The 47,246-nt window shown below is 42.1% G+C and carries 47 protein-coding genes and 2 pseudogenes; 18 read left to right on the plus strand and 31 right to left on the minus strand.

Features of this window, described 5'->3' with window-relative positions:
- Nucleotides 1-442: 442 nt before the first annotated feature.
- Nucleotides 443-1,777: an acetate kinase gene (locus JI65_RS08890; protein WP_191015390.1), complete on the plus strand. Its 1,335-nt coding sequence runs from the start codon at nt 443-445 to the stop codon at nt 1,775-1,777.
- Between the two features lie 71 nt (nt 1,778-1,848).
- Here the strand turns inward: JI65_RS08890 and JI65_RS08895 are convergent, their stop codons facing one another.
- The 10 genes from JI65_RS08895 to JI65_RS08940 form a co-directional block, all read right to left on the minus strand.
- Entirely contained in the window at nt 1,849-2,328 is a 480-nt protein-coding gene (locus JI65_RS08895) for a type II TA system antitoxin MqsA family protein (RefSeq protein ID WP_191015393.1), read from the minus strand.
- Nucleotides 2,321-2,662 (minus strand): type II toxin-antitoxin system MqsR family toxin, encoded by a 342-nt coding sequence (locus JI65_RS08900; protein WP_191015395.1) that lies wholly within the window; start codon nt 2,660-2,662, stop codon nt 2,321-2,323. Before JI65_RS08900 ends, JI65_RS08895 begins: the two co-directional genes overlap by 8 nt.
- A gap of 69 nt (nt 2,663-2,731) precedes the next feature.
- Nucleotides 2,732-3,535 (minus strand): RtcB family protein, encoded by an 804-nt coding sequence (locus tag JI65_RS08905; protein ID WP_191015398.1) that lies wholly within the window; start codon nt 3,533-3,535, stop codon nt 2,732-2,734.
- Nucleotides 3,536-3,791: 256 nt separating this feature from the next.
- Nucleotides 3,792-4,841 (minus strand): type I restriction enzyme HsdR N-terminal domain-containing protein, encoded by a 1,050-nt coding sequence (locus JI65_RS08910; protein ID WP_191015401.1) that lies wholly within the window; start codon nt 4,839-4,841, stop codon nt 3,792-3,794.
- 137 nt (nt 4,842-4,978) lie between these two features.
- The gene (locus JI65_RS08915) at nt 4,979-5,581 is read right to left on the minus strand and encodes a hypothetical protein (RefSeq protein ID WP_191015403.1); all 603 of its coding nucleotides are present in this window, start codon (nt 5,579-5,581) and stop codon (nt 4,979-4,981) included.
- Between the two features lie 210 nt (nt 5,582-5,791).
- Nucleotides 5,792-5,938, minus strand: a complete 147-nt coding sequence (locus JI65_RS08920) for a hypothetical protein (RefSeq protein ID WP_191015405.1) — start codon at nt 5,936-5,938, stop codon at nt 5,792-5,794.
- Nucleotides 5,939-6,019: 81 nt separating this feature from the next.
- Entirely contained in the window at nt 6,020-6,733 is a 714-nt protein-coding gene (locus JI65_RS08925) for a hypothetical protein (RefSeq protein WP_191015407.1), read from the minus strand.
- Between the two features lie 122 nt (nt 6,734-6,855).
- Nucleotides 6,856-7,623 carry a hypothetical protein gene (locus JI65_RS08930; RefSeq protein ID WP_191015409.1) on the minus strand — a complete coding sequence of 256 codons (768 nt, stop codon included), beginning with the start codon at nt 7,621-7,623 and terminating at the stop codon, nt 6,856-6,858.
- 21 nt (nt 7,624-7,644) lie between these two features.
- On the minus strand, nt 7,645-8,025 hold the full coding sequence (locus tag JI65_RS08935; RefSeq protein ID WP_191015411.1) for a hypothetical protein: 381 nt from the start codon (nt 8,023-8,025) through the stop codon (nt 7,645-7,647).
- A 74-nt stretch (nt 8,026-8,099) separates the two neighbouring features.
- Nucleotides 8,100-8,486: a hypothetical protein gene (locus tag JI65_RS08940; protein WP_191015413.1), complete on the minus strand. Its 387-nt coding sequence runs from the start codon at nt 8,484-8,486 to the stop codon at nt 8,100-8,102.
- A gap of 332 nt (nt 8,487-8,818) precedes the next feature.
- On the opposite strand from JI65_RS08940, the gene JI65_RS08945 reads away from it, so the two are divergent.
- On the plus strand, nt 8,819-9,850 hold the full coding sequence (locus JI65_RS08945; RefSeq protein WP_191015414.1) for a helix-turn-helix transcriptional regulator: 1,032 nt from the start codon (nt 8,819-8,821) through the stop codon (nt 9,848-9,850).
- Between the two features lie 64 nt (nt 9,851-9,914).
- Here JI65_RS08945 and JI65_RS08950 read toward each other — a convergent pair whose 3' ends face one another.
- Together JI65_RS08950 and JI65_RS08955 are read right to left on the minus strand one after the other, a co-directional pair.
- The gene (locus JI65_RS08950; RefSeq protein ID WP_191015415.1) at nt 9,915-10,097 is read right to left on the minus strand and encodes a hypothetical protein; all 183 of its coding nucleotides are present in this window, start codon (nt 10,095-10,097) and stop codon (nt 9,915-9,917) included.
- A gap of 162 nt (nt 10,098-10,259) precedes the next feature.
- Entirely contained in the window at nt 10,260-10,844 is a 585-nt protein-coding gene (locus JI65_RS08955) for a DJ-1 family glyoxalase III (protein ID WP_191015418.1), read from the minus strand.
- A gap of 214 nt (nt 10,845-11,058) precedes the next feature.
- Here JI65_RS08955 and JI65_RS08960 point away from each other — a divergent pair, with 214 nt between their 5' ends.
- Genes JI65_RS08960 through JI65_RS08970 form a run of 3 tightly spaced genes read left to right on the plus strand, consistent with a single transcriptional unit; the run spans nt 11,059 to nt 15,137 of the window.
- Nucleotides 11,059-12,252, plus strand: a complete 1,194-nt coding sequence (locus JI65_RS08960) for a response regulator (protein ID WP_242457202.1) — start codon at nt 11,059-11,061, stop codon at nt 12,250-12,252.
- A complete protein-coding gene (locus tag JI65_RS08965; RefSeq protein WP_191015423.1) occupies nt 12,245-14,314 on the plus strand; it encodes a hybrid sensor histidine kinase/response regulator in 2,070 nt (689 codons plus the stop codon). Before JI65_RS08960 ends, JI65_RS08965 begins: the two co-directional genes overlap by 8 nt.
- Nucleotides 14,304-15,137 (plus strand): histidinol-phosphatase, encoded by an 834-nt coding sequence (locus tag JI65_RS08970; RefSeq protein WP_191015426.1) that lies wholly within the window; start codon nt 14,304-14,306, stop codon nt 15,135-15,137. Before JI65_RS08965 ends, JI65_RS08970 begins: the two co-directional genes overlap by 11 nt.
- Nucleotides 15,138-15,186: 49 nt before the next feature.
- On the opposite strand, the gene JI65_RS08975 is transcribed toward JI65_RS08970, so the two are convergent.
- Nucleotides 15,187-15,462: a TraR/DksA family transcriptional regulator gene (locus tag JI65_RS08975; RefSeq protein ID WP_340138438.1), complete on the minus strand. Its 276-nt coding sequence runs from the start codon at nt 15,460-15,462 to the stop codon at nt 15,187-15,189.
- 193 nt (nt 15,463-15,655) lie between these two features.
- On the opposite strand from JI65_RS08975, the gene infA reads away from it, so the two are divergent.
- The gene (gene infA / locus JI65_RS08980) at nt 15,656-15,877 is read left to right on the plus strand and encodes a translation initiation factor IF-1 (protein WP_191015428.1); all 222 of its coding nucleotides are present in this window, start codon (nt 15,656-15,658) and stop codon (nt 15,875-15,877) included.
- 421 nt (nt 15,878-16,298) lie between these two features.
- Here the strand turns inward: infA and JI65_RS17385 are convergent.
- From JI65_RS17385 to JI65_RS09025, 9 genes and pseudogenes are all read right to left on the minus strand, one after another.
- Nucleotides 16,299-16,505 (minus strand): annotated as a pseudogene (locus tag JI65_RS17385) (DnaJ domain-containing protein); the annotation flags it as partial.
- Nucleotides 16,506-16,947: 442 nt separating this feature from the next.
- On the minus strand, nt 16,948-17,505 hold the full coding sequence (locus JI65_RS08990) for a Smr/MutS family protein (protein ID WP_191015431.1): 558 nt from the start codon (nt 17,503-17,505) through the stop codon (nt 16,948-16,950).
- A gap of 16 nt (nt 17,506-17,521) precedes the next feature.
- Entirely contained in the window at nt 17,522-18,922 is a 1,401-nt protein-coding gene (locus JI65_RS08995; protein ID WP_191015434.1) for a hypothetical protein, read from the minus strand.
- 59 nt (nt 18,923-18,981) lie between these two features.
- Nucleotides 18,982-19,506, minus strand: a complete 525-nt coding sequence (locus tag JI65_RS09000) for a tetratricopeptide repeat protein (protein ID WP_191015436.1) — start codon at nt 19,504-19,506, stop codon at nt 18,982-18,984.
- Nucleotides 19,507-19,540: 34 nt separating this feature from the next.
- On the minus strand, nt 19,541-20,665 hold the full coding sequence (locus JI65_RS09005) for a vWA domain-containing protein (protein WP_191015438.1): 1,125 nt from the start codon (nt 20,663-20,665) through the stop codon (nt 19,541-19,543).
- A 22-nt stretch (nt 20,666-20,687) separates the two neighbouring features.
- The gene (locus tag JI65_RS09010) at nt 20,688-21,710 is read right to left on the minus strand and encodes a VWA domain-containing protein (protein ID WP_191015441.1); all 1,023 of its coding nucleotides are present in this window, start codon (nt 21,708-21,710) and stop codon (nt 20,688-20,690) included.
- Between the two features lie 3 nt (nt 21,711-21,713).
- The gene (locus JI65_RS09015; protein WP_191015443.1) at nt 21,714-22,736 is read right to left on the minus strand and encodes a hypothetical protein; all 1,023 of its coding nucleotides are present in this window, start codon (nt 22,734-22,736) and stop codon (nt 21,714-21,716) included.
- Nucleotides 22,737-22,741: 5 nt separating this feature from the next.
- The gene (locus tag JI65_RS09020; protein WP_191015446.1) at nt 22,742-23,623 is read right to left on the minus strand and encodes a DUF58 domain-containing protein; all 882 of its coding nucleotides are present in this window, start codon (nt 23,621-23,623) and stop codon (nt 22,742-22,744) included.
- Between the two features lie 12 nt (nt 23,624-23,635).
- The gene (locus JI65_RS09025; RefSeq protein WP_191015449.1) at nt 23,636-24,655 is read right to left on the minus strand and encodes an AAA family ATPase; all 1,020 of its coding nucleotides are present in this window, start codon (nt 24,653-24,655) and stop codon (nt 23,636-23,638) included.
- An 87-nt stretch (nt 24,656-24,742) separates the two neighbouring features.
- On the opposite strand from JI65_RS09025, the gene JI65_RS17660 reads away from it, so the two are divergent.
- The 4 genes from JI65_RS17660 (at nt 24,743) to JI65_RS09040 (ending at nt 27,712) form a co-directional block, all read left to right on the plus strand.
- Nucleotides 24,743-25,441: an aminotransferase class I/II-fold pyridoxal phosphate-dependent enzyme gene (locus JI65_RS17660; protein ID WP_340138439.1), complete on the plus strand. Its 699-nt coding sequence runs from the start codon at nt 24,743-24,745 to the stop codon at nt 25,439-25,441.
- Nucleotides 25,442-25,475: 34 nt separating this feature from the next.
- A complete protein-coding gene (locus JI65_RS17665) occupies nt 25,476-26,042 on the plus strand; it encodes an aminotransferase class I/II-fold pyridoxal phosphate-dependent enzyme (protein WP_340138440.1) in 567 nt (188 codons plus the stop codon).
- Nucleotides 26,043-26,409: 367 nt separating this feature from the next.
- The gene (locus tag JI65_RS09035; protein WP_191015451.1) at nt 26,410-26,847 is read left to right on the plus strand and encodes a hypothetical protein; all 438 of its coding nucleotides are present in this window, start codon (nt 26,410-26,412) and stop codon (nt 26,845-26,847) included.
- Nucleotides 26,840-27,712, plus strand: a complete 873-nt coding sequence (locus JI65_RS09040) for a hypothetical protein (RefSeq protein ID WP_191015454.1) — start codon at nt 26,840-26,842, stop codon at nt 27,710-27,712. Before JI65_RS09035 ends, JI65_RS09040 begins: the two co-directional genes overlap by 8 nt.
- A gap of 537 nt (nt 27,713-28,249) precedes the next feature.
- Here the strand turns inward: JI65_RS09040 and JI65_RS09045 are convergent.
- Together JI65_RS09045 and JI65_RS09050 are read right to left on the minus strand one after the other, a co-directional pair.
- Entirely contained in the window at nt 28,250-31,459 is a 3,210-nt protein-coding gene (locus JI65_RS09045; protein WP_191015457.1) for a tetratricopeptide repeat protein, read from the minus strand.
- Between the two features lie 60 nt (nt 31,460-31,519).
- Nucleotides 31,520-31,900 (minus strand): hypothetical protein, encoded by a 381-nt coding sequence (locus tag JI65_RS09050; protein ID WP_191015460.1) that lies wholly within the window; start codon nt 31,898-31,900, stop codon nt 31,520-31,522.
- Nucleotides 31,901-32,091: 191 nt separating this feature from the next.
- On the opposite strand from JI65_RS09050, the gene JI65_RS09055 reads away from it, so the two are divergent.
- From JI65_RS09055 to JI65_RS17390, 3 genes and pseudogenes are all read left to right on the plus strand, one after another.
- Nucleotides 32,092-32,484, plus strand: coding sequence for a hypothetical protein (locus JI65_RS09055; RefSeq protein ID WP_191015463.1), 393 nt, complete (start codon nt 32,092-32,094; stop codon nt 32,482-32,484).
- A gap of 198 nt (nt 32,485-32,682) precedes the next feature.
- Nucleotides 32,683-34,296: pseudogene (gene lysS, locus JI65_RS09060) on the plus strand (lysine--tRNA ligase); the annotation flags it as partial.
- A 90-nt stretch (nt 34,297-34,386) separates the two neighbouring features.
- Entirely contained in the window at nt 34,387-34,890 is a 504-nt protein-coding gene (locus JI65_RS17390; protein ID WP_242457204.1) for a hypothetical protein, read from the plus strand.
- Nucleotides 34,891-35,033: 143 nt separating this feature from the next.
- On the opposite strand, the gene ftsH is transcribed toward JI65_RS17390, so the two are convergent.
- Nucleotides 35,034-37,178: an ATP-dependent zinc metalloprotease FtsH gene (ftsH, locus tag JI65_RS09065; RefSeq protein WP_191015468.1), complete on the minus strand. Its 2,145-nt coding sequence runs from the start codon at nt 37,176-37,178 to the stop codon at nt 35,034-35,036.
- Between the two features lie 235 nt (nt 37,179-37,413).
- Here ftsH and fliS point away from each other — a divergent pair, with 235 nt between their 5' ends.
- Together fliS and JI65_RS09075 are read left to right on the plus strand one after the other, a co-directional pair.
- Entirely contained in the window at nt 37,414-37,851 is a 438-nt protein-coding gene (gene fliS / locus JI65_RS09070; protein WP_191015470.1) for a flagellar export chaperone FliS, read from the plus strand.
- A gap of 34 nt (nt 37,852-37,885) precedes the next feature.
- Entirely contained in the window at nt 37,886-38,365 is a 480-nt protein-coding gene (locus JI65_RS09075) for an aldehyde dehydrogenase family protein (RefSeq protein WP_191015473.1), read from the plus strand.
- Nucleotides 38,366-38,375: 10 nt separating this feature from the next.
- Here JI65_RS09075 and JI65_RS09080 read toward each other — a convergent pair whose 3' ends face one another.
- A complete protein-coding gene (locus tag JI65_RS09080) occupies nt 38,376-39,047 on the minus strand; it encodes a riboflavin synthase (RefSeq protein ID WP_191015493.1) in 672 nt (223 codons plus the stop codon).
- 1 nt (nt 39,048) lies between these two features.
- Nucleotides 39,049-40,242: a bifunctional diaminohydroxyphosphoribosylaminopyrimidine deaminase/5-amino-6-(5-phosphoribosylamino)uracil reductase RibD gene (gene ribD / locus JI65_RS09085; protein WP_242457203.1), complete on the minus strand. Its 1,194-nt coding sequence runs from the start codon at nt 40,240-40,242 to the stop codon at nt 39,049-39,051.
- Nucleotides 40,243-40,960: 718 nt separating this feature from the next.
- On the opposite strand from ribD, the gene JI65_RS09090 reads away from it, so the two are divergent.
- Together JI65_RS09090 and JI65_RS09095 are read left to right on the plus strand one after the other, a co-directional pair.
- Nucleotides 40,961-41,953, plus strand: a complete 993-nt coding sequence (locus JI65_RS09090) for a calcium/sodium antiporter (protein ID WP_191015475.1) — start codon at nt 40,961-40,963, stop codon at nt 41,951-41,953.
- 9 nt (nt 41,954-41,962) lie between these two features.
- A complete protein-coding gene (locus JI65_RS09095) occupies nt 41,963-42,943 on the plus strand; it encodes an omptin family outer membrane protease (protein ID WP_277950594.1) in 981 nt (326 codons plus the stop codon).
- 205 nt (nt 42,944-43,148) lie between these two features.
- Here JI65_RS09095 and JI65_RS09100 read toward each other — a convergent pair whose 3' ends face one another.
- The 3 genes from JI65_RS09100 to JI65_RS09110 form a co-directional block, all read right to left on the minus strand.
- Nucleotides 43,149-43,598, minus strand: a complete 450-nt coding sequence (locus JI65_RS09100) for a hypothetical protein (RefSeq protein WP_191015480.1) — start codon at nt 43,596-43,598, stop codon at nt 43,149-43,151.
- A gap of 7 nt (nt 43,599-43,605) precedes the next feature.
- A complete protein-coding gene (locus JI65_RS09105; RefSeq protein ID WP_191015483.1) occupies nt 43,606-44,403 on the minus strand; it encodes a hypothetical protein in 798 nt (265 codons plus the stop codon).
- Between the two features lie 77 nt (nt 44,404-44,480).
- Nucleotides 44,481-45,377, minus strand: coding sequence for a hypothetical protein (locus tag JI65_RS09110; RefSeq protein WP_191015485.1), 897 nt, complete (start codon nt 45,375-45,377; stop codon nt 44,481-44,483).
- Between the two features lie 283 nt (nt 45,378-45,660).
- Here JI65_RS09110 and JI65_RS09115 point away from each other — a divergent pair, with 283 nt between their 5' ends.
- A complete protein-coding gene (locus JI65_RS09115; protein ID WP_191015487.1) occupies nt 45,661-46,581 on the plus strand; it encodes a hypothetical protein in 921 nt (306 codons plus the stop codon).
- 435 nt (nt 46,582-47,016) lie between these two features.
- Here the strand turns inward: JI65_RS09115 and JI65_RS17165 are convergent.
- On the minus strand, nt 47,017-47,246 hold a 230-nt coding region (locus JI65_RS17165), incomplete at its 5' end, for a hypothetical protein (protein ID WP_207106095.1).

Raw genomic sequence — 47,246 nt, forward strand, 5'->3', positions numbered from 1 at the left:
GTTTCCTTGCGTTAGGCACAAAAGCCCCGGAAAGAAATCTCACAAAAATTGCGAACGGCGCGCGAGCAATGAATCTGCATATCGAACACCTTCAGAGAAACTTTCCAGAGCGCGAGTTTTTGGAAACGCTAAAAATGAACTTTACGGTCTGAAAGCCAACTCATGCGTTTTCGAAAACTCGCGGGAAACGCACGAGCAGAAACTAAATCTCCAAACCAAACGTGTAGCGTTTCCTTGCGTTAGGCACTGGAGGGGCGCGAAGCGCGTGCGTAGCACCAACCGTAGGGGCGCCCGGAAGCGCCGACCGAGCGCAAGCGAGGGAACGCCCAAAAGACTCTACCTTACAATATTTTAAGATAGGCTTTGGCAAGTTGTAAAAATTTTTTGATAGTTTTATAATTAAGCGATTAATTTTTTTATTTTATTTTGTAAGAGGATTTTTATGGTAATTTTGACTTTGAACTGCGGTTCATCATCTGCAAAGTATCAGGTTTATGATTGGGACAACAAAGACGTTCTTGCAACTGGTGTTGTAGAGCGCGTTACTGCTCCTGGTTCAGTTATCACTCACAAACCAAAGGGAAAAGACAAGTTCGTTCTCGAAAGCCCTTGTCCAACACACAAAGAAGCTATCGAATTGATTTTGAACGCCATCACAGACAAAGACCACGGCGTTATTTCTGACATGAGCGTTATTGGCGCTGTAGGACACCGCGTACTCCACGGCGGCGACAAATTCACAAAATCTGTAAAAGTCACTCCAGAAGTTCTCGACACTTTCCGCTCGGTAATCGGTCTCGGACCTCTCCACATGCCAGCTAACATCATGGGAATCGAGGCTGCTCAGAAAGTTCTTCCGAACGTTCCACACGTTGCTGTAATGGACACAGCTTGGCACCAGACTATGCCGCCAGCTTCTTACCGCTATGCAATTCCAAAGGAATGGTATGAGAAATACGCAGCACGACGCTACGGATTCCACGGAACTTCTTTCCTCTACACTGCAAAACGTGCCTCTGTTCTTCTTCACAAAGCTCCAAAAGACACGAACGTTATTATCGCTCACGTTGGAAACGGTGCTTCTATGTGTGCTGTTAAGAACGGATGCTGTTTTGACACTTCAATGGGTATCACTCCGCTCGAAGGTCTCGTAATGGGAACTCGAACCGGCGACATGGACCCGGCTCTTCCATTCTACATCATGCGCCAGACTGGTATGACTCCTGATGAGATGGACACTGCAATGAACAAAAAATCAGGTCTTCTCGGTCTTACAGGAAAATCTTCTGACCGACGCGACGTTGAAGAGAATGCAAAGAAAGGCGATGCAGACAGCCAGCTCGCAATGGACATGGAATGCTACCGCCTCAAGAAATACTTTGGTGCTTACATGGCAGCAATCGGTCCTGTAGACGCTATCGTTTACACAGCAGGTGTTGGCGAGCACTCTGCAACAATCCGTGCAAAGGCTCTCGAAGGCTTGGAATGGCTCGGCGTAAAAATAGACCCAGTAAAGAACAAGCTTGCAAACACAGGAAACGCAGAGACTTGCATCTCGGCAGATGACTCAAAAGTTAAGGTTTTCGTAATCCCGACAGACGAAGAGCTTGTAATGACCGAAGATGCATTCGCAATCATGCAGGGAACTTACGACGTTCACACGAACTTTACATACTCATTCCAGGACCCGGCTTACCGCAACAAGGCACGCGAAGCTGCCCTCGAAAAAGAGCTTGCAAAGAATCCTGACCTTGCAAAAATCATCGTTCGCCCATAGTTTTGCGTAACGACTAAAAAAGGGCTTGCCTGAATTGAAGTGCACTTCAAATTAGGGCAAGCCTTTTTTTGTTAAGAATTTATAAAACGGCTTAGCCCTGCGGAATGCTCAATTTTTTCCTTTTGAACATCACCGATTTTATATTTATTAATCTCGTACATTTTATAAAAGCAACCCGGATCTTGAGAAAGCAGAAGCAACATTCGGTTTGAAGAACTCGGTTTTTCACCTTGCTCGTATTTGTTTATCGTCAATTCACCCATTCCAAGAATCATCGCGAACGCTTTTTGACTAGCATTGTATTTTTCTCGAATCGAAATTATTTTTTCTGGCGTAAGTTCATTTTCAGCATATTCTGCGGATTGTTTTCCCAATTTAAGAGATTCTTCCAGCTGTTCCATTGTCTGAAATTCACTACCACAAACAGAACACTTATACATTGGCACCAAGAATGAAATATTCTTGCCTTTTATAACCACGTTCGTTTCTTTTCGGATTTCCGAAACAACTACAATTTTTTCGCAATCCGGACAAGACATTTCTTTAATCATATTGTCCCTCCTTATGAAATGACATAACAACCCCTGCATCCCCATTTTTATCAGTCCAAATTTTTAGCTTAATATACAATTTTGTATCCTTATAATTCTGCAAGAAAACCATTACGTCGCCAGCAGAACCATTATCATCGGCTGTGGGGCCGCTATAAAAATTTTCAGGTCGCAATTCTTTTACAAAGCCCAACACATCACTAACACTCAAACCTTCGTCAAACAAGAACTGCATTGTTTTTTGTCTGTTACGAGGTTTGAATATCAGTTTGTTCTCAGCAATCAATTTTTGCAATCTCATAATAAAAATCGACGCTGATAAATTATCATTCATAGAAAAACTACCTTTTTATATCACTATTTTTTAATACCAATATATCTTTGCAAGTTTTCCCTGTCAAGTTTATCCTTCAGGCAGAGCCTTAAAATTGTAGACCGGCTTTAGGATTTTAGTGATTTCCACGGTCGGTTCGATGGCTTTTTGGCTTTCTTCGAGTCCTCGGTACGCGAACGGGGATTCGTCCAAAGTTTTCTTTGAGATGCACGAAGAATAAATTCCTTTCATCGCGGATTTGAAAGCACTCAGCGTAAAAGATTTTTTTACATCCTCGCGCTTCATAATGCGACCTGAGCCATGAGGTGCAGAAAAATTCCACTCGGCGTTTCCTTTGCCACGTCCGAGAATTATTCCGTCGCGCATATTGATTGGAATAATAACGCGCTCATTTTTTTGGGCAGAAACCGCGCCTTTTCGTAAAATCGGCTTTTCCGCGCGGAAGTCCACGTAATTGTGAACGCACGAATACGGATCGTCGATTTTCCACTTCATGCCGCGAACAAGTTCATCGATAATCGCGAGCCTGTTCAGTTCCGCGAACGTCTGAACGACAGAAACGTCAGAAAGATACGAATTCATCAAACTTTCTTCTATATAAGTAAGCTCAAACGGAACGTCCTCTCCGTGATTTTTCATAACACGACTCCCTTCCCCAAGATAAAAATCAGCGACCTCTTTTCCGAGATGACGGCTTCCAGAATGAACGACGATAAAAAAATCCCCGTCCTCGTCCCTGTCAATCTCGATAAAATGATTTCCCCCGCCCAAAGAGCCAAGACTCAGCACGGCTTTTTCTTTGTAAACATGCGCGCCACATTCAAGGCGAGAAAAATCAAAATCCGCCGAAAAACGATGAGGCTTTTTACGCAACGCTGGGAATCAATGGCCGAATCAGAATAATTAAAAATTGTCGATAAAAGTAATTCCCACGAAACCTGAATAATCTCTTCCTTGCAGTTGAGATTTTTATTGAAGAAAAAAACGGTGCTATTTGTGCATTTGAATTCAAATACAACCCGAAAAAAGCCAACGCAAAATGTCCGCTCACATTCTCAAAAACCTACCCGGAGATTTCGTTTGCGGTGGTGACGAGAGAGAATTATGCGGAGTTTGTGGGGGAAGTAGATTATTTTTCAGGCTTGATGTCGATACCAAGTTTTGCAGCACCATTTATGAAGCTCTTCATATTATCAGGTTTCCATTGTGTTGAAACAGCAACCTGAGTCCCGTCAGAAAGAGTTATAGGATGTTTATTGAATCGACTGCCAGCCCATTGCTGAGGAGTCACTTCTTCCAAACGACGAATCATTTTTCCAAACCCCGGTTTTGCCATAGAATCGGGGAAAGCTGCCTGAAGTTCACTAAATGAAATGCCAGTGTGTGATTCGACATAAAACTGAACAGTTTTATGTACGGTTGAACCTTTTCCACCAGTTGGCATACCATTCACCATGAACTGCGTATTGTCTTTCGAACCGAAGTTTTGGCTTAGAGAGAATGATTGATTTACCTTTGCTGTATGCGGTAAGAATACAGGAGCAACTGATACCAACTTTTTATCTATTGAAATATTGTATTCCTCAAGAATCTTCTCAATATCAGCAGCAGGATATTTTTCTGAAAAATAATTTTTGAGCAGTTTCATAATCAAATTTGCTGAAAGTTCTTTTTTGATTTTGCTCTCACTATTTTTCTTTTCGTTACTTTCTTTTATGAAATCTTTGATTTTCTGCTTATCGAAATTGTCCTTGGAGAAAAGTTCTACAAAACGGCTTCCGTTCGGATTGTCTTGTGTGAATGGGATTTCAACAAAGGAATAGAAATTTTCTTTTGCAGTAAAATCATAATCGTAGATATAAAGATTGTCACAGACAAGAATACCTAAGTCGATTTTTAACTGATTCAAATAACTAAAAAGCTGATCTTTACCTTCGTGCAGAGTGTGACGTTTTAACTCCATAACAAATAAATCTTCGTTACTGTTTTTTATCACTATATCCGCTCTTTTTGTCATCACTCCCATTTTTACACAACGTTGGGGATCAATGTCAGAATCACAGTAATTAAAAATTGTCGCTAAAAGCAATTCCCACGCTGTCTGAACAATCTCTTCTTTGCTGTTGAGATTTTTATTGAATTGTGCAACTATTTTGTTCCATGCTTCCGTGTAAGTCATTTTAATTCTCCAAAACCAACTTTACATTAAATTCTTTGACTTCGATTTTTTCAATTAAATCAGGATTAAAAGTGTCTAAAACTTCTTCACGAACAGTCTCATCATCGAGAGTTGCAATTATAACACCTTCGATATCTTTATCCTTCAGTTCTTTTATTTTTTTTGTCGTTTTGCATTGCCTTTACAGTTTTCTCATAACTCTCTGCAGAAACCTTTCTTGCTTCAAGAACAACGACAAGAAGCTCATTGTTCTTTTCAAGATATTTGGCTCCTAATAAATCAGGCTTAACTGCACCAGATATTTTGTATGAAGGGAACAACTCTTGCCAATAAATTCCAAACAACTTATTTAACGCAGAAGAATCTACTACTTGTTTTGCATTTTCTACATTGATTTTTTTATTGAGAACAAAAACTGGCTTATGCACTGCCCAAAAAGGCACTTCTTTTACGAAAGCCATGTATTTATTTATCGCGCACCTATAATTTCCTAATCGTTCTGGGTGCTTAACCTCCTTGAAATCTTTGTTTTCCATTATTTCATCTAAATATTTCAAAGAAGTTGCAGTTTTTTCTAAATCACATTCTGTGAAATCTGAAAAATATGAAATATGAAAACCTTTTTTTAGCTCCAAAATTTCTGAAACTTTATTCAAATATGTTGTATAACAGTTAGCTGGACCTGGTCTCATTTTTCCTTCTTTTATACACCAATTAATAAATTCTTGCTTTTTACTCATAAATTTTTCCTATTATACTTGTCTAGTTTCACACAACAAAGTAAAACACATTTTTTATTTTTGTCTAAAGAAGTTTATTAAGAATTTCAGTTATTTTCAAGATAAATTAAATCCCACCCACAGAACTCAATTTACAGCGTTCTGCCGAATATTCGCCCTATTGGCTAGCAAATCCGGCACCAACCAATTTTCCATAATTTTCCTCCTTTCCTATTCATCACGCGGCTTTTTCATCAGAGATTTATTTGTACGCCTCTGCAATTCAAAATCAATTTCAAAAATATCGTAGATTTTATTCTGCAAGAAACTTTTGATTATCTTGTCGGCCTCGTCATATTCAGAAAAAACTTTTTTCATGTTCGTGAGTCTCCTTTTATGCGTATTATAACGCATGGTTTCAGCTTTCGCTGTATAAAAGGAAGGTGAATTTATGTAGAACTATTGTACATAATGACGCAGCCAGTTATTTGTTTCACCGTAGATATTTTTCCAGAAGTTATACCTGTCTCCCCAAAAGTCCTCCATAAGGTATGACCCATAGGTTGCTTGAGGCTCTACAAATATCCAATAGTCACAAGTGTTATCGCTTTTTACCCTAACAAACAAGTGGTTAAAACCATTGTCTCTGTTTCGATTTCTGACTATTTCACAGTAAGCAGGATTGAATACCTTATCCCACTGCTTCTTAAATTCCAAAGAATAATCAATACAGTTTATTTGACCGTCCAAATTGCAGTCATGCACTTTGCATTGAACACGCCAAAGAATATTCCATATTTCCTGGCTTTGCTTATCAAAAGCATTAAATGTTTGTGCATGTAAACATCCAGTGCAAATAAACAATAAGAATATGATTATCGTACCAAAAAGAAGTAAGGTAGCAAATGTACGCAGCTTTATTGATTTATATTGAAGTCTATCCCTAATAAGATAGCCGACAATATAATCAGCATCATGGTCACATTTCAGTTTATCACAAGTTGCAAGCTGACTATAGCAGTCAAGAATCTTTTTATACTTAGAGCAATTTGTACACTTTACTCTACAATCATTGAGATATTGATGACAAAGACATTCAGCTTTAACTTGTGCAAGCACTCGAATGTTTTTATCCATGTCAGTGTATTGCTCAAAAACAATGTGTTCGCCCATAAAGCCTCCTTATATGAAAAAAGCGTAAAACTCTTTTAAGCTGTATCACTTTCCGAAAACGGAAGGTGAATTTGTAGCTCGTCTTTTATCTGCGTTTCCATAAAAACACCGCACACGTTCTCTCAGTGCCCAAAACCGAACATGACTCCGTAAATGTAACCGTGCCCTTTTACGTAGGCGATATCCCAGCGAACGGGAAAGCCCACTGTTGCCCGAATGCCGCAGTTCACTTTCCAGGCGAGGGAAAAATCTTCCAGCCCGCAAAAACGGCTGCTCGTCCAGCCAACTCCGCAACCGCCGTAAAACGTAACGAATAACAGCTGCAATCCAAAATCCGCGCTGAACAAAACGGTATGGTTATTGTCGTGATTATAAAAATCAAGTTGATAAAACTTCGGAAAGCGATATTTATCCCCCTGCTCGCAACTAAAACTGCAATAGAAGTCATCGGCATCCTCTTCTTTTTCAAGCTCAATTGCCACTCCTGCTGAATAGATTCTCTCCATCAAACCGTCTTCATTGCGCCTATTCAAATCAAAATCGAACGACGGGAACGACCATGAAGGAGTCGGCCAATATCCGCCACCACCAAAATCAAAATCACCTTTACCAGCAGGATTTACAATGCAATATTTTTTTGAAGGAGGTACCTGAACTTCCTTTCCGCCAGAAACATAACCGCACACGACGTATCCCAGATTATCCGTCCAGGTCGGGTCAATCCAATACCACGAACCGTTGTTCCGCTGAATCCAAAGCCACGCATGATTTGTCGCACCGTCATGTGCATACACGGAAAGGCTTCTCCGTTCCTTGCAGTAGACTCCGTTCATCAAAATAACATACCGTCCGTCGTGGGAATCAACATAGCCGTAGCCATTCCAGCGCACCCGATTTTCTGGAACTGGGTCTTAAAGTTTTATAACTTTCGGATTGTTATCACTGACCGCGATGTACCATTCCTGATTTTTCATTCCCTTACGGTTGTAGTCATTTTGATTTTGTTTTATGCCGTTCCAAGCCGCCTCCGCGTAATCAAAACAGATTCCGTAAAAAGTCTGCGTGCGAGTGCGGTTGCCCGACATTTCTGCAAAACGTTTCGCCAGAAATTGCGGGGTGTAATAATCGTGCGGATCCTGAATATTTGAATAACCAGCCTCCGTATTCGAATAACGTCCGAGGCACGCTGTCTGCATGGCAAGGTCCTGCAGCAAGTCCGTAAACTCGTCGGCACGGCAAAAAGGTACAGCCAAAATCACAAAAATCCCCAAAATAATTCTTTTGATTTTCATAGCACTCTCCTTTGGTTCGGCTTCGCTCACCAACCATGATTTGCGTCATGCAGAATTTAGTTCAGCATAGCCAGTCACATTGAATCCCGCATTGATTTTAGTTGCAGGGCCAGATTGTAAGTCGTTCTTGTAACTCCGCTTGCGTAGCGGTTAACGCTCAAACGTCCGTAAATATTTCCATAGCCGTCCATAAGCCAGGGCGCGTTGTACGAATATTGGCTGAATGGACTGTACTGCGAGTAATCCGAGCCGTAAGTGCCGTATTTGTTAAAAATCGAAGATGAATTGTACTTTGAACCGTAGGTGCCGTAGCGATTGTAAATTGAATTTGAAGAATATTCGGATTCAAAAGTCCCCAAAAACGTACCGTCATCCGCAACAATCCTAAGCTGCGAAAGTGATTCCGCAAAACAAAGCGTTGCAAAAAGCATCAATGCCACAAATAAAATTTTTCGTTTCATAATTTTCCTCCTCATCTCGCTTTCAAAATAATCATACGACCACTTTGATTCAGAATTGTCGCTTTTTTGGCGACAGTTGATTTTTTACAACTCTTAAATTTTTGACGCAGATGAACGCAGAAAAGTACAGATGAGATGCAGGTATATTCAAAAAAAACAGAATCCTCCATAACTATCCGCGACTAATCTGCGAACATTCGTGTTTATCTGCGTTAGAAATCTGCAAAGTGATTTCTATGATTTTTTTCAAGCAAACTTGAATTTCTTGCTTGATGATATAGAATATAAATTACCTTCATTCCCAAGTCACGGGAATAAAAAAAGGAACTTTTATGGCTGTTGACTTTACGGAAAAATCAAAACGATTTCAGGCAATTGACGAGATTATCGCTTCAGGGAAAAAACTCAAATGGGATAAGATGGTTGCTGAGCTAGAATCAACATACGGAATCAAAACGAGCAAAACCACGTTCTTCCGCGACATTGCGGAGCTTCAGGAAAAATACAATGCGCCGATTGACGTTGATTTTGAAACGAGCGGGTACTTTTACACCGATGAAAAATATCGTCTCCCGCGATTCTACACGGACGAGAACGCGGCAAAGGCTGCAAAGCTCATAAAAACGCTCATGGACATGGTAAAAAACAATCCGCTTTACAAAGAAGCCCAGGAAGTTTTTGAATCACTTTCAATTGAGAATCACGATTTATCGACCGACAGAATACGAATCAGCAAAAAGAGCGAGAACGACAGGATTATTTTTGTTGGCGCCCCAAACTACAAGGTTGCTGCCGAAACCTGGCGACTAATCGAAAAAGCGCTGCACGAAAATCGGGTCATCACGTTCGATTACCAGTCAACCACAACGCAGGGACTTTTTCAGAGGCGAGTTCAGCCTTGGCAGCTGATTTTTGACAACGGAAACTGGAACCTGCACGGGCTTGACATAATCAAAAACGACAGCAGACGATACACTCTTGGCGAAATGCAAAATCTCCAGCTCACAAACGAGATTTTTACGCTCCCCAAAAATTATGACTTTCGCAAAATGACTCGCGGCTCATTCGGGTGCATGTGCCACAAGGACTACCTTGATTTTAAAATCCACCTGCACGGCTACGCCGCCCGTTACGCAAAAAACAGAATTTGGGGCGAGAACCAGAAAATCCTTCCAGACGAAAAAAATCCAGGTCCCGACGCGAAAAATCCAGGAATCATCTTGAGTTTTAGGAGCAACCAGCTTTATTCAATCCGCCACTGGACATGGCAATGGGCCGACGAAGCCATTCCGCTTGCGCCAAAAGAACTTGTAGAGGACTGGCTAAAAAAAAGAGAGAGCGTGAACAAGATTCAAATTGATTGAGTTCACTTCACTTCGTTCCACGAAGCAAATCAACTCTTCCGGTCACATTATTTTTTCGAATCTTTTAACGGTCTTCCGAATTTTTCGAAAAGCTCGCAGTTGGCTTCGGCATAAGATAACGATTGCGCGCGTAAAGCTCGCTCGTTTCGTCAGACTCGTCCTCCTCGTCGGGAAAAGCCACAGCATTAACGTCCGCACCGGAATCCACAAGGAACTTTACGAATTTGCTATCAGCATTCCCCTGCAAAAATCATCGTTCGCCCATAGTTTTGCGTAACGACTAAAAAAGGGCTTGCCTGAATTGAAGTGCACTTCAAATTAGGGCAAGCCTTTTTTGTTAGCGGAAATATTGTGAGATTCCGAATCATGTTCGGAATGACAGGCCACGGCAAGGCCAATCACAAAAGATTTATCGCTGGCAGCTTCCGTCGTGAACTTTTTTTGCAACTTCGGAACCGGCAAGAATCTCCACGAATTTCATCGCAAACTGTTCGGCAGTTCCAGGACCTCTTCCCGTAAGAAGATTTTTGTCGTACACGAACGGAACGTCGGCAACATGACTTCCAAAAGGAATTCCGTCGTTCATTCCTGGGTAGCAAGTCCACTTTCTGTCAGAAAGAACATTTGTTTTAGAGAGAACAACGGCAGGACTTGCGCACATCGCACAAACAAGCTTTCCGTTTTCATTCATTTTTTTTACCAAATCCAAAAGATAAGCGTTTGCCGCCAAATTGCTAGCGCCAGGCATTCCGCCCGGAAAATAAATTGCGTCCGGCAATGAAGAAGAAAGCTCCGCCTTAAAATCTTCAAGAACCACGTCCGCAATTACAGGAATATTGTGGCTGCCCGTAACAATCGAAGAAATTTCATCAGAATCAGCGGATGGAACAGAAACGGTCACAACGTCCTGACCCGCCCGGCGCAAATAATCAACAGGGGTAAGGGCTTCAATTTCCTCAAATCCAGGAGCTAAAAATACAGCAATTTTTGACATACAAACCTCACAAAATCATAATTTCTTCTATTATATCACACTTTTTCCATTCCGATTGTAAACATATTGCAAACTCACAAATCCGCTTAGAAAATTTTATACTTATTTTCAAATTTATTTAGAATCTATTTTCAAATTTAAAAAAAACAACGATAATATAAATAAGATGAAACAAGTTTTAATTATAGACGCACCACCAATGTTTAGAGAATTTTTGCGAGAAAAATTAGTCGCAGAAAAAGTTGGGGTTGAAATTGCAAATGGACAAAGAGACGCATTTACCAAACTTATTTCTACAATACCCGATTTGATTATTTTAAATATCGAAGACAACATAGAAGAATTCGTGGATTTTTTGGAGAAAAAAAAGAAGGACATCAACGCCAAAAATATCCCAGTAATAATTTCGGGTCCAGTCGCCTCAAAAGAAACCGTTGGAAATTTGATTCAATATGACGTAATAAAATATTTTACAAAACCTATAAAATTCGACGTTTTCTTTGAATCAATCGGACAGGTTCTCAAGCTCGGATTATCAATGGACACAACTCCATGCGTGCTCGACATTCATTTGAACAATAACATAATTTTCATTGAAATCGCAATGGGACTGAATCGCGAAAAAATTGCGATTTTAAAATACAAGCTTTCGGAGCTAATCGAAAAAAACAAAATCGAAACTCCAAAAGTCGTTCTTATGATGACGGATTTGAACCTGAGTTTTGTAGACGGATTGAATCTGGAACTTCTTTTTGACAACATAATTTCAAATAAGAGCATCGCGCACAAAAACATCAAGGTGCTTTCCCTTGACGAAATAACAAAAGACATGATTGAGGGACACCCTGAATACGACGGAATTGAAGTCGTCAGAAATCTTTCAGACGTTCTGAATTCCCTTGTCGGAAACAACAACTCAGAAGACTTGCACGACGCTATCAGCGAGAATTTTCTTACCGCCACAAAAGATGCGAACACAGGCTCAGTCGAAATGCGCTTTTACTCGGACAGCGGAGCCGCTGCAGATTCAGACGATGGCTCAACCATTACCGCACGAGCCGCGATTATCGATGACGATGTGGTTATCCGCGAACTTCTCAAAAAATCATTTGAAAACCTCGGATTCGAAGCAGAAACTTTCTCGAAAGGTTCAGAATTTATTCTTGAAGCCACAAGAAAAAAATTCTCAGTCCTTATTCTTGATATTTTTATGCCAGGACTTTCAGGTTTCGACATTTTAAAATCACTTCAAGACAGAAAAATAGTCATTCCAACGATTATTTATTCTCAGGCAATGCAAAAAGAAATGATTATGCAGTCGCTCCAGCTCGGAGCAAAAAGCTATCTTTTAAAGCCGCAGAAACCAGAAGTCGTAACTCAGAAAGCACTAGAAATCATAAATGCCTAAATCAACTTTAAGAATCGATGATGCGAGCCGATTTTTAGCCGGTACGCTTCACGAAATACGAACGCCAATCCAAACGATTGTAAGCACAATCGAATTAATTCAGGACACACGACTCGACAAGGAGCAGATGGAATATATCCGTCAAATTCAGTTCAGCGCGGAAGTCCTTTTGGATTTGGCAAACAATATTCTAGACTACACAAAAATCCGCTCAAAAGAATTCAAATTGGAAAATATTCCTTTTGACATTTCAAACGTAACAGAGCAGGTTGTTGACTTGATAAGCATTGAGGCATTCAACAAAGGCCTCGAAATCGTAACCGACATTCATCCGTCAGTACCGGCAATGGTCACTGGCGACCCGGTGCGCATTCAGCAAATCATGCTAAACCTTATTAAGAATGCCGTAAAATTCACCAACGAAGGATACATTCACGTAGTCCTCGCCTACTCTGACGATGACGGAATCTATTTTAAAGTCACCGACTCCGGAATCGGAATTTCGCCAGAAAAACAAAAACGGCTCTTTTCCGAATACTATCAGGCGGACGTTTCGACGTACAGAAAATTCGGCGGCACGGGATTAGGCCTTTCAATCTCAAAAAACCTAGTCATGGCAATGAACGGACACATCGGTGTGCGCTCAAATCCCTACGGCGGTTCCATTTTTTGGTTCAAGCTGCCTCTAAAAATCGCCGTGGAAGAAAAACCTGTTCAAGTCTTTCCGTTCCGCAATGTTGACCAAGTTCGCATCATGATTATCGATGACAGCCCGCTCGCAATAAAAAGCCTAAAGCGCAAAATAGAAGCCCTGGGAATCTACGAAATCGAAACTGCGAACAGCTGCGAAGACGCAATTAACCAACTTGAATTCGCAAAAAAAATTCACAGACCGTTCACGCTCGCTTTTGTCGATATGCTAATGCCGAATTTTGACGGCTGGCACGTTGCCTCAGAAATAAAAAGCCATCCAGAAATCAAAGACAGCGTTCGGCTCTGTCTTCTTGTGCCGGAAGGTCAAATGGGAAGCGAAGCCAAAATGAAAATGCTCAACTGGTACAACGGCTATTTGTACAAACCGATTCGGCGCGCAAAACTTCAGGAATTTCTCGTAGAAGCCCTTGCGTCGGACACGCCGCTGGAAACGCTCCCAACAATCCGAGAGCAGGAAGAAATTGACCTTTCAAAACCGAGTCTCGAAGAAAAAGAGCAGAACCAAAAATCTGTCCTTTCAACAGCAAAAGTTGCCGAAGGGCTAAAGATTCTGATTGCCGAAGATCACCCTGTAAACCGAAAGCTGCTTGAAACATTCGTGAAAAACTTTGGCGCCGACGTTTATCTTGCCGAAAACGGACAGCTCGCCGTCGAGTGCATTCAGCAATATCCTTCAATAAACCTGATTTTTATGGACATACAGATGCCGGTTATGAGCGGTGTTGAGGCGACTATAAAAATCCGCGAAGAAGGCTTTAAGGGAATCATCGTGGCCTGCACCGCGAACAACGATTCCGGGGATTTTGAAGATTATATGAAAATCGGTATAAACGACATTCTCGTAAAACCGTTCAAACGTGCGACAATCCGCAACGTAATCGAACGCTGGCGAGAAGTTTTAAAAGTCACCGATTTTTCAACAGTCAATACAGTCATTCCGCAGCCCGCTCAAAAAGACCAAAGCAATGAAGTGGAACTTTGGGACCAAAATGATTTTATGGATACAATCGGGAATGACATTGAATTCGGAAAAAAACTACTTTCCGAATTCATCGCGCAGACTTCAACTTTGCTAGCCGACCTTCCAAAAAGCATTGACGCGAACGATTTTTCAGAAATCCAAAAAATCGGTCACACAATCAAAGGAAGTTCAGGTTCAATTTCTGCAAAACTTCTGAGTGAACTTGGAAAGCAAACCGAAGATGCGGCAAAACTCTCCGACATCGAGCAAATCAAAATAACGCATGAAAAACTCGACGAGGCCTTTAAGGATTTCCAGCAATGCATTGAAACATGGAAAAAGGAAATAGAACTTCAAGAACAAAACGGAACAGCAAATGAAAACTAATTTTCACACTCACACAACTTTTTGCGACGGAAAAAACACTCCCGAAGAAATGGTTTGCTCGGCAATCACAAAAAAGTTCGACATGCTGGGCTTTTCAGCCCATTCAATGCAGCCTTTCGACTCTTCGTGGCATTTGCGTTCGGAACGGCTCGGAGAATACACGGACGAAATTTTTAGGCTAAAAGAAAAATACGCCGAAAAAATAAAAATCCTTCACGGTTTTGAGGCAGACTACATTCCAGGAATCACTTTGCCGACGTTCGAAAAATATGCAGAATTCAAGCCGGATTTTTTGATTGGTTCGATTCATTACATTTACAACAACATCGAAACCTTTGCGGTTGACAACACGCCACAAGAGCTGGAAAACGGAATAAAAACGGTTTTTAACGGAAGCGTACGCAATGCGGTGCACGAATATTTTTCGCTGCAAAAAGAAATGCTAGAACGAGGAGATTTTTCAATAATCGGTCATCCAGATTTAATCAGAAAATTCAACGGACGACTGAATTTTTTGGACGAGAACGAAACTTGGTACAAAGATGAATTAAAATCACTCGCAGAAAAAATAAAATCGGCCGGCGTAATCGCCGAAATAAACACAGGCGGGATTTCAAGAGGATACATGACAAATCCGTATCCGTCGGAATATTTTCTTACCTTGCTTTTTGACTTATGCGTACCGATAACGATAAGTTCAGACGCGCACCACGAGTCACAATTGGACGGCTCCTTTGATTTAGCTTTGTCCCTCGCAAAAAAAGTGGGCTACACGGAACTTGCGATTCCTTTAAAAAATAAGTTTGACTTTTATAAAATATAAACGGGCCATCCGAAAACGAACAGCCCGTTTACAGCAAGAAACAATGACTTTAGCGGTTTTTGCGCTCATCTTGAGCTTTGCAGTTTACGCACATAAACGCATAAGGAATTGCTTCCAATCGTGCCTGCGGAATCTCCTTTTTGCAAACGAGGCAGTAGCCGTATTTGCCCTGCTTGATTCTGTCGAGCGCATTATCAATCATCTTCAAACGATTTGAATCTTGAACTCCGAGCGACTCCAACAATTTTCCGTCAATTGCATCAGATGCAATATCGACTTCATCACCAGGCTCAATGCCTTCAACGATTTTTTTGTAATTCTTCATTTTTTGAGGCGAGTGACTCAAGAATCACATCTTTCTGAGCAATAAGTGCTTCCTTCATTTTTTCAATAAATGCCTGATCCACAGTATACGTCTCCCATGTTGACAATTTTTTTTAAACGTTCATAATAATATAATTATAAAAATCCAAAAAGACAACTTTTTTCTTATATTTTTTGGATGATTTGGAGGATATGTGGCTAAAGAAGAAGCTATTGAGGTCGAAGGTATTGTAAAAGAGTCGTTGCCAAACACTATGTTCCGTGTTGAATTGAAAAATGGCGGACACGTAATCATGGCTCACCTTTCAGGAAAAATGCGCAAACATTTTATTAGAATCGTTCCGGGTGACAGCGTTAAGGTTGCTCTTTCACCATACGATTTGAACCGCGGACGCATCATCTTCCGCGAACGCTAAGCAGAAAAGGGACTGTTTCCAGTCCCTTTATTTTTTAACTTTTGCTTCCGTAAAACAAACTCTTGAATGCAGAAATCGCACCTTTTGCACCAGAAATCATCAACAAGAAACCGATTGGGAATAAGAACGGAGTTGAAAGTATCGCAAATCCCACCAAAAACATTACTATTCTCTGAACAAGATAAAAAAGCTTTTCTGTCGTAGACATTGGCGAAGAGTTTCTGCCCTGAGTCGTGTAGTAATAATATCGTCGCTGATTGTCGTAGCGCTCATTTTCCTCGTCAAAAGCTCCACCGTGCATCCACTGCCAGAACGGGTCGTTCTGTGACTGCCGGCCGTAAGTGCCATAACCGTCGCGCTGAGCCTGTCTCCAAGCTTCCTGCCACTGCTGCTCGTAAGTCTTCTGAGAATCTGTATTTGAACCAAACTGGTCATATTGACGCCGTTTTGTCTCATCGCCTAAAACTTCGTAAGCAGCAGAAATGTTCTTGAATTTTTCTTCCGCAGCCTTGTCTCCTGGATTTCTGTCAGGATGATATTTCATTGCGAGTTTTCGGTATGCGGATTTAATCTCGTCCGCTGAGGCATTTTTTGAAACGCCCAAAATTTCGTATAAATCGTTCAATATTTATTTCCTCTACCTTTAAAATACTGATAAAAGCACAAAGTAACAAGGGAATTTTGTATGTATTATAAACTTGCCGATGTAAAAATTGTCTGCACTAACGTCGTTCCGACAATTTTAATCAACTTTCTCACATTCATAATTAAAACTCCCGCACTCCGATTATAAGTGAAGCACGAGTTTTTCCACGAAAAACTCGTGGGGAGCGACAAAGTTGACTTTTTAGATTACGAACGAACTTAAAAGCTCCCGTTACTTTATTTTAAGTGAAGCACGAGTTTTTCCACGAAAAACTCGTGGGGAGCGACAAAGTTGACTTTTTAGATTACGAATGGACTTAAAAGCTCCCTTTTATTTTAAGTGAAGCACGAGTTTTTCCACGAAAAACTCGTGGGGAGCGACAAAGTTGACTTTCTAGATTACGAATGGACTTAAAAGCTCCCTTTTACTTTATTATAACCCACGTGGCTCCGGTTCCGCCGTGATTGTGGTCGGGATGACCGGAAGTTCCCAGATTTGCGTGGCGTTCAATAAAAGTGCGCACCATTGGCCCCAAAACAGGGTCGCTTCCGTGGCTGTGAACGCCTTTTCCGTGCACGATAAGAATTTTCTTAAAACCGCGGCGAATTGAGTCCGCAACAAAGCGGTCAAGGCGTGCCCATGCGTCGTCGCGGGTAAGGCCATGCAGGTCGATGCGGGCATCAGGCGGCATTGTACGGAGATACTCGCGGCTTTCCATTTTTGTGCGCTCACGGTATTCATCTGCAAGGGCATCTTTATCAGTCGTGCCGTAACGGCGAAGCCAAAGTTCCATCGGATTAATTCTGACTTTAGCTTCCGCCTCCATGATTTCTTCGTTGGTAGGGCCGCCCTTCAAAGCTTCACGTTCCTCTTTTGTGAGCGCGTTGGGCTTTTTGTGACTCACCTGAGGCTGAGACTTTTTTTCTTTTCTGGAAGCTTTCTGCGAAGCGTCCCACTGATTCAAAATATCTCCAAAATCCATTTTATCACATCTCCTGTTAGCGAATTTCGTATACTGTATTTTTTAAAACCCAGCCTGAATAATCAACACATTCTATAAAAATCCAGTTGCCAGCACTTTCCAAAAGTTTTACGCGCTGCCCCGGCAAAACAGTATGAACCGAAGAAGAATTTTGTTCTGGAATGAGCGAGATTTTCGTTCCGCCAAAAATTCCATATTTTGGAAGAAGACGGAGCGAAGTTCTAAGCGAAAGAACCATGCACGCAGTTGCAAAAACAGCAACCACGAGCGAAGAACGCAAATGACGTAAAAACAGCAGGATAATCATGATTACGAAAAGTCCCGCAAAAACCGCAATAAGCAATTTTAAGAACGGAATGCTCGGCTCATTCTGCGGCGAAGAAATTCCGACTTCTGATTCCACAAGCTGCCTTTTCGCAATTACAGAGCGGCTCCACGGAAAGGAATGACGCTCTTCAGAACGGGCCTGTGCGAGAGAAGCGCAATAATTTTCAGAGGGAAAATCAAAGTTCTGTGCAAGATTTTCTTTTTTCTCATCTTCAAAAGCCGAGTTAAAAGCATTGGAAAGGAATTCATTTTCCTCAAAAGAAGATTTTTCTTCAGTTGCGCAAATATCAGATTCAGAAACAAAAATCTCGTAGTAAGGAAGGGAAAGAGGCTTTTTTGCGCCGTTGTACGCAATTGCATTCACAGAAACCTGCGGCATTTCATACGTTCCTTCAACGAGAGGCTTCCACTCGAATTGCGCGACAGGATATTTTTTCGTTGAGAATTTTCCAGGATTGTCGTATTCAGAAATCTTTCCCCAGTGCCCCATTTCCGTAAAAATCGAATTTTTAGGAATTTTGTAGTCAAAATTGTAAATCTGCACGGCAAACTGAACATAAACCATGAATTTTATGGATTTTCCAGATTGAACATTTATGCAATTCACGCCCCGTTCGTTTTTTGAGAATTCAAGTCCGTTTTCTTTTTCATCATAAAATTCAACGGAGAGAATCGGATTTATGAGCGAAGGATTTTCAAAAACCTCAATGACCGGAAAAGAAGCCTGATATTTGTGATTCTCAATTTGCAAAGTGATTTCAGGAATGCGAACCTGCCCAGTCGCCGTAAAATTGAACCAAAAATGCAGAATCGTTCCGCGCTCACCATCATCATCAACAAAATCTTCCGGAACCGAAGAAATAAATTTTATTCCAGCTGGAAATTCTGGAAGCTCCGTCGAGATTTTTGAAGCGTCGGCCTTTGGAATCACGAGGGAAAAACCATTTTCCTGCTGAGTAAAAATATAATTATCTTCGGGAGTGAGTCTTAAATTTTTGTATTCATCTTTTGGGAACATCGTCCACGCGAAGATTTTAAAAAAAGAGGAGAAAGTAAAAAAAATCAAAACGAATAAAAATCTGTTTTTCATAAATCCACCATAAAATTTTAGGTGGTTTCGACCACGCTCAACCACCGCCCAAATTGAACCTAATAGTCGAGAACGCCGTCTTCTTTTGGCGGCTGCTCAATATTCGTCCACCATTCCTGCTCGTTTTGGTTTATAAGCTCAAAAATCGACTTTTCGAGGTTCGAAGAGGAATCATTTTTCTGGAGATTTTCCTCCGAAGATTCTTTCGGTTCCTCAACGTTCTGTCTGAGACAAAGCTCAAGGTTTATTTTTGCGTCCATATTTTCGTGGTCAAAAAGAATCGCCTGCTTGAATTCTTCCGCAGCCGCCTTAAAGTCACTTTTTAAAACAAAAACCATGCCTTTGTTGTAAAAAACGTCGCTCAAAAATTCTTTCGGAAGATTTTCTGATTCCTGCCCGCCAGAAATTTTGTTCAGTTTTTCCAGGGCAACATCGTATTCCTGCAAAGAAATGTACGTGGAAGCCAGCCCGAACAAAGCGTAGGATTTTGCCAGTTTGCCGTCTTCAAGGGAATCATAAGTGTTAATAAATTTTGCCGTTGCCTGCCGGTAATCTCCGTGATACCAATTCCACGCGCCCTGCAAGATTTCAGTTTTTCGGTTATCCTCGCCACAGGAACTAAAAAAGAATGCCGAAGAAAAAATACAAAAGGGCTGAAAGTTTTTTTGAAAAATTGCCTTTCCGATTTTTTTTACCTTTTACGAAAGCCTTTCGAATTGTTTTTATGTCAAAATCGGCAACAACGAAGGAAAGCACAAAAAATATCAGCGCAAGGAGCATAAAAAACACATGCCGCTGGACAGGGCGAATCTCGTAAGTAAAAACCGTGTTTTCTTTTTCACCAGAAGTTTGAAGCTGCTTTAGCAAACGGTTTGCAGAACCTTTTTCGTCCGCACGCACAAAATTTACGAGGGCATTGTCTTTTTGACTGTAAAGAGAATTTGTCTTTGAAGAAACTTTTGAAACGATTTGTGAAAGTTTTGCAGCCTGAAGCGAAGAGTGGACTTTCTGGCCGCCTCCGGCTGTGATTTCAATGCCTTCTTCAGAACCAAAACCGATTATGCTCACAGGAATTCCGTTTTTTGCCGCAACGAAAATTTCTTCTTCAAGCAAATCGTCAGATTCCTCGCCGTCGGTAAAAAACCAGATTCTAGGAGCCTGACCGAGGTTATGAGGAAAAGACTCAACGGCAGTTTTTAAGCCTTTTCCGAGAGAAGAGCCATGAAAAGTCATAAGAGCAGGCGAAAGATTTTCGATTAAGGCAAGTGCCGCCGAATAATCCTCCGTGAGCGGAACAAAAACATATCCGTCACCTTTTACAAGAACAACCGAAATCGAAGTTCCTTCCATTTTGGAAAGAAGACTTTTCGCATAAAGCGCGCTCATCTTTAGGCGGGAAAGTTTTTTTTCGCCGCCATTGCCGTCTGCGAAGCCCGCGTCTTCGGCAAGCATACTGTAAGACACGTCAAAAACAAGACAAACCGCATTTCCGCTTTTTTGGACGGGGATATTTTCTGTTCCCCAAGAAAAGCCCGCATAGGCGAGAACTGCAAAAATCCATGCAGCGGCCCTAAAAGCCGTCCTGAAGAAAAACACCTTTTTCAGGCGATTCTTCAAATCAATATTTTGCGAAAAATCGTGGAATCCGCCAAAAACAGAAACGAGTTTTTTATATCGCATAAAAATGAACAAAATCGCAGGAACAAGCGCAAAGAGCGACCAAAAAAGCATAAGGTCGTTCAATTGAAATCATTTTTGCGTCCTCCTACAAAATTTCCATTAAGAAAATTCTTCTTACAATCCACGCAAGGGAAAACAACAGCCCCGAAAGCAAAAGAAGTTTTGTGTAACAGTGAGTCTCAACATTCCGAAGGTAAAATGACTGCACGGTACCTTCTTTTCGGCTGATTTCGGAAAGTGCCTCCGAAAGGTCTGCCAAGGACTCAATTCCGAAATACCGTCCTTGCGCAATCGAAGCCAGTTTTTCAAGCGGCAAAGAGTCAAACTTGGAATCATAAGTGCCGGAGTGGATTTTTTCGGTGTTCGGGTCAATATATTCCATTGGAACAGTTCCCCGCGTACCGATTCCGAAAGTGTAGAGAGTTATGTTGTTCTCGTTTGCGAGCATGGCAGCGGTCTCCGGGTGAATCACGCCCGCATTGTTCTCGCCGTCCGTGATGAGGACGATGCACTTTTTTGGGGCAGTCGAATTTGAAAGATGATAAACCGCCGAGCTAAGCCCGATTCCAATGGCGGTTCCGTCGCCAATTTCGCCAATCTGAACCTGGTCAAGTTTTTTTAGAAAATAGTCGTAGTCAAGAGTCGGAGGAACGGCCGCAACCGCCTGATTGCTCATAAGAACAAGCCCGAATGCCGTTCCCCTGTCGCCAGAGAGCAACATTCGGATTGACTGCTTTGCAGCCTCAATTCGTGTAATGCTCGCCCCGCCATCATTTTGAGGCGCAATATCCCGCGAAGCCATCGAAGGACTGCTGTCCAGGACAAAAAGCACATCCGTGCCCTTTGATGTGTAGATTTTTTCCTGATGATTTATAACCGGCGAAGCCAGCGCAAAAACAAAAACTACGAATGCCAAAAAAAGAATGAATGCCGAAAAAACCGAGCTTACTTTTGAAAAACCGCCTTTCCACTCGAACGAACGTCCTTTCCAGTCGGCAATAGTCAGCGGAAAAGCGATTCTCGTAAAAATATTGAGTTTTCTAAGAACATAATAAGCAGGAATCACGAGAAAAAATAAAAATGCGGTAGGATTCTCAAAAACAATCATCTTTTATTCCTCCCCTTCTTGCAAAGTTTCTGGGTCAAAATCAAAATCACGGACCATCTGAATCGCGGCATTTATGATTCCTTCTTTTTCATTTTCCCTAAACGCCGCGTCGTGCTGACCGTGGGCAAAGCGGATATAATCCGTCCGCAAGAAAATTGACTGGAGCATGTCCACTGCGTTAGCCGCCTTTTCGGTGAGCAAATCGCCAAAACGCATGTCAAAAATTCTTGTGATTTCCGACGTGACTACGGACTTAAAATCAAACTCAAACCGGCTCGCAATGAATTCGCGGATTATTTTTTGAAGCGCAAGAGCGAATTTTTCGTCATCAAGATTTGCGGAATTCATTTTTAGGCGATTAAGGTTCCGAATGCTGATTCGTGCGTTTCGGCGCAGGGTTCGAGAATCCTGCATGTCACGGATTGCGCGGGAAATGGCAGGAATTCTTACGAGCACGTTCACGAGCGCAAACAAGAACACAAATGTCAAAACCAAAAAAATCACGATTAAAGTCTTTGTGCCCGGAATCAAATGCGGAGGAGCGACGTTCCTAAAAAGCGTAATATTTTTTTCATCAACAATCGAATAAACATCAAACGGGTCAAAGTTCACTGTAAAATTTGGAGTGTAATCCTGCGGGCTGCAAGAAAAACGAATCAGAGAACAAAGGTCAAATGCAGGAAAATCTATCGTTCCAGGCTGCCAGGGAATAAAATCGATGGAAAGAGTGTAGTTTTCCCCCGAAAAGGACTTTGAAAACTCAATTGAGGCAGACACGACCTTGCAGCGGCTTTCAAGCTGCCTGAAAACGGAAAAATCGGTGTCCAAATCAAGATGATTCAAAGAGTCACTTTCATCATCTTTTGTATTCAGAACAGGAATCAAATTTTCTTTGCTCTGAAAAATATACTGCAATTCGGCAACCTCGCCAGTGTACACGTTTTTTGGCAAGAGGAGCTGAACGTTTTCGGAGAAACAGAGTAAAGTCGTAAAAAAAATTATCAGAAAAGAAAAAGTCTTTTTCATGTTCGTTAGTTTTTAGAAATCTTTGAGAAAAACTGCGAAAGCACAAGAATCGGGTCTTCCACGGTCGAAATCGTAAGCGGAATGACTCCGTGCTTTTGGCAGAAAATCTTCATGTAATCGTTTTTGTTTCGGTTATGCTCAAACCATGCAGTTTTGAATTCCTTCGACGAAGTTGGAAAAACCGAAATTTTGCCAGTTTCAGCATCGTAAAACGGCAGCGTTCCCATATCCGGAAGTTCGCTGTCCATTGGGTCTGTGATTTTTATGGCAATAACGTCGTTTTTTTGTGCCAAGCGGGCAAGAGGCTGCTCCCAGCCCACCGCACGAAAATCCGAAAGAATAAAGACCAGCGATTTTCGTCGGAGCATTTTTGCAGCACCTTCGAGGGCATTTCCCAGCGCTGAGCCTTTTTTTTCGATTACGTCGTAGTCGTCAAGGTGCGAAAGAATCGTCATTGCGGTGTCGCGGCCAGCTTTTGGCGGACAGGCAAACTGTATGTCTCCGTCAAAGAAAACTGCTCCGTTCGCCCCCGCGTTGTGCTCTGAGGCAAGAAGAATGAGTGCCGCCGTCTCCGAGGCAATCTGAATCTTAGAATTCTTCTGAGAGCCTCCAAGCATGGAAAGAGAGCGGTCAAGCACAAAAAAGACTGCAAGTTCCTTGTCCTCGTTGTACTGCTTGATGAACGGGCGCCCCATTCGGGCAGTGACGTTCCAGTCAATCGCGCGAACATTGTCGCCAGGCAAGTACTCGCGAACGTCCATAAACTCGATTCCATTTCCGCGGTAAAGAGACTTAAAATTTCCGGTGCGCATATCCTCGGCAAGCGAAATTGCGGCAATTTTTAGCTGCATTGCCCGCCGTGTGATTCTCGAAGTATTTTCCAGCATAGGCAAGCCAAATTACGGTAGAGGCATTACCGAAAGGATTCGGTCAATCATGTCGTCGCTCTGGATTCCGTCCGCGGCAGCCTCGTAAGAAAGCACGAGACGATGGCGAAGAACTCTGTGCGCAACAGCCTTTACGTCGTCAGGAAGCACAAAAGAGCGCCCGTTGAACATTGCGTTTGCCTTCGCGCACTGCAAGAGGGCGATTCCTGCACGAGGAGAAGCCCCGAACGTTATGTATTTTCCAATGTCGTCTTTTTTTATTGAAGAAATCGCAAGCCGACCGGTAACTTTTTTTTCGTTGGAAGGTCTGGTAGCCGCAACAATCGAAACGATATATTCAACAACTTTGTCGTCGCACTGAACAAGCTCTAAATATTTTCTGAACAAAGCAATTTTTGAAGCATCAAGAATTTTTTCAACAGGAACCAAATCAGCTTTTCCAGAAGTTTTTACAATCTGAACCTCTTCCTGAGCAGTCGGGTACGGAAGAACGATTTTTAGAAGGAATCGGTCAAGCTCCGCCTCTGGAAGATTGTAAGTACCTTCCTGTTCAATCGGGTTCTGAGTGGCAAGAACGATGAACGGCTCAGGAAGTTTGTGAGTTTCCTCTCCAATCGTAACCTGATGCTCCGCCATTGCTTCAAGGAGCGCGCTCTGAACTTTTGCCGGGGAGCGGTTAATTTCATCGGCAAGAACGACGTTGGTAAAAACAGGACCTTTTCGGAACGAGAAACGCCCGAAAGTCTGCTCGTAAATCAAAGTTCCCGTAACATCGGCAGGAAGCAAATCCGGCGTAAACTGAATCCGCTTAAAATCAAGCCCCGAAATTTCGGCAAATGTTTTTACCGTAAGAGTTTTTGCGAGTCCCGGAACACCTTCAAGAAGAACATGCCCGCCGCACACCATAGCCATAAGAATTCCGTCAACAACCTGAGACTGTCCGACGATTCTTTTAGAAATTTCTCTCTTCACATAATCGATAAATTTCTTACATTCATCAAATTTTTGATTATTTATGCTATTTTCCACCATTTTTCACCCCAAAATTGCATAAATATGCAGTTTTATGTGTTTTTTTGAATTGACACTGTATATTTTTACGAAGTAAGATACTTTACCATGTTAAACCCATTAGCACAAGAATTGAATAACGCATTGGCTGGAACAGCAGCCCAGGACGTCCTATCAGATTTAGGATCAAGGATTTTTTTCCCTAAGGGAATCATCGCTCAGAGTGCCGAAGCCAAAAAAGTCGGTAATACAGCAAATGCAACAATCGGAACTGCTTTGATTGGCGGTAAACCAATCATTCTTGAAGCTGTACAGAAGTTTGCGCCGGAGCTAACGGCAGGCCAGTTGGTTTCTTATGCGCCAACCGCAGGAAATCCGGAGCTGAGGGAATTATGGAAACAAAAACTGTTCGTTAAGAATCCTGGACTCAAAGGAAAAAATTTTTCGCTCCCTGTAGTAGTTCCAGGCCTCACAGCAGGCATTTCTTATCTTTCGGATCTTTTCGTTGACGAAAACCATCCTCTCCTCGCCGCAAACCCAAGTTGGGACAATTACGCCCTAATCGTTGAGACTCGCCGCGGAGCCGAGCTGCATCAGTTCAACATGTTCAAGGACGGAAAATTTGACATTGAATCCTTCAAGGCAGCCCTTGCCGACGAAGGAAAAAAATATGGCTCTGTCCGGGTAATTTTGAATTTCCCGCAGAACCCAAGCGGCTACTCACCGACGAACGAGGAAGCCAAAAAAATTATTGCAGCCGTAAAAGCAGAAGACGGAAAAAGGCACGAAAGTTATCGTTTGGGATGACGACGCATATTTCGGACTTAATTACGAGGAAGATATTTATCCACAGTCACTTTTCGCAGAACTTTGCGACGTGCACGAAAACGTTCTCGCAATCAAAATCGACGGACCGACAAAAGAAGACTTTGCATGGGGATTCCGATACGGATTCATCACTTTCGGTTCAAAAAATATGAACGACGCGCATTACGACGCCCTCATCAAAAAAATGATGGGACTCATCCGCTCATCAGTTTCTTGTTCAACAACGCCTTCGCAGAGCATCATGCTCGGAGCGATTAAAGACCCGCAGATTGAAGAGCAGAAACTCAAATACCGCAAAGTTCTTGAAGCAAGATACAAGCTCGTCCGCAAATTCGTGGACAGCCACAAATCAAGCGCGCTGGAAGCTCTTCCGTTCAATTCTGGCTACTTTATGAGCTTTAATCTAAAAGGAATCGATGCGGAGGAACTCAGGCAAAAGCTTTTGTACGACCGAGGAATCGGAACAATCGCAATCGACGCAAAAACATTGCGAGTTGCCTTCAGTTCACTCGACGAAGACAAAATCGAGATTGTCTACACTGCAATTTTTGAGGAAGCAGAATCGCTTCTAAAACGCTAGTTTTCCAACAGTATTATAAACTTTCAGATGTAAAAATCTGCTCTGGCGTTCGCTACACCGCCTAAAAAATGATGGCTGAGCGGAATAGGTATCTGACTCGCTTCGCTCGCACCGCTCAGAATCATTTTTTATTCGGCTTCGCTACCGCCAAAGCAGATTTTTAGTCAACTTTTCATAACATGTACAGAGCATCGTTTTTTAAGGGAAGGAAAAAAACGTTTTTTGCTCTCGTTCCGACGATTTTTTTTGGTCAACTTGCCCATAATTCGGAAGTCTTCGTTTTTTTAAGGGAAAGAAAAAAGGGAAGATAAAAAACTTTTATTACGGTACGTAGCATAAAAACTGATTTTAAACTAAAATCGGAATCATGCTCAAAAAAATATTCTTCGGTCTTTTAGCCAGCGTACTTTTTGCAAGTACATTCACATCCTGCAATTCACAAACGAAACCTGTCGTAATTTGGACGGACAGGGCAGAAGTCGTTTCTTACCTGGAACTTTTTAATCTTACCAATGAAAAGACAAAAGCCGTAATCGCATATAAAGAAAGTCTTGCAGATGCATTTCCGCCAACAAAAGACGAAGCAATTCCAGACATCATAATCGGTTCGTGGCTAAAAAATTCACGCCTCGAAAAAAACTTTAAAAAAATACAACTCGCTGCTCGGAAAAAACGACATAAATCCCGCAATTTTTTATCCAGAACTTCTAGAATACGGAAAAAGCGGGCGTTCACAATATCTTCTGCCAGTCAGTTTCAATCTTCCGGCTTTGCTTTTTTCTGCAAAATACGAAGCAATGATTGACAACAGCAGCATGATAACTGCAGAAAAAGTAAAGGAACTTTCGGCTCCGTTCAACAAGAAAAATGAAAAATCAGCTTACATTGAGATGGGATTCGGACCAACCTGGAACATTGATTTTGTGTACACGCTGGCAAAACTTTACGGCGTGAATTTTAAGGAAAACGGGAACTTATTTTCATACGATGCAGAAAAACTTTCAGAACTCACAGACTTTATAAAGACCTGGACAACTGAATGCAACACTTCTTCAAAAGCAGAAAATGATTTTTCATATAAATATCTTTACGTGCCGAGCAACAAGCAGATTGAAACCGGCAGATGCCTTTTCTCTTACACTACGAGCGAGCAACTTCTGGCACTTTCGCCAGAGCAACTCGAAAACATCGATTTTAGATGGGTTTCAAAAGACAAAAAGATTTCAGTAGAAGACAATATCGTCTGCGCAGGAATTTACAAAAAAGCAAACAGCAAAAAGAATGCGGAAATTTTCTTAAAATGGTTCTTTAATGAGGATAATCAAATGGCACTAATCGAGCGCACCGAAAAAATGCATTTGGGAACTTATGCGTTCGGAATCTGCAACGGTTTTTCTTCAATCAGGGTTGTAACCGAAAGATTCTATCCGTCGCTGTACAAAAATCTTTTAGGCTCTTTTCCAACAGAAAATTCGCTTATTACGCCAAACGCACTCCCTTCAAGATGGAAGAGTCTTTTGGAGCGCGTAATTAAACCGTATCTAAAAGATGCAACGAACACGAATTTTTCCTCAGAAAACTCAGAAAAAACCGACGAGGAATCAACAGAGCAATCGAACTATCCGTCAATCGAAAGCCGCCTCAACACGTGGGCAAAACAGTTTAATTAAGGGAAACGCGGAAAGTTGACTTGTGGAATACAAGTTTACTTGTGCGTTTCCCACGAGTTTTCTGAAGAAAACTCGTGCTTTGGTGGGTACACTTGCAGGTGTTCACAAAACGCTGCGGCAAGCAAGGCCGCGTTTTGTGAGGGCAGTTTTGTTGTCCAGCGAGTCGCGGACAACTTTGAGATAGTCGAATTGAATTGTGCGTTTACGGAAACGCGGAAAGTTGACTTTGCAAATACAAGTTGATTTTTAGCGTTTCCCACGAGTTTTCTGAAGAAAACTCGTACTCTGGTTAGTCAGTTTGCAGGTGTTCACAAAGCGCGGCGGCAAGCAAGGCCGCGTTTTGCGAGGGCTGTTTTGTTGTCCAGCGAGTCGCGGACAACTTTGAGGTAGTCGAGTTGACTCGTGCTCTGGTGGGCGGGATTGACAAATGCTTCAACCTCGCCGCGACAAGCACGGCAACGTTTTGCATCAGTGTCCCATCTGTGTTAATCTCCATTCATCTGTGTCAAAACCTAAAAGTCCACTTCTCCCACGCGATTAGTAGTTCCAGTCATCTTCGCCAACATCAGCGGCACGGTTTGCATTCTCCGAAGTTTGTTGCAAGGCTATACCGGTCGAAGCGGAAGGATTTTTTATTTTATTCGCCTGGGCAAGCAACTCATTGTATTTTTTTGAGTCACCTTCATTCTTGTAAATCTGAGCAAGATTCTTGTAGGCAGACGAATAATTCTTGTCATATTTTATAGCAAGCTCCAATGCATTCTTGGCTTTTTGAGTCTCGCCAAAGCTGTTAAAAATCTTTGCGATGGTGTTGAGCTGAGTTTTATCTTTTGTGAGAAGAACCCTTTTTTCAAGAGATTCAATAAACACATTCTTTAGCTCAGAATTCGATTTTTCACGCAAAAGGGCAACCTTGTCATCAGAAACAGAAATATTTTTCTTTTCAGACGAAACGTTCACCGGCGGGAATATTTCTCTTGCCTCCGCAATCGGAATAAATTCCTGCACTTCGCCTAAAATTTCCTCGCTTGCTTTTTTCCAAGCTGCCGCAAAACCGCTCGTAAGCAACGTAGTCTCCACAGGAACGTAAAGCTTTTCGTTGTACGCGTAGAACTTGTAGCCCTGCAAAGTCAAATCCTGCAAAAGATTCTCGTCAGCCGAGCCGAGTTCAAAGGCACAAAAAATATGCCCTGGAACCGTTACGAGAGCCGCAGGAACTCCGGCAGATTCAAGGAGAGAACAATACAAAGTCGTCATGTCATCGCAGTCGCCGCCCCGAACGCCCAGCGTCTCGAACGGAAAGCGCACCGTGTCAATCGCATACTCGTTATCAACATTCTCCGTTGCAGGCGCAACCGGGTCTGGAACATAATTGAGCGGAATCGCGCCCAACGCGTTTGCAAGATTCATTGCACGGGTAAAATTCTTCGAGAGAACCACTTTTTTGCTCAAAGCCACGGTGTCAAACTTAAAAGCGGAAACAGTCGCGTCATTAGGCAAAATAAAGCACGAAAGCATGGAAGTGTACTTCCAGTTCATCGCAGATTTTTTGTAAAGAGTCACAGGCCGGGTAAGAGAAAGTTTTTGAATCCTGCCGTCTTCTTCCCATTCAAGAGTAAAATTCATCTGAACCGTGGAATTTTCGTTCACGTTCAAAACTGAATCGTTAAGAATCGTACTCACCTCAAGTTCGGCTTCCTCGCCAGATTTTAGCTCAGGCAAAACAGAACCTTTTGCCGCAAAATCCATGTAGTTCCGCACAAAAGCCGAAACGCTCACGTTTTTAATAGAAGATTTCGCCTTATTTTTTACGCGAACAAAGCCCGCAGGCTGGCTCGCATACACGTTCATGAACGCGGGAAAAAGCGCATTCAGGGCAACAGTCTCAACTTCAAGATTCGGAATACGCTGAGCCGAACTTTCCATTCCGAATGAATTTTTCAGGTCGGCAATCATGCGCACAACTTCACTGTCGTTGGGAAAGCGTTTTTTTAGGCGCTCAAGGATTTTCATCGTCTCGCTGTACTCGCCCTTCGCGGTCTCCTCGCCGTATTCATCGTAAAGGGCAATCGCCTTTTCAAAATGCTCTTTTGCACTCTGCTTATCAAACTGAACTTCTGCAAGAAGAAACTGGTCGCTCGTCTGGGCATCTCCAGGGCATTTTTCAAGGTAGTTTTTCAAAGTTTCATAAGAAACCCAATTACCGCCGTTTGACTTGTACAGTTCCGCGATTTTTTTTAAAACGCTGAAATCTTTCGGATTTTTTTCACGCTCCGCATTGAGTTTTAAAAGGTCAGTCATAAAAGCAGGAAGTTTTTTTGAATATTCAGGTTCGACCATACGCACAACGGCGTCATTCATGGAGTTTGAATTACGCATAAAGTAGTAAACGCCGTTTCTGTAGTCACGAATTACTGCATCACGAAGAACTTCCGGAAGCTCCTGCTCATAAATCAAGCGTCCGTAAAAATCAAAGCATTTTAAAAAGCGCTTACCGTCTGTATCATAAAACGCAAAGAAACTGTCATCGTTTACCCATTCAAGACTCGAAATTTTTGAGTCAAGACAAATAAAATCAGAAATTTTTCCGTCAGGAGCAAAAACAACACAAGCACCTTCAAACGTAACAGTTGTCCAAATTCTTCCGTCTCTTGCAATAACACACCTACCAAGTGAATTAGAATCAAAATTGACAGATTTTGGGCTTTTACCTTTTTTTCCGGCACACTGTAAATTTCCCTGGACAGTAGCGTCATATATCCATAAATCACCATTGTTATCTAAATAAGGAACGGCAGCATCTGAAGTGCTAGGATTCTCTATGATTTCTACAGTTTTATTGAAGTTAGAGTCAAAATGAAAAACTTTGTTTGTTTTAGGACTTGAAAGCTTTATATTTTTTCCATCAGACCACGCAAAATAATACTTTTTTTGTGAATCCAACGAAGAGTCAAAACCTGCCATCAAATCACGCTTATATTCTCCGGCCATTGAATAAACAACCGCACGGTCTCCGTCACGAACGACCATTGAATAATCATCAAGAGCGGCAACTGTTGACCAGTACAACCACGTTGGAGTAACAGATTTTCCACGGTATTTAGTAAAGTCAATATAATCAAGATAAACCAACGGCTGCTTTTTTATACGAGATTTTTCAGAATAAATTTTACATGTTGAAAGCAACAACTGAGTCGCCGAAGATATCTTAAAATTCTTTTTTAAGATATCAAAACAATATGATTTTGACTCGTCTTTATTGGTATAAACTTCCATCTCAAAACTGAGAGTTTCTTTTTCGGTTCCGTATTCTATTTCTGAAATCCGGAGCTTTCCGAACGGATATTTAAAGGCTGCTGCTTTTTCGGCACGTTCTTTTCGATTTTCAATTTCCTGCCGGTATCTGTTAGTTTTAGGACCGTCGCCATCGATTCGCTTAAAGCCCATGCTACGATATCTTTCTTCCCTAGCTTTTTCTTCTGCTTCTTCTTTTTCAGCCATCTCTAAAAGCTCTTCATCGCTCATAGAACCTATTGAACTAAAAGAAAGCATCTCGCTTGGAACATCGTCTTCCGTCTGAATCAAATTCACACCGATTTTTTTAGCTTCACGCACGGCAGCCGGAAATGCACTTTCAAGAATCGGAAGAATGTCTTCATCGATATTCTCGAATTTAACAGAAAAATCCACCGCGAAAACTGTGGAAAATATAAAAAACGAACTAAGCACAAAAAACAACTTTTTCATAACAACCTCTATTTTTAATATTTTAGAGAAATTTGAGAAAACCGTCCCAAACATCATTGATTATTTTCCTGAACTAATAATTTTTACCCTATTATCAGTAAGATTCAAATCAAAAACCTGCCCGATTTCATTATAAATCCTTATGGTATTGTCATCAGCAAGCTCCATTTTTGAAATATAGACAAACTGCTCTACCCTTTCCTTAAAAGGAATGTAGAGATGACTGTAAATTTTAATGACAGACAACCGTATCATTCCGTCTTCAGACTCTTCAATAACGTCAACTTCCCCACTTCCGCCATAAAGCCCCATTCGGTATGATGCCCGATACTCTTTTCCCTTATGGACAATTGACGGAATTTCAGGTGGAGGAAACTCTTTTGCAAAAAGCAGTGGCTGAAGGAGAAAAAACACAATATTGCAAAAAAACAACTTTTTCATAGCAACCTCTATTTTTAATATTTTAGAGAAATTTGAGAAAAAAAACACTTTAGAAATGAAAAAAAAATCCGAAATTCGACTGAAAAATATCCAAAATGTCAATAGAAATTAAAAAATTTGTCTTAATTAAATTTTTCTGCCTCCGATAAATTTACTAGATAGAAAAAGTTCGAAAAAGAGGGGTGGGAAATATGGTCAACTCGATTTCAATTAATTCAATCAATTCTTACTCAATCTCAGGAGTTCTCGCCGGAAGCAATAAACTTTACGTTCCTGTAAAGCCAGCGATGGTGATTTACTCCCAGTTTGATCATGTTGCGGGATACGCGGCACGACCGAATCAGGCCGGAGTTTCTGTAAGCAAAGTGCAGATTTTGAACTCACTGATTGATCAACTTGCAACAATGAAGGGTACGCCAAAGCTTGACGTAAAATCACAGCAATTGTCGGAAAAACAGATTGACGGTTTAATTGATACGCTTCAAATCAAATTGCAGACGACCATGCAAGTTGCCGAAGCGACAGGCTACGGTCTTGCAGGCGTAGCTCCAGAAGCTGGAATGTTATTCTCAGTTGTTGCATAACGCACTGTACGGCATACAGTTCATTTGTCGGAAAACTCTTCCGAGGTCAAGAAATTTTGTCCTCGCGGAGAGTTTTTTTTATTCTCATAATTCATACCTCACACTTTCCGGTTTCCAGTTTCGTCTTTCCACTATCATCTTTCCGCCCATTCAGTTATAATCTTTTCGTTAAATCGAACATTATTTTTAGGAGACTTTATGTCTAGAGATACCAAAGAACTTTGCCACTGGGCAGACCAGCAGGCTGAGAGAATCATCAAACAGAAGGGTGAACTTGACTCGTACACTTGCGCGTCAGGAATCACACCTTCTGGAACTGTTCACATCGGTAACTTCCGCGAGATTATTACCGTTGATTTGATTGTCCGCGCGCTCCGAGACAGAGGCAAGAACGTCCGCTTCATCTATTCTTGGGACGACTATGACGTTTTTAGAAAAGTTCCTGGAAACATGCCAAAACCAGAAGAACTCGAAAAATATCTCCGCTATCCGATTACAATGGTTCCAGACACATTCGGACGCGACGAGAACTATGCCCGCCACCACGAAGTAGACATTGAAACTCAGCTTCCTCGCGTGGGAATCCACCCAGAATTTTTGTATCAGGCAAGCCGTTACCGCGCAAACCGCTACGCAGAAGGCATGAAAATCGCGATGCAGAAACGCGACGTAATCAAACAGTGCCTTAACGAGTACCGCGATGACGAGCACAAAATGAAGAGCGAAGACGTTTACTGGCCAGTAGCCGCATTCTGCTGCAAGTGCAACAAAGACGAGACCGAGATTCTCGAATACGACGGCGAATACGGAATCACTTACAAGTGCAATGCCTGCGGCCATGTAGAAAAAGGCGACCTCCGCACATCAAAAGAATTCAAACTCGGCTGGCGAGTTGACTGGCCAATGAGATGGAACGAAGAGAAAGTTTGCTTCGAACCAGGCGGAAAAGACCACATTTCTCCGGGTGGAAGCTATGACACTGCAAAACTCGTCTCAAAACGACTCTACAACTGGGACGCACCAGTTACAATGAAGTACGACTTCGTTAAGCTCAAGGGCGTTCCTGGAAAAATGTCATCATCAAAAGGAAAGGTAATTTCTTTGGTTGATGCTCTCGAAGTTTATCAGCCGGAAGTATTGCGATACATCTTCGCATCGAACAAAGTTGACCATGAATTCAGCATCAGCTTTGACCTTGACGTTGTTACAGTTTACGAAGCTTACGACAGAACCGAGCGAATCGCGTGGGGACTTGAAGAACCAAAAGAAAAAGATCCGGCAAAAAAAGAGGGCGTAATTCTCCGCGAAAAGAGAATCTACGAACTCAGCCAGATTGAACCGGGATTCCCGAAAGTTCAGCCTTATCAGGTTCCGTTCAGACTTCTAACGACTCTCCTCCAGACATATTCTGGCGACGTTGATGCCGTAATCAAATCTTTGGGCGACGTAAAACCTGAGCAGGAAGAAACTCTCAGAAGACGATGCGCATGCGCTTGGTACTGGATTAAAGAATCAGCTCCGACCTTCGCACCAGACTTCTGTTTTGCGCTCCGTGAGGACGGCGTTCGTGCAGAACTTGCAGAAGACATGGCAGCAGCCGTTAAGAAAGTTCTTACAGATGTCGTTCCAAAAATCGACAGTTTCCAGACGGACAAAGACTGCCAGCAGGCAATTTATGATGTTGCCACAGCACTCGGTCTGGACGCAAAGCAGCTCTTCCTTGCCCTCTACACAGCCTTGATTGGAAAGGAGCAGGGACCGCGACTTGGAAGCTTCATGCGAATCATCGGCAAAGCAAAACTCGAAAAACTTCTTTCTACAGTTGACGGAGTTTCGGCAGAAAAACTCGCTCAAAAAACACAGAACAAAAAACTCACACCGGAAGAAATCGACAAACTTCCGTTGGCAGAGCGATTCAGCCGCCGAGTAATTCTTAAAGTCAGCAAAATCGAAAAAGTCGAGCAGCATCCGGGCGGAAGTTTCCTCTACATTCTTACGCTCAACACAGGTGACGCAGAGCCACGCCAGATTGTAAGCTCAATCGTAAAATTCTACAAACCAGAAGAACTTTTGGGAAAGAACATCGTTTTGGTTTACAACCTTAAGCCGGCAAACTTCCGCGGAGTCCGCTCAAACGGAATGCTCCTCGCAGCAAGCGACCCGAACACAACCGAAGACACATGCGAAGTGATTTTTGCACCGCAGTTCGAAGTTGGAACAATCTTGGAGCCAGAGGGATTCAACGTTCCAGCCGATGTTGCAGAAATGTGCTTTGTAAAACCAGAGAAATTCCAGGAAATGGAACTCTCAACAAAAGACGGCGTTGTAGTTATTGACGGAAAGAAAATCGGCTCAAACGGCCAGTTCCTTTCTGTAGAAAAATACAAAGACGGAAAAGTAAAATAAGAATCAACTGTCATTCTGAACTTGATTTGAAAAAATTCAGAATGACAATTACGATTTACTAAAATTGAATAAAAAAGGCAGCCTGCAACGATTTTCGTTCACTGGCTGCCTTTTTTTATAGAGCACTTGAATGCGTAAAAATTTTATTGCGCACCGTCCTCTTTTATTTCGCTTTGAGTTCCTTCGGTAGCGTTTTCCGCCCCGGAAACCTCCGCAGATTTTTCACTTGACTGCGCTTCGAGAGTCAGATTTTCACAACGCTTGGCATTGTTTACAATCTCGTAGAATTCCTTGCCGTCCATCGTCTCGATTTCCAAAAGTCGGTTTGCAATGAATTCCAAAAGCCCCTTCTTCTCAGAAAGCAACTTCAAAACATAATTGTATCTCTCGTCCATGATTCGGGCAATTTCTTCGTCAATGTAATTCTGAGTCTGCTCACTGAACTCGCGGATAAGATTAGGTTCTCCGCCACGATTTCCGAGAACGCCCTTGCCCAAAGTCATGTTCTTGAATTTGTCGCTCATTCCGTAATCGACAATCATGCTCTTTACAAGCTCAGTCGCACGAGCAATATCGTTCGAAGCTCCGGTGGAAATATCGTCGAGAAGGATTTGCTCCGCCGCGCGACCACCGAGCATTGAGTCAACCTCGTTGATAATATCCTTTCGCGTAAGGAAATTTTTTTCCTCTTCCTCACGGTACTGCGTAAAGCCACCAATTCCGTGGCTTCGCGGAACAACAGTAATTTTGTTTACAGGCTCGTGTTCCGGCGTGAATGCCGCAACAAGCGCATGTCCCGTCTCGTGAACAGAAACAAGGCGCATTTCTTTTTTATTATCTTTTCGGCTCTTCTTTTTAAGACCGATGCTAACCTTGTCGATTGCCTCGTTAAAATCTTCCATAGCAACTTTCTTGCGTCCGTTTCGAACCGCGAGCAAAGCTGCCTCGTTAACCACGTTTGCAAGGTCTGCACCGGCAAAACCTGTCGTTCCGTGGGCGATTGACTCAAAATCAACATCGTCATCGAGTTTTACGTTCTTCGCGTGGATTCTTAAAATCGCCTCGCGACCTTTTACGTCCGGTCTCTCAACAGGAACCTGACGGTCAAATCGTCCCGGTCGGAGCAGAGCCGGATCAAGAATGTCAGCGCGGTTAGTCGCCGCAAGAATAATAAGTCCCTTTTCGTTCTCAAAACCGTCCATCTCAACGAGGAGCTGGTTCAAAGTCTGCTCGCGCTCGTCGTTTCCGCCGCCAAAACCGTTCACACGGCTTTTTCCGAGGGCGTCAATCTCATCAATAAAGACAATGCAAGGTGCTTTTTCACGCGCCTGTTTGAACAAATCTCGAACACGGCTCGCACCAACACCGACGAACATTTCTACGAAGTCAGAACCAGAAATGCTAAAGAACGGAACACCGGCCTCTCCAGCAACGGCACGTGCCAAAAGCGTCTTACCAGTTCCCGGAGGTCCAACAAGAAGAACACCTTTCGGAATTTTTCCACCGATTTCAGTATATTTTTTAGGCTCCTTCAAAAAATCTACAACTTCCACAAGCTCGTCTTTAGCTTCGTCAACGCCCGCAACGTCCGCAAAACGAGTCTTTACTTTTCCGTCTTCTACGGCTTTTGAACGGTTTCCGCCGTTTCCAAAAATCGAACCGATTCCGCCCATTCCGCCGGTCATCTTTCTAAAGATAAAGAAATAAATTCCAATCAAAATAAGGAACGGAAGAAGATTTATAATAATCTGCAAAAGAATGCTGTTCTGCTTCTGTATAATTTTATACTGAACATCGCTGTCATCGAGCATGTCCAAAAATTTTTTCGTAACAAAACCTGTCGTCTTGCAAAGCGGAGGATTGCTTACATTTTGCTGAGCCGTAAGAGCCGGAAACAATCTGAATCTTGTTGAAAAAGAACTGTCTTCCGATGAAAAATCAGTTGATTTTGAACTCTCCTGCGCAGTCTTCTTCGCATCAGAATCTTTTTGCGCGTAGCCGACAAACGTACTTTCACCGACAATCTCAACTTTTTTAATCGTGCCAGTTTCAATCATCTTTCGGAATTCGGAATAATCCACGCTTCTTATGTCGCTAGTCCGTCCGAAAAACATATTCGCTATAACAAGACCTGCAAGAATTGCAAGAAGTACGCCGAAAAACGGAAACTTCATCGGCTTTTTATGTTTGTTGTCGTTTTCATCTCCAGGCTCGGTCGAGAGCTTGAAAAAGTTATATGGATCATTATCCCCTTTATTTTTTGGGTTTTCGTTGTTTTCGTCGCTCATTTAAACTCCAAATTTTCTTCGATTGTATATTGGTTAATATACTCTAAATTTTTCGTTTAGACCATATTTTTTATCAGAATCGTAGTAATAAGAGTGATTAAATTTTTCTTTCCGTTATAATTTAAATTGATTTGGCGGAAATTCATTAATTTTTTTTCTGTAAAACCGATAATGGAAAGGGGCTTTTTAACTATTGGCCCGTAGAATGACTATCTTACTTTATGGGAGGGAAAAGATGGCGTTTGGAAATCCTTATGCTGCGTACCAGAAAACTGCTGTCAGCACCGCAAGCCAGGGAAAACTCGTCGTAATGCTTTATCAGGGAGTTTCGAGAGAACTTACAGCAGCAAGAGATTGTTTTGACTTTGACGGAAATATTGCTGCCGCAAACATCGAAGCTTACGGAAAGCATATTCTGAAAGCTCAGGAAATTATCAATGAATTGCAAGTTTCACTTGATATGGAAAGGGGCGGTCAGATTTCTCAGAATCTTATGTCTTTGTATGTTTATTTTAACCATGAGCTTATGGACGCAAATATCAGCAAGAGCAAAAAGAAACTTGATTTCGTGCTCGATATGATAAAGCAGCTCGGCGGTGCATGGGAAACAGCTGTAAGCAACACGGCACCTGCTCATCAGTCAATCCAGCAGGCTTTGAACATTACAGGCTAAACCGTTGGGTTGCATTTAGCATCGGGAGTTTTGTATGGCAATTAAATTGAGCCAGCAGGAACTGGAAGAAAGAGTTGCGATTGTAAAACGATTCAAGAGTCTTCTTGAAGAGCAGCGCGAAAAATTCCGCGAATATCTTATTGTTCTTGAAAGCCAGCAGGAAAGGATTGAACAAGAAGACGGAGATTCCCTTCAGGCACACGCCGAACTTGGAAATCAAATCGTGGAAAATATAGCCAGCCTTCAAAAAGTGATTGTTCCTATGCAGGATTTGTACCTCAAAAAAGTTGGTGAAAATTCCGAGGACGCAATCTCAAAGATTCAGGAAGATTTGGCGAGTATGCACAAGCAGGTTATGGCTCAAAACGAGAAAAACCGAACGCTCTTGCAGGCTCACATGAATCAGATTCAAATGCAAATCGGAAAAATGGCAAGAAAAAACCCATACTACGGCAAGCGCTCCGTTTATGCGGAACGAGCCGCCGTGGGTACGGTTCTTAGCCTTGAAGGCTAACGTTTTATCATTAATGAAAACTCGGAAAGTTCGTCATAAAATCTTGAAGGGCTTCCGAGTTTTTTTTGTTTTCGTTCATCATCGCACTAAAACCCAAAAAGTGCTCCATGTATTTTCCCACCAAATCACATTCAATATTCACTTTTGAGCCAGACGATTTTTTTGAGAGCGTCGTGTTTTCCCACGTGTGAGGAATAACTGCCACAGAAAAAATCGACTCTGCCTCGGAATATTCAATAGTTGCCACGGTGAGCGAAATTCCGTCGATACAAACAGAACCTTTTTCGATGATGTAGCGAGCAAGCTCTGAATTTACGGCGAGCTTTACGTTTACGGCATTTTCTTCTTTTTCGAACGAAATTATCCGCCCAACTCCGTCAACATGCCCCGAAACGATGTGCCCGCCAAAGCGCCCGTTCGCCTTCATCGCACGTTCAAGATTTACCAGCGAGCCAGTCTGCAAATCCGCGAGGGAGGTTCGCCTAAAACTTTCGGGAGTCACGTCCGCACAAAAAGAAGAATCTGTTTTTTTGGTCACAGTCAGACAAGTGCCGTTTACGGCAACGCTTTCGCCCAAGGAAAGTTCATTCGCAAAACTGCATTTTATTGAAAGCTCTAGTGATGAGCCAGTTTGTGTTATGCTTAAAATCGAACCAAGTTCTTCAACAATTCCTGTAAAAATTTTATTTTCCTCCTCGCGTGAATTTTAAAAGAATATCTTCGCCAAAAAATTCAACTTTTGGCTGCCCAAACTTAACGCAATCCGCCGGAAGGTTGATTCCCTGCCCGCGCACCGGTGAAAAAATCGTTTTGCCGTCATTACCGAATATTTTTGGGGCAATGTAAACGTGCAGTTCCTGCACCAGCGGTGAGCCATTTCCTTCATCAAATAAAAGACTTGCATTAAGATTTCCGCCGCTCTCAACAAGAAGCGAGTCGATTCCCATTTCGCCAAGTTTTTTTAGAACGGCAGAGAGCGAAAGTTTTCCGTCCGTTCCGGGAACAGGAATCACTTTTACGCCATTTGATTCTAAAGAATCACGTTTTGATTCATTTTCTTCTATTATATTATGACTCTTTGAATTCTCTTTGCAAAACAAAATTACCGGGATTTCGCGGGCCGTTTTTACTAGATTTGAATCCAACGGCAGCTTGCATTCCGAATCCAAAATTACTCGCATGGGCTGACGGCGAGTTTTTCCGTCATTCAGGCGAACGTTCAGCGTCGGGTTGTCTTTTAAAACCGTCCCGATTCCTGTCATTACAGCCATAACTTCGCTGCGTGTTTTGTGAACATTCTCGCGTGCCTTTTCTCCCGTAATCCATTTTGACTCGCCAGCCGAAGTTGCCGTGAGTCCGTCCGCAGTCATCGCATATTTTATGATAACGTAAGGCATTTTTGTTTTTATGTAATGAAAAAAAACAGGATTCAGCTCATCGCATTCATCACGCAAAAAATCTGTCACGACTTCAATGCCGGCTTCCCGCAAAATTTTTACGCCCTTTCCGTTCACAAGTGCATTCGGGTCACGGCTTCCCACAACGACTTTTTTGATTCCAGACTCGATTATCGCCTGAGTGCAGGGAGGCTGTCTTCCGACGTGGCAACACGGTTCGAGCGTCACAAAAATCGTGGCACCGCGCACGTCGGTTCCGTTTTCCAGCGCATTTTTGAGAGCGTCCCGCTCGGCATGAAGGTCGCCGCATTTATGGTGATAGCCTTGGGCAATAATTTTTCCGTCCCGCGCAATAACCGCCCCGACCAAAGGATTCGGGTTAGTCCAACCGCGTCCGAGCTGGGCCAAAGCAATCGCGTGCCGCATAAGAGTTTCATCATTCATAAAATTTAGTTTGATATAAAACAATTCATTTTTCAAGTCCTTTCACACTCCCCTTCCCCAAGTTTCTTGAAAAACCGACTACCGAAATAACAAAAAGAATACTAAAAAGTTTAATTTCGAGTTTTCTCTCAGGAGCATTGAGCAAAGTGCATTCATGCTGAGCATATAGCTGTGTCATATCGAGTGTACTGCTGTGTCATGTCGAGTGTGCTGCTGTGTCATGTCGAGCGCAGTCGAGACATCTGCTTTTACCGAACGTAAACGGACTGGAGAAATCTATCGTCTATAGACCTCTCGACTTCGCTCGAGGTGACAAAAAACGTCATGTCGACTACGTTCTGGTTGGCATTACAGTGTCATCCCTGTTTTTTACTACCTGTGTCCCATCTGTATCTATCCGCGTTTATCTGCGTCAAAATTTGCAAGTTGTCCTTCCGAGCATTCCTCAACTGTCATGTCGAGTGTACTGCTCTGTCATGCCGAGCGTACTGCTGTGTCATGTCGAGCGCAGTCGAGACATCTACCGCACCCGGACAATAGCAGAGTGGAGAAATCTTCTGATTGTAGACCTCTCGACTTTGCTCGAGGTGACAAAAAAAGGGATTCCGAGGCTCGAGGTGACAAAACAATGGGCATTCCGAGTGCTCGGCAGTGCAGACATTTTTTTTACACCTACAAGTTTGTGGACTCATTGGTAAAAGATTTTTCATTGAAACAAATGCTATTTTAAAGTAAATTTACAGGCGGAGGTTTTATGTTTACAGAGATTCTTGACCTTGTTGGTCTTCTTGTTTTTGGTTTTATTTTGCTCGTAAAAGGTGCGGATTGGTTCGTGGAGGGTGCTGCAGGAATTGCGAACAAACTTGGCGTTCCTCAACTTGTAATCGGACTTACGATAGTTGCAATGGGAACGAGCGCACCAGAAACTGCGATTTCTCTTACAGCTTCTTTTCAGGAAAGCGCAGCCCTTGCCGTCGGAAACATAGTCGGCAGCAATATTATGAACGTGCTTGTCATTCTTGGAATCACCGCCATAATCACGCCTCTTGCCGTTCAAAAATCAACGATTAAATACGAAATGCCTTTTGTGATTTTTATTTCTGTTCTCTTTCCGATTCTCGGTCTCGGTCTTGGACTTACAAAAGGACTCGCAGCCCCGGACGGTGTTTTGAGCAGAATCGACGGAATCATTCTCCTTTTGCTGTTTGTAATCTACCTTGCATATCTCTTTTACATGGTAAAGCACGGCCAGGCAGAAGCTGAAGAAATTCCTGGCGAAAAAAATGCAAATTGGCTAAAGCTACTTGCGTTGCTGGCAGTGGGACTAACGCTCATCATCCTTGGAAGTGATTACACGATTCGTTCGGCTACAAAACTGGCAAAGCTTTTTGGAATGAGCGAACGATTCATCGGGCTTACAATCGTAGCGTTCGGAACTTCGCTTCCGGAACTTGCGACTTGCATTGCGGCAGGATTAAAGAAAAACGCGGACATTGCCATTGGAAATATCGTCGGAAGCAACATATTCAACATGCTTTTTGTAGGCGGTGTTTCGGCAGTAATAAAACCTGTTACGTATCAAGGCGGCTTCTTTATTGACAGCGCAGTGTGCCTTTTTACCGCCGCACTTCTCTATCTCTCGGTATTCTTCAACAAAAAACGCGTGCTGAACCGTTTTAGCGGAACACTGATGATTGTATGCTACGCGGCATATTTTGCCTACCTCGTAATGAAAAGCGGAAATTAACAGGAAAAAATGAGGAAATTTCCCAAATTCCTTTTTTGTGTTTTAGGCCTATTTTTCTCATTTTTTGCAAATGCACAAAATTTTCACATAAGTGTCGAACCGAGTTTGGGAGTTTCATGCGGTGTCTTAAACGAGTTGCTTTACCACTCGACAGACACTTCAAAAAAAATCAGTCTTTTGGAATGGGAACGGAATTTGATTCTTGGCGGAACAAAGCTGAATCTAAGCTACAATGCTTTACGCTTTGAATCGTCATTTTGGGTTGCCGTTCCCCGCATTTGTGGCGAAATGCGCGACTCGGACTGGCTGAACACACGAAACTATTCGATGAAGACAAATTATTCCGTTGGCGACAACTATTCCGACGGAAACTATGATGCAACAATCTCTTTGATTTATGATTTTGAGCCAACCCCCGGATTTTTTATCTCTCCTAAAATCCAAGCCCAGTACGCCTTCGATTCTTTTTACCGCAAAAAAGGTTCAAAAGGCTGGTACGGTGACGCTGAACATTCTTCAGACGGAAAAAATCATTATTGGTATGATGAAGAAGCACAAGAATATCCGTCAGTGAATCCTGAAACCGGGAAAACCCGAAAACTTGCAGGAATCGATTATTATCGGCACAGCGTTTACTTATGGGCCGGCCTTGCACTCGGATTCAATTATAAGAAATTTCACGGGGATTTGGGCTTTTTGATAAGCCCATTCACATACTTTTCTGCGGAAGACAGGCATCACACGGCAACATCCAACGACAATGTATATCATGAAATTCAGCAGGATTTTTTTTCAGCGTATAAATTCAATTTGAATCTTTCGTATGCAATTTCAAGATTTTTTGATTTGACTTTTAACTGTGAAACGCTTATTACACTGACCCTAAAAGGCGACTTGTACATAGGTTGGGCAAAAGACGTTGACCAGCCGTCAGGGGCAAGCGCACAAACAACCTCTGCGGGCTTAGGATGCCGAATAAAACTGCGGTAGGCTAGTACATTAAATATAGGGTAACTCAAAAAACTCTGTTACTTTTCCAAGGTATACGTCATTCCGAACTTGATTCGGAATCTACAAACAAGGATGCTGAAATAAATTCAGCATGACTCTTAGTTTTTTGTATTCTTTCAGTTTGCTGAATTTTTAAATATTCCCAAATGGATTTGCAGAAAGCGAGTTTTACCCACGATCAAATTTATTTTGCGTCCAGCGATTCCACGGATTTTAAAAGTTCTTCCGTGGCTTTTGATTTTTTGACGGTTTTCATTTCGGAAGATTTTTCGTTGGAATCCGAAATCAAAAAGCAATCGACAGAAATCTTATTTTTTGAAATCTCAGCCAAAACCTGACCAAAATCAAAACATTTCTCGCCGCAACTGCGCGGAGGTGCGTCGCCAATCAAAATGATTTTTTTTATTGAGTCTTTTCGCCATTCAAATTCCGTCGCACAAAAATAAAGCGCCTCGTAAACCGCTTCTTCCCGGTCGCCGCCACCGTTCACAAATGCAGATTTTATTGCCTTTGAAAAAGCTTTCGCATTTTTTAGGACCCCCAAATTTTTTACGGGCAACCCGTTCGTTTGGAATTCATCGCCGTAATCCTTGTAAAGGACAAGAGCGATTCGCACGTCCAAAAACTTTTTCATCTGCTTTTCAAAACGCGAAAGCCAATTTTTTTTTCAATTCAGCAAAATCATCTTTCATGCTTTGAGTCGCGTCAATTGCAAAAACAATGTCGGTCGGAGATTCAAAAGAAAAACTTTCGATTTCTGCAAGAAGTTTGTTTGGCAAATCAGAATTTTTTTTCACATGGATAAGTTTTCCGTCGCCTTCGGCGGCAATTTTTGAAAAACTTTCCTCGATTTGCCAGTCGGAAAGGTTCAGCGTTAAAAAATTGTCGGTAACTTTTCCGCCGGAATCGCAATATTTTTCGGCATACGCGCGCACAGAAACCGTCATGCCGTCAAAAAAATCACATTCGCTCTGATTTTGAATCACATAGCCAAAATACATTTTTTGAGGAATATAGATATGAAAGCATTCGCCAAAAAAATTATTTTCCAGCGTTGAAGAAATTAACGCGTTCGGAAGCCGCTCCATCCTAAAAGTCGATTTTGCACCGTAGGAATAGCGAAGTTCGTTTCCGTTCACAGGATTAAATTCTTTTGCACGCATGAGCGACAGGTCCGGGTCGTTATAATTCTCGCTTTTTACGAGCAGCGCGACACTCTGAATATCGCCCCGTTTTTTTACAAACAGGTGAACGCCGTGCCCGTCAGTTACAAGATGATTTTTGTCCTCCGGCAAAACCAAAATATCATCTTGCGACAAAACCAAGTCGTAATTTTTTTTGGGTTCAGGCTTTGCCTTGACCTTTTTTTTCGAAAAACACGGACTTGCCACGAGAAGAATTGTAAATACTAAAAAGCTGACTCGAATTTTTAAGAACATTCCGATTTAAAAAATCTCTTTAAAACAAAACAGGGGGCATTTGCCCCCGTGTTAAAACCAGAATTGATTTTTTGGAACTATTCTTCTACAACTTCGTCTTCAAATGGAATTGCGTTTCCAACAGTGTCTGAGAATGCGAAGTCTGCAACAAAGTGCTGTCCTGGATAGATGTTTGCATACATAGCCATTTTAGCCTGAGTTTTTGTTGTGTATCCAGTCTGAGCAGCTGTTACAGTAACAGTTTTCTTAGCAGTTGTGCTGTCTGCGGCATCAAGATATTCTACAGTGTAGCTTCCGTCGTCATTTGCCGTAACTTTGATTACAACTGTAATAGCTCCGTTGCTGTCAGCAGTGAAGTCTGATGCAGCAAAATCATAGTAAGTTCCAGATGATGGAAGGATTTGAGTTTCAGTAGCAGCTGTTGTTCCGTCTGAAGCTGTAAAGTTGCTTGCTGCAGTGAAGTTGTTGTCTTTAAGAGCGGCATTTTCATATTTTGAAACATAAGTTCTGATTTTTGAACCATCATACTGGATAGCTGCGATGTCGAAATCGTAAGCCGTAGAATCTGTTGCGTTTTCTGTAAGGTTGAAAACGAAACCTGCTACACCGTTTGCAGAGCTCTGTCCCTCTTCAGTTCCATAGTTGATACCATCTGTTTTCGGTGTCAATTTGATTGTACATGTTGAACCATAATGCTTTGCGGTAAGCTTATTGAAAGCACGGTAAAAATATCCTTTTTCTGTACTAGTTGCGCTAGCAGTGTTTTGTATAGCACCAGAAGTTGTCGATTGCGCATGTTTGACAGTAACAGTACCATCAGTTGCTGTAGAAGTTGTTACATAGCTGTTGTCGAAATCAACTGATTTACCAGAGAAAGCATTCTCTTCATCATCAGAACAAGAAGTAAATACAGCTGCAGTTGCCAATAAAGTTGCAGCAGAGAAAGCTGCCAAAATTTTCTTCGAAAGTTTCATAAAAAATCCCTCGTTTAAATTCAAATTTTTCAGTCTAGCATACGCCAGACATCTAAAAATAAATTTAACACAGATATTTTTAAATTTCTAGTTAAAATTCAAAAATATTTAAAGTATTTTTAATTTTTGTCGATAAATGCGTTTTTCTTCTATAATATCTTTATGTTTTTTGCTTCGACTTCGCTCAGCAATCTCGAAAGCGAAAATCGTTAGATTTGAGCAAATCCGCTTGTTATTTTTCGTCACCTTTAAGATTCATGCACAATTTAAACGAGGGATTAGTATGAAATTATTTTCTAAAAGATTTTTAGCTGTTACAAGCTCAATAGCATTGCTGGCAGGTGCGTTTATTGGATGTTCAAGTGATGATGAAGAAGATGCATTCTCAGGAGATACTGTAGAATTCGACAATGGACGAGTTTTCATCAAAACAGATGAAGATGGTTCTACTAAAACAAAAACAAGTGACTTTATCCTTACTAATATAACAGACATTAAACAGGCTACAAGTGAAACTGCAACAAAGTCAGGATATTATAATGTAACAAATGATTCATATTATTACAGGGCATTCAAACAGACAACAACTAAGCATTATGATTCAACATGTACATTTACAATTACACCAAACGACTTAAATTCAACCAATGTGAGCAATGGTGTATTAGGTTTTGTATTCGGTCTCACTAGCGAAAATGTTACCGCAAGTGACAATACAACAACTGGTACAGCATATTCATTTGGCGTAGCCGCTGTTCGTTGGAATGCATCTGCTAATAAAGCACAGTATTATGTTGCATGGGAAGACGGTGCTGTTGTAAAAGCAAACAATTATCAGACTTCAGGAAACTTTATGGATATAAATGGTACTGAGTTGGAAGATTCTACAACAGGTGAAAAATACTTTAGCGGATGGCAGGACTTAGGTGTAACAAGCTTGACAGACGGAAAACTTGTAATAAAGGCAAAAGTAACTGCAAATGACGATGGTTCATACAAAGTTGTATTCTATGATTCAAACGATGCTGTTTTGGAGACAAATGAAGGTGTTACAGCTTCTATTACGGGCTTCAACGCAAAAACACAGGCAAAACTTGCTCGCTACGTAAATATTTATTTCGGTGAAAATTTCAATGCAACTGCAAAATTCTCAGACACAAATGGTGCTGACATAATTTTCGAAGATGATGTTGTAGAGGAATAATCCTTTTCCAACTAGCTAAGCCGCCTTCGGGCGGCTTTTTTGTTTGCAGGAATGGCACTTCGCCTGACACTCAGGCGGCCACTGCAAGAGTTTTTTTTAGGCAGAAAGTCGCAGCAGACTGAATATAGCCCCGCATGGAGCAGTTGCGGAGCAAAACCGCGAAGCGGGTCGGAGGCGAAGGCCGGAGCTGCGGAACGCGGGGAACGGAAAGTAAAATACGCGGCGCTGAAAGGGAACGAGGGCTTCCACAAGTTTGTTCGCTCCAAAAATCATGCATTTTACTTTGACATCGCTCAGTGACCGTATGAACAAACTTTTTCCCTTTTATTTGAAACTTGACGCGTAAAGAAATGGGCTGTATAGTAAAAGAACGGAGTCGCATTGCAAAAGCGACCGTCTCCGTTGAGTTGTTAATAAACCCGCCGAGAGTTGTCACTACGTTTGGGGCGGGTTTTTTTTATGCTCTTTTCTTATTATTTGAATAGGAAAGTAAGCACCTGTATAACCAAAGCGATAACGGCGATTAAAAGCATCACTTTCTCGTATCTTGACATACAGAGCCTCCTTCTTCATGACGAATTCGGAGGCAAGCCGCCACGAGTTTGCAGAGGCAAACTTCAATTCTGCAATACGACTCCTAAAAAAGATTACACGAGATAAAAATT

The sequence above is a fragment of the Treponema zioleckii genome, assembly GCF_014737315.1.
Lineage (GTDB): Bacteria > Spirochaetota > Spirochaetia > Treponematales > Treponemataceae > Treponema_D > Treponema_D zioleckii.

What these genes read in the sequence shown, in the direction of transcription:
- JI65_RS08890 (WP_191015390.1), top strand. Translation starts at nt 443, where the DNA reads ATGGTAATTTTGACTTTGAACTGCGGTTCATCATCTGCAAAGTATCAG.
- JI65_RS08900 (WP_191015395.1), bottom strand. Translation starts at nt 2,662, where the DNA reads ATGAATGATAATTTATCAGCGTCGATTTTTATTATGAGATTGCAAAAA.
- JI65_RS08975 (WP_340138438.1), bottom strand. Translation starts at nt 15,462, where the DNA reads ATGAAGAATTACAAAAAAATCGTTGAAGGCATTGAGCCTGGTGATGAA.
- JI65_RS09040 (WP_191015454.1), top strand. Translation starts at nt 26,840, where the DNA reads ATGATTGACAACAGCAGCATGATAACTGCAGAAAAAGTAAAGGAACTT.
- JI65_RS08910 (WP_191015401.1), bottom strand. Translation starts at nt 4,841, where the DNA reads ATGACTTACACGGAAGCATGGAACAAAATAGTTGCACAATTCAATAAA.
- JI65_RS09045 (WP_191015457.1), bottom strand. Translation starts at nt 31,459, where the DNA reads ATGAAAAAGTTGTTTTTTGTGCTTAGTTCGTTTTTTATATTTTCCACA.
- JI65_RS09020 (WP_191015446.1), bottom strand. Translation starts at nt 23,623, where the DNA reads ATGCTGGAAAATACTTCGAGAATCACACGGCGGGCAATGCAGCTAAAA.
- JI65_RS08915 (WP_191015403.1), bottom strand. Translation starts at nt 5,581, where the DNA reads ATGAGTAAAAAGCAAGAATTTATTAATTGGTGTATAAAAGAAGGAAAA.
- JI65_RS08945 (WP_191015414.1), top strand. Translation starts at nt 8,819, where the DNA reads ATGGCTGTTGACTTTACGGAAAAATCAAAACGATTTCAGGCAATTGAC.
- JI65_RS09110 (WP_191015485.1), bottom strand. Translation starts at nt 45,377, where the DNA reads ATGAAACTTTCGAAGAAAATTTTGGCAGCTTTCTCTGCTGCAACTTTA.
- JI65_RS09035 (WP_191015451.1), top strand. Translation starts at nt 26,410, where the DNA reads ATGCTCAAAAAAATATTCTTCGGTCTTTTAGCCAGCGTACTTTTTGCA.
- JI65_RS09025 (WP_191015449.1), bottom strand. Translation starts at nt 24,655, where the DNA reads ATGGTGGAAAATAGCATAAATAATCAAAAATTTGATGAATGTAAGAAA.
- JI65_RS09055 (WP_191015463.1), top strand. Translation starts at nt 32,092, where the DNA reads ATGGTCAACTCGATTTCAATTAATTCAATCAATTCTTACTCAATCTCA.
- fliS (WP_191015470.1), top strand. Translation starts at nt 37,414, where the DNA reads ATGGCGTTTGGAAATCCTTATGCTGCGTACCAGAAAACTGCTGTCAGC.
- JI65_RS09090 (WP_191015475.1), top strand. Translation starts at nt 40,961, where the DNA reads ATGTTTACAGAGATTCTTGACCTTGTTGGTCTTCTTGTTTTTGGTTTT.
- JI65_RS08990 (WP_191015431.1), bottom strand. Translation starts at nt 17,505, where the DNA reads ATGGATTTTGGAGATATTTTGAATCAGTGGGACGCTTCGCAGAAAGCT.
- ftsH (WP_191015468.1), bottom strand. Translation starts at nt 37,178, where the DNA reads ATGAGCGACGAAAACAACGAAAACCCAAAAAATAAAGGGGATAATGAT.
- JI65_RS08940 (WP_191015413.1), bottom strand. Translation starts at nt 8,486, where the DNA reads ATGAAACGAAAAATTTTATTTGTGGCATTGATGCTTTTTGCAACGCTT.
- JI65_RS09105 (WP_191015483.1), bottom strand. Translation starts at nt 44,403, where the DNA reads ATGTTCTTAAAAATTCGAGTCAGCTTTTTAGTATTTACAATTCTTCTC.
- JI65_RS08965 (WP_191015423.1), top strand. Translation starts at nt 12,245, where the DNA reads ATGCCTAAATCAACTTTAAGAATCGATGATGCGAGCCGATTTTTAGCC.
- JI65_RS08925 (WP_191015407.1), bottom strand. Translation starts at nt 6,733, where the DNA reads ATGGGCGAACACATTGTTTTTGAGCAATACACTGACATGGATAAAAAC.
- JI65_RS08970 (WP_191015426.1), top strand. Translation starts at nt 14,304, where the DNA reads ATGAAAACTAATTTTCACACTCACACAACTTTTTGCGACGGAAAAAAC.
- JI65_RS09075 (WP_191015473.1), top strand. Translation starts at nt 37,886, where the DNA reads ATGGCAATTAAATTGAGCCAGCAGGAACTGGAAGAAAGAGTTGCGATT.
- JI65_RS17660 (WP_340138439.1), top strand. Translation starts at nt 24,743, where the DNA reads ATGTTAAACCCATTAGCACAAGAATTGAATAACGCATTGGCTGGAACA.
- JI65_RS09050 (WP_191015460.1), bottom strand. Translation starts at nt 31,900, where the DNA reads ATGAAAAAGTTGTTTTTTTGCAATATTGTGTTTTTTCTCCTTCAGCCA.
- JI65_RS08995 (WP_191015434.1), bottom strand. Translation starts at nt 18,922, where the DNA reads ATGAAAAACAGATTTTTATTCGTTTTGATTTTTTTTACTTTCTCCTCT.
- JI65_RS09100 (WP_191015480.1), bottom strand. Translation starts at nt 43,598, where the DNA reads ATGAAAAAGTTTTTGGACGTGCGAATCGCTCTTGTCCTTTACAAGGAT.
- JI65_RS08895 (WP_191015393.1), bottom strand. Translation starts at nt 2,328, where the DNA reads ATGATTAAAGAAATGTCTTGTCCGGATTGCGAAAAAATTGTAGTTGTT.
- JI65_RS08955 (WP_191015418.1), bottom strand. Translation starts at nt 10,844, where the DNA reads ATGTCAAAAATTGCTGTATTTTTAGCTCCTGGATTTGAGGAAATTGAA.
- JI65_RS08935 (WP_191015411.1), bottom strand. Translation starts at nt 8,025, where the DNA reads ATGAAAATCAAAAGAATTATTTTGGGGATTTTTGTGATTTTGGCTGTA.
- JI65_RS09095 (WP_277950594.1), top strand. Translation starts at nt 41,963, where the DNA reads ATGAGGAAATTTCCCAAATTCCTTTTTTGTGTTTTAGGCCTATTTTTC.
- JI65_RS08920 (WP_191015405.1), bottom strand. Translation starts at nt 5,938, where the DNA reads ATGAAAAAAGTTTTTTCTGAATATGACGAGGCCGACAAGATAATCAAA.
- JI65_RS09115 (WP_191015487.1), top strand. Translation starts at nt 45,661, where the DNA reads ATGAAATTATTTTCTAAAAGATTTTTAGCTGTTACAAGCTCAATAGCA.
- JI65_RS09015 (WP_191015443.1), bottom strand. Translation starts at nt 22,736, where the DNA reads ATGAAAAAGACTTTTTCTTTTCTGATAATTTTTTTTACGACTTTACTC.
- JI65_RS09010 (WP_191015441.1), bottom strand. Translation starts at nt 21,710, where the DNA reads ATGATTGTTTTTGAGAATCCTACCGCATTTTTATTTTTTCTCGTGATT.